The 43,753-nt window shown below is 45.2% G+C and carries 46 protein-coding genes, 1 rRNA gene and 1 pseudogene (1 of these 48 only partly in view); 24 read left to right on the top strand and 24 right to left on the bottom strand.

Annotation, left to right across the window (positions count from 1 at the left end; translation table 11 throughout):
- A 5S ribosomal RNA gene (gene rrf / locus OC23_RS10365) occupies positions 1–103 on the top strand; the annotation flags it as partial.
- A 326-nt stretch (positions 104–429) separates the two neighbouring features.
- Positions 430–2,418, top strand: coding sequence for a hypothetical protein (locus OC23_RS10360; RefSeq protein WP_038344647.1), 1,989 nt, complete (start codon positions 430–432; stop codon positions 2,416–2,418).
- 237 nt (positions 2,419–2,655) lie between these two features.
- Here the strand turns inward: OC23_RS10360 and OC23_RS10355 are convergent, their stop codons facing one another.
- Complete coding sequence (locus OC23_RS10355) at positions 2,656–2,991, bottom strand: TIGR01244 family sulfur transferase (RefSeq protein WP_038344644.1); 336 nt, start codon at positions 2,989–2,991, stop codon at positions 2,656–2,658.
- A gap of 122 nt (positions 2,992–3,113) precedes the next feature.
- Between OC23_RS10355 and OC23_RS10350 the strand changes: the two genes are divergently transcribed.
- Genes OC23_RS10350 through OC23_RS10335 form a run of 4 tightly spaced genes read left to right on the top strand, consistent with a single transcriptional unit; the run spans position 3,114 to position 5,386 of the window.
- Positions 3,114–4,010, top strand: a complete 897-nt coding sequence (locus OC23_RS10350; RefSeq protein ID WP_038344641.1) for an alpha/beta hydrolase — start codon at positions 3,114–3,116, stop codon at positions 4,008–4,010.
- On the top strand, positions 4,011–4,448 hold the full coding sequence (gene trxC / locus OC23_RS10345; RefSeq protein WP_038344640.1) for a thioredoxin TrxC: 438 nt from the start codon (positions 4,011–4,013) through the stop codon (positions 4,446–4,448). It begins immediately after the preceding gene.
- A 1-nt stretch (position 4,449) separates the two neighbouring features.
- Complete coding sequence (locus OC23_RS10340) at positions 4,450–4,872, top strand: acyl-CoA thioesterase (RefSeq protein ID WP_038344639.1); 423 nt, start codon at positions 4,450–4,452, stop codon at positions 4,870–4,872.
- Between the two features lie 34 nt (positions 4,873–4,906).
- Positions 4,907–5,386 carry a GAF domain-containing protein gene (locus OC23_RS10335; protein ID WP_038344638.1) on the top strand — a complete coding sequence of 160 codons (480 nt, stop codon included), beginning with the start codon at positions 4,907–4,909 and terminating at the stop codon, positions 5,384–5,386.
- A gap of 48 nt (positions 5,387–5,434) precedes the next feature.
- Here OC23_RS10335 and OC23_RS10330 read toward each other — a convergent pair whose 3' ends face one another.
- Both OC23_RS10330 and OC23_RS10325 read right to left on the bottom strand, forming a co-directional pair.
- On the bottom strand, positions 5,435–5,929 hold the full coding sequence (locus OC23_RS10330; protein ID WP_038344637.1) for a DUF4442 domain-containing protein: 495 nt from the start codon (positions 5,927–5,929) through the stop codon (positions 5,435–5,437).
- Positions 5,930–5,943: 14 nt separating this feature from the next.
- Positions 5,944–6,432, bottom strand: a complete 489-nt coding sequence (locus tag OC23_RS10325; protein WP_038344636.1) for a YajQ family cyclic di-GMP-binding protein — start codon at positions 6,430–6,432, stop codon at positions 5,944–5,946.
- 90 nt (positions 6,433–6,522) lie between these two features.
- Between OC23_RS10325 and OC23_RS10320 the strand changes: the two genes are divergently transcribed.
- Positions 6,523–6,837 (top strand): rhodanese-like domain-containing protein, encoded by a 315-nt coding sequence (locus OC23_RS10320; RefSeq protein ID WP_038344635.1) that lies wholly within the window; start codon positions 6,523–6,525, stop codon positions 6,835–6,837.
- Positions 6,838–6,913: 76 nt separating this feature from the next.
- Here the strand turns inward: OC23_RS10320 and mnmC are convergent, their stop codons facing one another.
- From mnmC to OC23_RS10300, 4 genes are read right to left on the bottom strand one after another with little or no spacing between them, the layout of a single operon-like run.
- Positions 6,914–8,827, bottom strand: coding sequence for an FAD-dependent 5-carboxymethylaminomethyl-2-thiouridine(34) oxidoreductase MnmC (mnmC, locus tag OC23_RS10315; RefSeq protein ID WP_038344634.1), 1,914 nt, complete (start codon positions 8,825–8,827; stop codon positions 6,914–6,916).
- A 17-nt stretch (positions 8,828–8,844) separates the two neighbouring features.
- A complete protein-coding gene (locus OC23_RS10310) occupies positions 8,845–9,306 on the bottom strand; it encodes a hypothetical protein (protein ID WP_038344633.1) in 462 nt (153 codons plus the stop codon).
- A 3-nt stretch (positions 9,307–9,309) separates the two neighbouring features.
- Positions 9,310–9,612, bottom strand: a complete 303-nt coding sequence (locus tag OC23_RS10305) for a YciI family protein (RefSeq protein ID WP_038344631.1) — start codon at positions 9,610–9,612, stop codon at positions 9,310–9,312.
- A gap of 24 nt (positions 9,613–9,636) precedes the next feature.
- Positions 9,637–10,248: a septation protein IspZ gene (locus tag OC23_RS10300; RefSeq protein WP_038344628.1), complete on the bottom strand. Its 612-nt coding sequence runs from the start codon at positions 10,246–10,248 to the stop codon at positions 9,637–9,639.
- A 45-nt stretch (positions 10,249–10,293) separates the two neighbouring features.
- Here OC23_RS10300 and OC23_RS10295 point away from each other — a divergent pair, with 45 nt between their 5' ends.
- Positions 10,294–11,145 (top strand): PHP domain-containing protein, encoded by an 852-nt coding sequence (locus OC23_RS10295; protein WP_038344626.1) that lies wholly within the window; start codon positions 10,294–10,296, stop codon positions 11,143–11,145.
- Positions 11,146–11,252: 107 nt separating this feature from the next.
- On the opposite strand, the gene OC23_RS10290 is transcribed toward OC23_RS10295, so the two are convergent.
- Positions 11,253–12,164, bottom strand: a complete 912-nt coding sequence (locus OC23_RS10290; protein WP_038344625.1) for a LysR family transcriptional regulator — start codon at positions 12,162–12,164, stop codon at positions 11,253–11,255.
- Positions 12,165–12,267: 103 nt separating this feature from the next.
- Between OC23_RS10290 and OC23_RS10285 the strand changes: the two genes are divergently transcribed.
- Positions 12,268–13,314 (top strand): aldo/keto reductase, encoded by a 1,047-nt coding sequence (locus OC23_RS10285; RefSeq protein ID WP_038344624.1) that lies wholly within the window; start codon positions 12,268–12,270, stop codon positions 13,312–13,314.
- A 51-nt stretch (positions 13,315–13,365) separates the two neighbouring features.
- Here OC23_RS10285 and OC23_RS10280 read toward each other — a convergent pair whose 3' ends face one another.
- Both OC23_RS10280 and radC read right to left on the bottom strand, forming a co-directional pair.
- Positions 13,366–14,277, bottom strand: coding sequence for a bestrophin family protein (locus tag OC23_RS10280; RefSeq protein WP_038344621.1), 912 nt, complete (start codon positions 14,275–14,277; stop codon positions 13,366–13,368).
- Between the two features lie 44 nt (positions 14,278–14,321).
- Complete coding sequence (radC, locus tag OC23_RS10275) at positions 14,322–15,044, bottom strand: RadC family protein (protein WP_038344620.1); 723 nt, start codon at positions 15,042–15,044, stop codon at positions 14,322–14,324.
- Between the two features lie 196 nt (positions 15,045–15,240).
- On the opposite strand from radC, the gene coaBC reads away from it, so the two are divergent.
- The 6 genes from coaBC to OC23_RS10245 all read left to right on the top strand — a co-directional run bounded on the left by coaBC (position 15,241) and on the right by OC23_RS10245 (position 19,609).
- Positions 15,241–16,497, top strand: a complete 1,257-nt coding sequence (gene coaBC / locus OC23_RS10270) for a bifunctional phosphopantothenoylcysteine decarboxylase/phosphopantothenate--cysteine ligase CoaBC (RefSeq protein ID WP_038344619.1) — start codon at positions 15,241–15,243, stop codon at positions 16,495–16,497.
- Positions 16,498–16,654: 157 nt separating this feature from the next.
- Positions 16,655–17,032, top strand: coding sequence for a cytochrome b562 (locus OC23_RS10265; protein WP_038344618.1), 378 nt, complete (start codon positions 16,655–16,657; stop codon positions 17,030–17,032).
- Positions 17,033–17,194: 162 nt separating this feature from the next.
- Positions 17,195–18,040 (top strand): methylated-DNA--[protein]-cysteine S-methyltransferase, encoded by an 846-nt coding sequence (locus OC23_RS10260; protein ID WP_038344617.1) that lies wholly within the window; start codon positions 17,195–17,197, stop codon positions 18,038–18,040.
- On the top strand, positions 18,027–18,764 hold the full coding sequence (locus OC23_RS10255; protein ID WP_038344615.1) for a 2OG-Fe(II) oxygenase: 738 nt from the start codon (positions 18,027–18,029) through the stop codon (positions 18,762–18,764). Before OC23_RS10260 ends, OC23_RS10255 begins: the two co-directional genes overlap by 14 nt.
- A 4-nt stretch (positions 18,765–18,768) precedes the next feature.
- Positions 18,769–19,014 carry an Ada metal-binding domain-containing protein gene (locus tag OC23_RS10250; protein WP_038344614.1) on the top strand — a complete coding sequence of 82 codons (246 nt, stop codon included), beginning with the start codon at positions 18,769–18,771 and terminating at the stop codon, positions 19,012–19,014.
- A complete protein-coding gene (locus tag OC23_RS10245) occupies positions 19,001–19,609 on the top strand; it encodes an alpha-ketoglutarate-dependent dioxygenase AlkB family protein (protein WP_038344613.1) in 609 nt (202 codons plus the stop codon). Before OC23_RS10250 ends, OC23_RS10245 begins: the two co-directional genes overlap by 14 nt.
- A gap of 12 nt (positions 19,610–19,621) precedes the next feature.
- Here OC23_RS10245 and OC23_RS10240 read toward each other — a convergent pair whose 3' ends face one another.
- The 5 genes from OC23_RS10240 to rsgA all read right to left on the bottom strand — a co-directional run bounded on the left by OC23_RS10240 (position 19,622) and on the right by rsgA (position 22,528).
- Complete coding sequence (locus OC23_RS10240) at positions 19,622–20,110, bottom strand: hypothetical protein (protein WP_038344612.1); 489 nt, start codon at positions 20,108–20,110, stop codon at positions 19,622–19,624.
- An 88-nt stretch (positions 20,111–20,198) separates the two neighbouring features.
- Positions 20,199–20,657 carry a protein-export chaperone SecB gene (gene secB / locus OC23_RS10235; RefSeq protein ID WP_038344611.1) on the bottom strand — a complete coding sequence of 153 codons (459 nt, stop codon included), beginning with the start codon at positions 20,655–20,657 and terminating at the stop codon, positions 20,199–20,201.
- 28 nt (positions 20,658–20,685) lie between these two features.
- Positions 20,686–20,946 carry a glutaredoxin 3 gene (grxC, locus tag OC23_RS10230; protein ID WP_038344609.1) on the bottom strand — a complete coding sequence of 87 codons (261 nt, stop codon included), beginning with the start codon at positions 20,944–20,946 and terminating at the stop codon, positions 20,686–20,688.
- Between the two features lie 11 nt (positions 20,947–20,957).
- The gene (locus tag OC23_RS10225) at positions 20,958–21,374 is read right to left on the bottom strand and encodes a rhodanese-like domain-containing protein (protein WP_038344607.1); all 417 of its coding nucleotides are present in this window, start codon (positions 21,372–21,374) and stop codon (positions 20,958–20,960) included.
- A 95-nt stretch (positions 21,375–21,469) separates the two neighbouring features.
- On the bottom strand, positions 21,470–22,528 hold the full coding sequence (rsgA, locus tag OC23_RS10220; protein ID WP_038344605.1) for a ribosome small subunit-dependent GTPase A: 1,059 nt from the start codon (positions 22,526–22,528) through the stop codon (positions 21,470–21,472).
- Between the two features lie 124 nt (positions 22,529–22,652).
- On the opposite strand from rsgA, the gene orn reads away from it, so the two are divergent.
- From orn to OC23_RS10205, 3 genes and pseudogenes are all read left to right on the top strand, one after another.
- Positions 22,653–23,213, top strand: a complete 561-nt coding sequence (gene orn / locus OC23_RS10215) for an oligoribonuclease (RefSeq protein WP_038344604.1) — start codon at positions 22,653–22,655, stop codon at positions 23,211–23,213.
- Positions 23,214–23,337: 124 nt separating this feature from the next.
- Positions 23,338–24,071: pseudogene (locus tag OC23_RS10210) on the top strand (Bax inhibitor-1/YccA family membrane protein).
- 143 nt (positions 24,072–24,214) lie between these two features.
- The gene (locus OC23_RS10205; RefSeq protein WP_038344652.1) at positions 24,215–25,018 is read left to right on the top strand and encodes an enoyl-ACP reductase; all 804 of its coding nucleotides are present in this window, start codon (positions 24,215–24,217) and stop codon (positions 25,016–25,018) included.
- A gap of 256 nt (positions 25,019–25,274) precedes the next feature.
- Here OC23_RS10205 and OC23_RS10200 read toward each other — a convergent pair whose 3' ends face one another.
- Complete coding sequence (locus tag OC23_RS10200) at positions 25,275–26,123, bottom strand: DUF4062 domain-containing protein (protein ID WP_038344602.1); 849 nt, start codon at positions 26,121–26,123, stop codon at positions 25,275–25,277.
- A 298-nt stretch (positions 26,124–26,421) separates the two neighbouring features.
- Between OC23_RS10200 and OC23_RS10195 the strand changes: the two genes are divergently transcribed.
- Positions 26,422–26,838, top strand: a complete 417-nt coding sequence (locus OC23_RS10195) for a hypothetical protein (protein ID WP_038344600.1) — start codon at positions 26,422–26,424, stop codon at positions 26,836–26,838.
- Positions 26,839–26,862: 24 nt separating this feature from the next.
- Here the strand turns inward: OC23_RS10195 and OC23_RS10190 are convergent, their stop codons facing one another.
- The 8 genes from OC23_RS10190 to OC23_RS10155 all read right to left on the bottom strand — a co-directional run bounded on the left by OC23_RS10190 (position 26,863) and on the right by OC23_RS10155 (position 37,582).
- Positions 26,863–28,263, bottom strand: a complete 1,401-nt coding sequence (locus OC23_RS10190) for an efflux transporter outer membrane subunit (RefSeq protein ID WP_038344599.1) — start codon at positions 28,261–28,263, stop codon at positions 26,863–26,865.
- 278 nt (positions 28,264–28,541) lie between these two features.
- On the bottom strand, positions 28,542–30,533 hold the full coding sequence (locus OC23_RS10185; protein ID WP_038344597.1) for a MacB family efflux pump subunit: 1,992 nt from the start codon (positions 30,531–30,533) through the stop codon (positions 28,542–28,544).
- A 1-nt stretch (position 30,534) separates the two neighbouring features.
- A complete protein-coding gene (locus tag OC23_RS10180; protein ID WP_038344596.1) occupies positions 30,535–31,881 on the bottom strand; it encodes an efflux RND transporter periplasmic adaptor subunit in 1,347 nt (448 codons plus the stop codon).
- Positions 31,882–31,989: 108 nt separating this feature from the next.
- A complete protein-coding gene (locus OC23_RS10175) occupies positions 31,990–32,820 on the bottom strand; it encodes an SIR2 family NAD-dependent protein deacylase (protein WP_038344595.1) in 831 nt (276 codons plus the stop codon).
- A gap of 47 nt (positions 32,821–32,867) precedes the next feature.
- Positions 32,868–33,854, bottom strand: coding sequence for a DNA polymerase III subunit delta (holA, locus tag OC23_RS10170; protein ID WP_038344594.1), 987 nt, complete (start codon positions 33,852–33,854; stop codon positions 32,868–32,870).
- 9 nt (positions 33,855–33,863) lie between these two features.
- Complete coding sequence (gene lptE, locus OC23_RS10165) at positions 33,864–34,373, bottom strand: LPS assembly lipoprotein LptE (RefSeq protein WP_038344592.1); 510 nt, start codon at positions 34,371–34,373, stop codon at positions 33,864–33,866.
- Positions 34,374–34,476: 103 nt separating this feature from the next.
- Positions 34,477–37,101: a leucine--tRNA ligase gene (gene leuS, locus OC23_RS10160; RefSeq protein ID WP_038344590.1), complete on the bottom strand. Its 2,625-nt coding sequence runs from the start codon at positions 37,099–37,101 to the stop codon at positions 34,477–34,479.
- Between the two features lie 142 nt (positions 37,102–37,243).
- Positions 37,244–37,582: a DUF4124 domain-containing protein gene (locus OC23_RS10155; RefSeq protein WP_038344588.1), complete on the bottom strand. Its 339-nt coding sequence runs from the start codon at positions 37,580–37,582 to the stop codon at positions 37,244–37,246.
- 508 nt (positions 37,583–38,090) lie between these two features.
- Between OC23_RS10155 and OC23_RS10150 the strand changes: the two genes are divergently transcribed.
- From OC23_RS10150 to OC23_RS10130, 5 genes are all read left to right on the top strand, one after another.
- A complete protein-coding gene (locus OC23_RS10150) occupies positions 38,091–39,815 on the top strand; it encodes an acetolactate synthase 3 large subunit (protein WP_038344587.1) in 1,725 nt (574 codons plus the stop codon).
- Positions 39,815–40,306, top strand: a complete 492-nt coding sequence (gene ilvN, locus OC23_RS10145; protein WP_004655854.1) for an acetolactate synthase small subunit — start codon at positions 39,815–39,817, stop codon at positions 40,304–40,306. Before OC23_RS10150 ends, ilvN begins: the two co-directional genes overlap by 1 nt.
- Positions 40,307–40,432: 126 nt before the next feature.
- Positions 40,433–41,449: a ketol-acid reductoisomerase gene (gene ilvC / locus OC23_RS10140; protein WP_038344585.1), complete on the top strand. Its 1,017-nt coding sequence runs from the start codon at positions 40,433–40,435 to the stop codon at positions 41,447–41,449.
- A gap of 405 nt (positions 41,450–41,854) precedes the next feature.
- Entirely contained in the window at positions 41,855–42,709 is an 855-nt protein-coding gene (locus OC23_RS10135; RefSeq protein WP_038344583.1) for a DUF2971 domain-containing protein, read from the top strand.
- Positions 42,710–43,212: 503 nt separating this feature from the next.
- A protein-coding gene (locus OC23_RS10130; protein ID WP_038344582.1) for a putative bifunctional diguanylate cyclase/phosphodiesterase crosses the window boundary here: on the top strand, positions 43,213–43,753 show its start. The gene runs 1,526 nt beyond the window's last position; 541 of the gene's 2,067 nt are visible here — the first part of the coding sequence; it begins with the start codon at positions 43,213–43,215; the stop codon falls past the right edge of the window.

Below are 43,753 nucleotides of genomic sequence, written 5' to 3'. Positions count from 1 at the left end.
AGCTAGAGTGAACCACCTGATCCCTTCCCGAACTCAGAAGTGAAACCTCTTAGCGCTGATGGTAGTGTGGCACTTGCCATGTGAGAGTAAGTCATCGCCAGCTTTTAAATACGAAACACCCCTGACCTAACGGTTAGGGGTGTTTTTTTATGCTTTGTATTTTATATATCCAGTAATTACTTTAATGAAAATGAATAAATGTTTTACCGATGTGTCATGATTAATTTTTTATTCTTTATATTTATTTGTTAAAAGATCTAACCAAACTCTCGGTTTAATCAAATAATATGATTGGCTTCACTTTAATCTTCTTTACTTGAAGATAAACTATATTTACACAAAATCTATAATATGGTTACATTAGACATATTTTTATAATGAAATGTCTGATTCCTTGTGGAATCGATTGGGGATAAAAAAGGAATGATCATGACTAAAAAACAACTTACATTAAAGTTGTCGGCGATTGCTGTCTCTGTTTTATTAGCAAGTTGTGGTGGAGGTGGGGGCGGCTATTATGGCTCGAATGATAATAATGCCTCAGGTGGAAATGGCCAGACACCTGTGACTGCTGTAAATATTACAGAGATCACTTTATATGATGCCAACAATACTGCGACCAACTCAATTACTGCGGCTGGTGTGACCGCTAAAGTAAAAGTAACGGATTCCTCTGGAAAAGGGATGAGTGGAGCAATTGTGACCTTCAGTGGGGAAGGTGTAAGCTTCGGTACAACAAATGGTGCTGTACTGACCAATGCAGAGGGTGAAGCAACAATTTCTGTTAAACCTCAGGATCTCAATGCCACGGGCGCATATCAGCTTACTGCTACAACCAGTCATAATGGCATCACAGCGACAACCAAACCTTATAATTTCGTACTTCAGGCCGCAAATATTGTTTTAGTTGGTATGACAGCTGCTAGCACGCAACTGGAATCAGGGGCATCAACCAATATTACCCTGAAAACACAAGATTCAAGTACCAAGGTAAATCAGAATAACGTGACGGTCAGCTTTAATGCCACTTGTGGAACGTTTGAGCCGGCAAGTGTTGTGTCTTCAAATCAAGGGGATGTCACAACTTCTTATAAAGCGATTGGGGCTGATGGAAAGTTATGTGAAGGACAACAGACTATCCGGGCGTCGGGTTCAAATATCCCTGAGTCAAAAGTTGATGTCAATATTGCTGCAATTGAGGCTAATTCCTTAAAGTATACAACATCAAGTCCGGTGACTTTGGGTATTAGAAGCAGCGGGACTGCGGCATCTGGCCAGATTGAATTTACTTTGTATGCAAATGGAACGCCTGCTGCAAACAAGGATGTAAATATTGAGCTGGTTCGTGCTCCAGAAGATTTAAGCTTTATTTCTTTGGGTAATCAAAACCTTAAAACTGTAAAAAGTGATCCGAATGGTAAGGTTGTTGTAACATTATATCCGGGAGACAAACCTGGGCCTGTTGAAATAAAGGCGACTTTGGTTTCAAATAATGTTGTTTCGGCTTTATCCAAGAATGTATCTGTATCAACCGGGCGTGCAACTCAAGATGGTTTTAGCTTGTCTGTCAGTAAAAATGCCTTGCAAAACAGGATTGATGGGGATAGTGCAACGATTAATGTCATGTTAAGAGATCGCACAGGTAATCCGGTACCAAATGGAACGGTAGTGAGTTTTATCAGTGAAGGCGGTGTTGTGACGCCAAATTGTTCAACGAATAATGGCCGTTGTGCAGTTACCTTGTCGGTGCAGGATCCACGTCCTTTAGATAACCGCGTTACTGTTCTGGCCTATGTTGAAGGGGATAAGAGCTTTACCGATCTGGATGGTGATAATCTTTATACCAAAGGGGTAGATAAGCTGCTTAGTAATATTGGCAGCTTCTTCCGTGATGATAATGAAAATAACCAATACGATAATAACTATGGTATTGGGGAGTTTCTTTATAATCGGAAAATTGTAGGCAATAAAGCTGCATGCGCAGCCTCAACGATTAATCAGCCGAATATTGCCGATACCTGTGATGATCAGCTCGATGGTATTTTACGTCAGCAGTTGATATTTGCATTTTCAGAAAATACCGCAACATTTACCAATGTTAAAGCGAGTGGCGATTTATTATCTTTCAATTTATATGGAAATAGTATGCAAGGTGTTCCGATGCCGACTGGTTCTACCGTAAGCGTTACAGCTGAAGATAATACCAAAGATAATAATCTGTCATGTACTGCGGAATTTGTACAAGGCAGTTCACCGGTCGCAAATGTATTTAACCTTTTGACTCCAACAACGTTTAAAAATAGTACCCAGGTTTTTTATGGATATCGTTTGAAAGAGTGTGCTAAAGGAGATAGCTTCAAAATCTCGGTAGCGGCTCCTGATGGTAAGGTCTCAACCATTTTTACGGCTTACCAATAAAACAGACTGGTTTTCTGGGTAAAAAAACAGCACTTCGGTGCTGTTTTTTTATAATGCTGTCCCGACACTGACTGAGGCGGTCGGACGAAGCTGCATTGAACTGCAAGCGGAAACAGCGAAAACACATAACAGGATAACAGCAAGTTTTGACATGGTTCTTTATCTCTTGGAAAAGAACCATCTTCTTATAATCGGAAGGAATTCACTATCTTGCTCGGGTAATAAAATGTAATAAGCTTAATCGTCCAGTAAATCCATCTGTTTTGCTAGCTGATACAAGTTATTTGAACGGTTGCCTGTACGGCAGAACATCAAAATAGGCTTTGGCAGTTCGTTATAATGATTGGCAAAAGTACGGACATCCAGCTCGGTAATCTGGCCTGCAACAATAGGTTGATAGACATAATCCAGACCTGCATTGCGGGCAGATTCTTCGATCTGTGCACTGGTCGGTTGATCTGGGCCACCTTCCATATCTGGGCGGTTATTTATAATCGACTTGAAGCCTTTTTCCACGACCTGGCCAACATGCTCTGGACCGATTTGACCTGCAAAACCTATATTATCTGACATCTTGTCACTCCAAAAACAAACAAAACATTTTATGCTCTATCATAGCATTAAGCTCGATCTTGAGTTTAAATGTCTATATTAAATAAACGATGATAACGAATAAGATACGCAATGGAGCGCGCATGCACACTTATACCGTTGAGCCTTTGTATGTTCCTCATGGAGATGAAACGATTGCTGCCGATTTCTATCTTCCCAAAACAACGGTAAAACCTGCGGTGATTGTGATGGCACACGGGTTTGCCGGATTGCGCCAGTTTAAGTTGATCCAGTACGCCCAGCGTTTTGCCCATGCCGGCTATGCCGTAATTTTATTTGATTATCGTTATTGGGGCGGCAGTACCGGTAAACCGCGTGAACTGGTTTCACTGAAGGCTCAACTGGATGACTGGAAAACCATTGTCCAGTATGCTTCAAACTGTAAACTGATTGATAGTCGCAGAATTATTCTATGGGGGACTTCGCTCAGTGGAGGCTATGCGCTCAGTTTGGCTACCGACCTGAAAAATATTCAGGCAGTCATGGTGCAAGTACCTTATGTAGACGGGGCCGAGACCGCCAAACTGTATCCACTGCAACGTTATCCTGAAGCATTAAAGCGTTCCAGCCAAGACTATATGGGCTCCAAGATGGGCCTGACCCCGAAAACCTTACCGGTCGTCGATCAGAACAAACTCTGTTTCTTGCCGACCTCAGACAGTTATTATGGCTACCATTCGATTGTAAATCCTGATTATTACTGGAGTGGTGAAGTCCCAGCCCGGGTGTTTTTTAATCTGATGCGTTACCGGCCCATCCAGTTTGTGCGCAAGATTAATATCCCGGTACTATTTATTGCAGCGAAATATGACAGCCTGATTCCGATTGCCTCCAGTCGTGAAGCGGCTACCAATATTGCGCCATTTGTGAGCTATCATGAGTGGGAAATGAAGCATTTTGATATTTATCATGATTCTTGGTTTGAAAAAGCAGTCACAACCCAATTAGAATTTTTACATCAACATATCGGAGTGATGTAAATGATTCTTGTCTGTGCATCATGTGGTGCAAAAAATCGTGTACCTGAAGAAAAACTGGCAGGCCATCCTAACTGTGGGCAATGCCATAAAGCATTATTGCTTTTAGAACCTGTTGAATTAAATGAGCAAAATTTTAGCAATTTCATTCGCAATAATGATTTGCCTGTACTGATTGATCTATGGGCAGAATGGTGCGGCCCATGTAAAATGATGGCGCCACATTTTGCCCAGGTCGCCAAGCAGAATCCTTATGTGGTGTTTGCAAAAATTGATACGGAAGCAAATCCACGTTTAAGTGCTGCATTTAATGTACGCAGTATCCCGACCCTGGTACTTATGAATAAAACCACAGAAGTGGCAAGGATCAGCGGAGCATTACGTGCACCTGAATTACAGCAATGGCTCGACCAGCAGTTACAGCAACATCAAGGACATTAACATGAGCGAACGCCCAACACATCCAGAAGGCATTCTATCACTACAGAACATTGCCATGCCGGCTGATACCAACTGGAGTGGTGATGTTTTTGGTGGCTGGATTGTGTCCCAGATGGACTTGGCTGGAGCAATCCATGTAGAACGTTTTAGCAAAGGCCGTTGTGCCACGATTGCAATTAACCAGATGAATTTTCTGGTTCCCGTGAAAGTCGGCAATGTGATTAGCTGCTATACCAAAATCCTGAAGGTCGGTAATAGTTCGGTACAGGTTCAAATCGAGGTGTGGAATAGCCATGATGATTCTCGTGAACCTGTCCGTATTACGGAAGGGGTCTTTACCTTTGTGGCTGTGGATGTAAATGGCAAGAAACGTTTAATTGGTGATGAAATTAAACAGACCTTTTTAGCAACACAGTCAGCATAAATTTTTCTGAACACTTTTATCGAGCATCTAGCCCATGGCAGAAGAACTGGTTTTACAACACGGTCATAAAGTTGAGCAATATCAAAGTATCCTTCCACAGATTCAGGCAATTGTGGAAGATGAAACAGATGTGATTGCCAATCTGGCCAATATCTGTGCGGCACTCAAACAGCAATTTGGCTGGTTCTGGATCGGCTTTTATTTGGTAAAGGGCGACGAGCTGGTATTGGGCCCATTTCAGGGGCCAATAGCCTGTACCCGTATTGCTAAAGGTCGCGGTGTGTGCGGTAGTGCATGGCAACAACGGCAAGTGCTGGTTGTGCCTGATGTCGATCAGTTTCCTGGGCACATTGCCTGCAGTTCTGCATCAAAATCGGAGATTGTATTGCCGATCATGAAAAATGCTGAGTGTGTGGGGGTGCTGGATATTGATAGTGATGCACTCGATCAATTTGATGAGGTCGATGCTGAATATCTGGCACAGCTGGTGTCCGTGATCGAAAAATTTATCTAGATCAAAATAAAGCCCAAAATCATTTGGGCTTTATGGTCTGATTCAGGATTATTTTTTGCGTTTTGGCAACCAGGCCCAAAGCATCTGGCACTGGATTGGTTCATTTCCTGAATCATCAATCACGGTTACAGGAATCAATAACTCGCCTTTTTCATTCTCGGCAATCAGTTTTTGCTGATCTGCCGATAAGCTGGCTGTTGCGGTTAACCCCCCTTGTGCGACCTTTAAATAATCGACATGCAGTGATTTGATCAGCAGGATACGGTCGTCTGGCACATGCAGGCCGGTGAGGAAGCCGGTTGCGGTTTCGGCCAGTAACGCCATCGCTGCTGCATGTACCCCTTTGATATGGTTTTGCATGTTGCGCTGGTTTTCAATACGTACCGTTACGTGATCTTTATCTACTTCCAAATAGCGGATATTGGCAGTGCCAACCATTGGAACGACGCGACCAAAGGCTTTGCTCCAGAGCGTGCTACGGATGCCCTTGGGAAATTTAGAGGTGGTTTTAACCAGCTTGTAAAGGCGGTTATCTTTTGCCATGGTGAACCTATTATTTAATCTTTGAAATTATTAAACTGGAGTGGCAGACCAAATTGTTGTTCACGTAAAAAGTTCATGACCTGTTGCAAGGTATCGCGCTTTTTATCCGTGACACGGATTTTGTCTCCCTGAATAGAAGATTGCGCCTTGATGCCACTTTCTTTAATGGCTTTATTAATTTTTTTTGCGGTATCAGAGTCAAGCCCATCTTTAAGTTTGATCACTTGTACGACATGCTTACCAGAAGCGGTTGCTTTTTGCGGGTCGAGTGCCTGTACATCTACCTTACGTTTATAGAAATGGTTTTCCAGCATGCTATAGACCTGTTCACACTGGAAATCACTTTCAGTCGAGATTTTGATTTCCTTGTTTTTTTCGTTTAGCTCAATTGAAACGTCTTGTCCACGAAAGTCAAAACGTGTACCAATCTCTTTTTGCGTGTTTTGCACGGCATGATTGACTTCAAATAACTCTAATTCAGAAACAATATCAAAAGAAGGCATGGTTAGACCTTTACAAAGGGAAAGAATATTTGAGATGCTAAGGGGGTTTTCTTCATTTGCCAAGTGTTGTTTACATCAAAGGAGTGCACAATGATCCGTAAACAAGAAATTACAACATTTGAGTTCCCAGAAGGCGCAGTCATTTGGGATGTCCGAGACGCCAAGGCGTATGCAGAGGCTCATGTCAAAGGGGCGGTAAATCGTCCAATTGCTGAACTGACTGCGGATAGTTTGACTCAGGTTGCAGCGGATCAACCGATTTATATTCTATGTGGTGGCGGTAGTAAAGCACCGCGTGCAGCAGAGCTTCTAGACGGTATTGATAATTCCCGTGAATATGTTGTATTGATGGGTGGCACACGCGCGGCGCGTGATGCAGGATTAGCTTTGGAGCAAGGCGCTTAGACACTCAAAAAATTTGCCAAAATACCCGGGTATTTTGGCAAATTCAACAAGAATAAAATTTCAGATCAAACAATAGCTAACCCGAATAATACGGTTTTTTCACCTTTGCTTTTTTCTGGAAACGTTGCGGATTCAGTTTATCCAGTAACGGCTGTGCAACCGGGCACAGTTCACCCAGTACCAGAGCTGCCAAGACTTCGCTGCACAATGGCGCATACAGGAATCCCTTCGATCCCAAACCGGCAAAGGTATAGCTGTGTTCATGATCCTGGATTTTGCCAAGCAAAGGCAGGTAATCCCGACTTTGTGCACGGATAGAGGCCCGGCCTTGCCAATGCTCTACAGCAGGGAGTTGCTGTGCATAGGCAGGGAACACATTGTGGATAAGTTGCTTGTTATGCACATGGTCTTCCATCAGGACATCTGCATCATCGCGGTCTGGATAGAAGGACGCCCCCAGAATCAATTGTGTAGCATCCAGTTGCATGCAATAGCCACCATAGCTATAGGCCTGATCCCGTGGCAAAGGCTGTTGGCCATTCTCCACCCAGCTGACCTGTCCCCGAATAGGTTTTAAAACCGGATAGTTTTCAAATAGCTCGGCACTTTGTCTGGCACAGCAAACGATGACATGATCAGCTGTAGCTAGCAACTGCTGGTCCTGCCAAAGCTCAATGTGGGCAGGTAGTGGATTTAAGCGGGAAACCCTGGCTTGTGTTATGCCAATCTGGGGATGCCGTAAAATTTCATCACGTAACTGGTGAGGTGAAACCGCGCCTGCATGATGCAGGGTTAAACTCGGAAACTCGGTTTTTGGTTCCTGTTGCGATTTCGATGGAGCAGTCAAGACGCCTTCAGGGTATTGCGCGGCAAAGCCCGGCAAGTCTGTCGCATTTTTCAGGGCCAACTGCTGCACCTGAATTGGCCTAAATGCATTAAAGCGCGCATAAAAGTTTAAGGCATACTGCCAGCTCAAGGTCATCAGGTGTTCGGCGGCCTGTTCAATCGGGCAGAGTTTAGGGTTCAGCAGTGCCAGTGGATTGCCAGATGCGCCTGCAAGCGGCTCATTTTGCTCATAGAGCATGACTTGATGGCCACGTTGGGCAAATGCCCAGGCAGTAATTAAACCTGCGATTCCTGCGCCAATGATCGCGATCTGGCGTTGCCCGGTTTTGACCGGTGATGATTCTGTCTCAGGTTGGGGAATTGCAGGGGGCTGTGCTGAGCCGGTCTGCTCTGTTTCCGGTGTTACCGGCGCTTGCCAGATGGCCTTGAGCATTTCCCGTTTATGCCCGAATCCCCGTGGACGGCTAATCTGGATGCCATGCTGTTTCAGTCCGCGTTTTAGTACGCCTGCAACGCTAAACGACGCGAAAGTGGTTCCCAACTCGGACAAGCGTACAATGTGATTCAGTACATTTTCCTGCCACATATCCGGGTTGCAGGAGGGCGCGAAACCATCCAGAAACCAGGCGTTGACCGCTTGTGTTTTGGGAATGACAGGAAAGATATCCTGTGCATCGCCTAGCCATAAATCAATGCTAAAGCGTTCTTCGGGAAAACTGAGGCGGTGGCAGCCTGCAATCGGCAGGGGATATTGCTGAAGCAGCTGGTCAGCCAGTGGTTTCAGTTCCGGCCAGACATTCAGTGCGCGAATCAGGTCTGTTTTGCTGAGTGGAAACTTTTCGACACTGATGGCATGCAGGTGACTGTGGTTATCTGGACGTACCTGTTGCCAGAGTTGCCACAGGGTCAAGAGGTTCAGTCCGGTGCCAAAACCGGTTTCACCGACACAGAAGTATTGATAATCACCTAGTTGGGAAAGACGTTCGGTTAAGTCATTACCGTTTAAAAACACATGGCGTGTTTCCAGTAAACCATTGGCTTTGGAAAAGTAGACATCGCCAAATTGCCTGGAAATGGGAATCTCGATACCCTCGACCCATTCCCAGTCCAGATCAGCGGTTTGTAGTTTTGATGAGAGAGACATAAATTAAGAGAAGTTTTTTACCATTGACGACGACGTTTGGTGTAAACATAACTGGCAATAAAGAAACCGAGAATGACACCGACTGCAATGGTCATGGCGCCGTATAAAAACATTTGCGCGCTGCGTTCGCTTTGCAACACCTGTACCTGTACGGTTAAATTGTCATTCTTTAACTGCAGTTCCTGGTTTTGTGCCAGTGCTTCAAGGTTGGCATGTTCAAGCTGCTTTAAGCGGCTGGCCTGATCCTGAATCATGGCTTTTATTTTTGCATCTTGCTGCTGTTTGGCTTTAGCAATCTGTTCAGCCGTCAGCGGTTTGGCCGCAGTGGCAGCTGGATTGGTCGGTGTTGTTACCGTGGTTTTCGCTGGTGTGGCTGGAGCAACTGCTGCGGGAGCAGGTGCTGGTGCAGTGGGTTCCACCGCCCACGCGCTAGAACCGAGTAAACTGAAGGCGAACAGGCTTTTGACTGCAATGTGCATGATTTACCCTTTTGGAAAAGCTTTGTTGAACGGTCTGACCTCAATATCTGAGTAGATCCCTTCTTTTAAAAATGGCTCTTCCTGAATCCAGGCATCCAGTGCTTCGCGGCTCTCAAATTCAACAATCATGGTACTGCCCAAAAAGCCTGCCTGTGGATCTTGAGGATCTTTCGGATGTGCGCCAGCAGCAATTAAACGGCCTTCATCATCTAGCTTTTGTAGACGTTCAATATGTTGCGGGCGGGTGGCTAAACGTTTTTCCAGAGTACCTTCGCGATCAGTACAGGTCAGCACAAAATATGGCATGGCAGTAGCTCGATGATTTAAAATCTATTCAGTGGTTTTGAAATGTTTTCGTAAGAAAAATAGTATAGCAGCAAGGTAACTCAGAGAAACGATAATATCGCCAAAAGCCGTGAATTCGCCCCAATATTTTCCTTGCATATAGACAAAACCAAAGAAGAAATGTAAAGCAGCAAGCAAAAAGAATTGACCGCACCAGGCCCAGTTCAACTTGATCCAGCCTCTAGGGCTCAGTTCTAACAGTGAACCTAACAGTTTCTGGATAATCGGCATGCGTTCTTTATTAAATAATGGCGTCACTAAAAAGCCGAGACCAATCCCGATATTGATAATGATGGCTTTCATTTTGATGTAGGTCACATCGCTAAAAATCAGCGTGATGCCCCCAAAGATGACCGACATGAGCACGATAAACCACTGCATTTTTTCCAGCTTGAATTTCTGGAAAAAGAACAGGCAGCCATAAACCACAAGGGTCGAAATCAGCAGGGCACAGGTCGCTACCAGAATATGGTTCTGGTCGGTATTTCCTGCGCTACCCACCAGTTGCAACAGGGGATGATGACTATCTTTAGGATCGGTGGTCTTATAAAAATAAAAGAAGATAATAATCGGAAGATAGTCGAGCAACGCTTTCATGTTACAGTACGATGATGAAATAGGTCAGATAGCATAATACAAACCATGTTCGGTGTCGATTTACATACCCATACGCTCATTTCCGACGGTACCTTCTCTCCCGAGCAACTGGTACAGGCTGCTGTTGAGTTAAAAATACAGACTTTGGCAGTGACCGATCATGACACCATGGATGGGCTGGAGCGGGCGCAAAATTATGCACAAGATCATGATATTCAAATTATTTCTGGTGTAGAAATCTCCAGTCAGTGGTCACGGCCCAATACCAAAAAGAGCTATGGTGTGCATATTGTGGCCTTGAATATGCAAGATGAGGTCCCGATCAGGGCCATGCTGGAACAGCAGAAAAAAGTACGGGCTGAACGGGCCCGGCTGATTTGCCAGTTACTGGAAAAATGTATCGGTTTTGATATTTACCCGGATGTCGTTGCCCAAGTGGACGGGGAAGCAGATCGGGTGACTCGCACCCATATTGCCAAAGCCTTGGTTGAAAAGAATATAGTCAGTCGTCCGCAGCAGGCCTTTGACCGTTTCCTGAAGGAAGGCAAGAAAGCTTTTGTCAAATTCGAAGGGGTGGGGCTGAAACAGACCATTGAGATTATTCATGCCAGTGGCGGTTTGGCGGTGCTGGCTCATCCGACCCGTTATGATTTGTCGGCAACCAATATCCGTTACCTGATTGAACTGTTTGCTGAATCTGGCGGGGATGCTGTCGAGTTACCGCCTGCGATAGAGCCTGCTTCAACCCGACAGATGGTTGACCGGATGATTCAGCAATTTGATCTGGCGGTTTCAATTGGCAGTGATTTTCATGGTGACAATATGCCGTGGATCAAACTGGGGCAAACGCCGCGAGTCAAAGAGGGACAAACAGGGATTTGGGAGCGTTTTCGATAAGTGGAACAATGAAAAAATTACAATGTTGCTTCATCGTTATTTTATTCCTGATTGTTTTATGGAGCATTCAATGGATGTTTCACGGTTTTGCAGGACTTTAAATCCAATTAGATTTTAATTTGCCAATCAGTATGTTGCTGGAAGTAATCGTTTAAATAATCTAAAAAGCTTTGCACCTTTGGTGGTACCAAGTCCCGATGCGGAAATACTGCATAAATTGCTGTGGGTTGTACGGGAAAATCAGGCAGCAGCTGGACCAGTTTGCCTGTGTTTAAATCTTCCGCAACATGCCAGAGTGAATGATTGGAAATACCTACTCCCTGTAAGGCAGCCTGTCGGATGGCTTCTCCCGAATTACTACTAAAATAGCCTGCGACACGGATCTGTTCAGTTTCACCGGTTTTATTCAGAAAATACCACTGGTCGGTTAAGCCATTGGCATGCTGTTGCAAAATACAGCGATGTGATTTGAGCTCCGATAGGCTTTCTGGTCTGCCATAGTGTTGCAGATATTCGGGTGCAGCACACAGTAACCGTGGATTTGGGCTTAATTGTCTGGCAATCAGGCTCGAGCTTTCCAGCCGGCCAATACGAATTGCCAGATCCATGCCGTGCTGAATTAAATCGATATTCTGGTCATTCAGGTCCAGATGAATATGCAGTTCAGGATGTAACAGCGCGAATTTGGCAATCACGGGCATTAAAACCTTGGTTCCAAAGATTGCAGAAGCAGTCAAGCGCAATGTCCCGGAGAGGATATGATCTTTGACTTTTAATGACTCATGTAAATTGACAAAATCAGCCATCCAGCTACGCCCGTGCGTCAGCAAGGTGCGACCTTCTTCGGTCAAGGTGAGTTTGCGGGTGGTACGATGAAATAAACGCAATTGTAGCTGTTGTTCCAGTCGCTGCAATTTCTGGCTGGCGACGGAGACTGAAATATTGACCTCCTGGGCGGCTTTGCTGATCGAGCCCAAGTCTGCAACCCGAATAAAAAACTGGAAATCTTCTGTATTCATTATCCATAAAACCAGAAAAGTATTTCCTGATTATCGTGGTTTTTTTAATAAATCCCTAGCGCTATTTTGAAGCTTAAGCAATTACATGTTTAAGAGATCAATCATGAAATATCATTTTCTGGGTAATTCGGGCTTAAAAGTCTCGGAATTAGGATTTGGCACGGGCACTTTAGGCGGGCAGGGACAAATCTTCTCTGCCTGGGGACAGGCCAGCCAAACCGAGGCCGATCACATGATTCAGACCGCTTTAGAGGGCGGGATCAATTACTTTGATACCGCAGATGTCTATTCGGATGGCGAGTCGGAGCGAATGCTTGGCAGGGCTTTGGCTTCAAAAAGACAGCAGGCAATTCTTTCGACCAAGGTGGGCATTCGTAGCTCGGCGCATCTGAATGCTGCCGGATTCAGCCGGGACTATTTACTTTCCGCCGTGGAGCAATCACTGACCCGACTTGGAACCGATTATATTGATGTATTGCAATTGCACCAGTTTGATAGTTTTACTGCATTAGATCAGTTGATGAAAACGCTGGATGAGCTGGTACGAAGTGGCAAGGTACGTTATATCGGCGTGTCCAATTTTGCTGGCTGGCAACTGATGAAAGCTCAGGCCATTGCTGAACAATATGGTTATGAAAAGTTTGTGGTCAATCAGGTTTATTATTCTTTAATTGGCCGGGATTATGAATGGGAACTGATGCCGTTGAATGACGATCAGCAGATCGGAGCCGTGGTGTGGAGCCCTTTGGGCTGGGGACGCTTAACCGGCAAATTTGACCGGGAAAATCCGGTTCCGGTACAAAGCCGTTTGCATGACACGGTGCAGTTTGCACCCCCGGTCAATGAAACACATCTTTATCAGGTCATTGATGTGCTGAAACAGATCGCCAAGGAAACCGGTTATGCCATTCCCCAAATTGCCTTGAACTGGCTGTTACAGCGACCAACCGTCTCCAGTGTCCTGATTGGCGCCCGTAATCAGGCCCAGTTGCAAGAAAACCTCAAAGCAAAAGAGCTGCAATTATCGGCGGAGCATCTGGTGCAGCTAGATCAGGTCAGTGCGGTTTATCCGCCGTATCCTTATTATCCCTACTGGAATGGACAGTTTACGGAACGTTTCAGGTCTCTGGTGCCCTCACAGTTTGTTTAAGCGATTGATTCATCATCCGGATAAAAATGCCCTCTTCTGAGGGCATCGGAATTAGAGCAGGTTGTGATCTTGGGCCTGAATTGGCGGTGGTGTCGGCCGGCCCAGGGTACCGAGTAATTCGATCTCGATCGAGCGGACCATGGCATCGAGTGGCAAGTCATTGCTTTGGGTACCAAAAGGTTCTTCAATTTCAGTGCTTAGCGCATCCAGGCCTAAAAAAGTATAGGCCAGAATCCCTACCAGTAAGGGGGTAACCAGCCCCAATAAAGAGCCCAGACTGAAAGGTAGCATAAAGCAGAAGAAGTAGACGGTTCGGTTCAGCAACACCGAATAGGCAAACGGAATCGGGGTATTGGCAATACGGTCACAGCCGGTTTGCATTTCACTTAAAGCCGCCACATGACGGTTCATCTGGGTATAAATAATATCCGAGATTTCACCTTCTTTCATGGCCTGTAACAGTTCCCACTGGATCAGGCTCAGCGTGTACTGCGGGGCATTGTGCTGTTGGTAAAGCTGGGTCAGCGCCTGCTGGCTCAAGCCACTGGTTTCTGTGAGTTCGGTCGGATTGGCGGTCTGATGACGTAACCGGTCACGCAAAACATTGGCAAACACAATCACGTTCTGGATGATGCGTTCGCGACGTGCCTGAGTGAGGACACGACAATCACGGTCAAAATGCCGGGCGGTCGCAATCAGAACGCCCCAGAGTTTACGGGCTTCCCACCAGCGATCGTAACAGGCGGTATTTTTAAAACCCAGAAAAATGGACAGAACCACACCGATCAGGGTAAAGCCCACCAGCGGAATTTCAGGGAAACGATAAAGGTCAACGTATTCAACTCCACCAATAATGGCAGAGATCAGCATGACAAAACCGAGAGAAGGCAAAATTTTGGGTAGAATCGTCCCACGCCATGAGAATAAAACTTTAAAAATACTCGGCTGGTCACGGACAATCATGTTATATGAATCATTAATTTTATGTGTTGATGTTCATGCCAGACTTACGCTTTGTCAAGACTAGATTGCCTGTTTACAGCAGGGTTGAGTAGTTGTTGTTCAGAAAATGAAAAATAGCCTTCGGGTGAAATAATGAAGTGGTCGATCAGTCTGATTTCCAGCAGGTTGCAGGCCTGTCTGAGCTGTTGGGTCAGATCAATATCTTCTGCCGATGGCCGGGCAATGCCATAAGGATGGTTATGGGCGACGATAATCTGGCAGGCCTGCTGCTGTAAGGCATAGCGTAAGGTCTGGTTCAGTGAAATGCTGCAGGCATGATGGGAACCGAAAAACAGTTTTTTAAAGTGCAATTTTCTCAGTTCTGCATCCAGACACAGCACCGCAAAGACTTCCTGTTTTTCTCCTGACAGTTCATAACGTAAATAATCCAGTACCAGCGTAGAGCTGTCCAGACAAAGCCGTTGCTGATGAAAATGATTATTGAGATAGCGCCGTCCCAGTTCCTTGACTGCCATGAGCTGGGCATACTTGGTTGCCGCAATGCCGTTAAATTGGGACAAGTCCTCAAGATTGGCATCAAAGATCAAATTAAGCCCACCAAAATGTTGAATCAGTATCCGGGCAAGCTCGACCGCAGAATGCTGTTTGGAGCCGGAACGTAGAAAAATGGCCAGCAGTTCTGCATCGGACAGGCTTTGAGGGCCTTGTGACAATAACCGTTCCCGCGGACGTTCTTGTGCTGGCCATGTTTTGATGGACTGATTCACTTATAAATTCCTCATTGATTTTATTGCATTTATTATTTTTATTAGTAAAAAAAAACGACCATTTTTCTTCCCGTGCCCTGAGCAACTGCCGGATGGATTGGGCGATCTGGGCGCCTGAAATGTTTATCGTCCCACTTGGGTATGAACTTATTTAATGCTATTGTGAGCGCCACTGCAACAGTAAGGTATCCTGTTTGTGAGCTTCGATCTAAGTGTAATTCCACATAAAAACATTATATTAGCGGTTACGGGCGGTATTGCTGCCTACAAGAGCGCCATTCTGGTACGTCGTTTAAAAGATTATGGTTTTGATGTGCGCGTAGTCATGACCCAGGGCGCGCAAGCATTTATTACACCTTTAACTTTTCAGGCACTGTCTGGCAATCCTGTACATACCGAATTGCTTGATCCTGAAGCAGAAGCCGGGATGGGACATATTGAACTGGCACGTTGGGCAGATCTGGTTCTGGTTGCGCCTGCAAGCTGTGACACGATTGCAAAATTTGCCCACGGTCTGGCAGATGACCTGCTCAGTACGCTCTATCTGGCCACCAAGGCACCTGTCTGGGTAGCACCTGCCATGAACCAGCAGATGTGGGCGGCAAAAGCGACACAACGTAACTTGCAGACACTGGTAGAAGATGGTGTGCATGTGATCATGCCGGATGCCGGTGAACAGGCCTGTGGCGATGTCGGTTTAGGGCGTATGCCTGAGCCTGAGGACCTGGCCCGTCAGGTCGCCGCCTATTTCCATAAGGCACAACGTGCACTTGCTGAAAAATTTGGCCTGCTGGCAGGCAAACGCGTCACCATTACCGCAGGCCCGACCCGTGAAGCGATTGATCCGGTGCGTTATATTTCTAATCACAGTACCGGTAAAATGGGCTTTGCACTGGCAGCGGCCTGTTATGCGGCGGGTGCAAAAGTGACACTGATTGCCGGCCCCGTCAGTCTGGATACACCGAATGGCGTGCAACGTATCAATGTCAGTTCAGCGATGCAGATGCTGGATGCCAGTATGAACCAGCTGAAACAAGGTTGTGACATCTTTATTGCAACGGCCGCGGTGGCGGACTATCGGGTCGCACAGGTCGCAGAACATAAGATCAAGAAAGCCGGTGACGAGCTTGCCGTTGCTCTGGTCAAGAACCCGGATATTGTGGCAACCATTGCCCAGCAGCAAGAACGTCCATTTATGGTCGGCTTTGCCGCTGAAACGCAAAATGTTGAAGAATATGCGGCAGGCAAGCTGGTGGCGAAAAAGCTGGATATGATTGCCTGTAATGATGTGTCGCGTCCGGATATCGGGTTTGCGTCAGACCAGAATGCCATGACGGTGTTCTTTGCCCAGTCCTACCATATGCAAAAACGTGAGCTGGAAAAAGCCTCCAAACAGGAGATTTCACAGCAGCTGGTCGAGTCCATTGCCGATGCTCTGCGCCGTCGCCTATAAGGGTTAAAAGCCATCTTTTTTATTAAAATGCAACGATTTCGTTGCATTTTTTATGTATGCTAAATCAGCAATTGCCGTTATACACCGGATCGAAAAGTATAAGGTGGTTGTTTCCGGAAAATAAAAGTATAGCCACAGTTTTTGATAGGATATCCTGATGATTAAAAAAACTTTAGCCACCCTGACCATGTTAACTGCTTTCGCCTTGAGCCATACCGCAATCGCGGGTGGGCTGGAAGATGACATGAAAACGCTGGGCAAGAATTACAAGGCCTTTAATCAGGCTGACAATGCACAGACTGCGACGGCTGCGCTGAATAATATGCGCGCTGCTGCCGAGCATTCCAGACAGTATAAACTGGCGCCAAATACCACTGAAAAGGTTTCGACCTCTACGAGCCTGTTTGACCAGATTATCGGTGAAATTGATAAAACCAAACTGCTGGTTCAAGCTGGTAAGCTGGATGAGGCCAAGAAACAGGGCAAAAAAATTGCTGAATTACGGGATCAGGGACATAAATACTATACGCACTGATCGGGAAACCAGTCTTGGGTGTGAACGGGCTGTACTTTCAGGAGTACAGCTTTTTTATGCGTATGTGAGCTTAAATGGCTTGAATCAGACTGAGCATGATTCGGATTTTCATGAAAATATAAAGTTGCTACAGTGAAATCATGACTGATGAGAGGTGATGATATGTCCTCACAACAACGTAATTATGAACGCATTGCCCAGGCGATTGAGTATATCCAGCAGAATTTCCGGCAACAGCCACAGCTTGATGAGGTGGCGGCATTCATTCATTTAAGCCCTGCCCATTTCCAGCGCCTGTTTACCGAATGGGTCGGCACCAGCCCGAAAAAGTTCTTGCAGTATATAAGCATCGAACATGCCAAGAACATTTTAAAACAGGGACAGGGCAGCATTTTTGATGCCACTTTCGGCACAGGACTGTCCAGTACCAGCCGTCTGCATGATCTGTTTATCCAGATTGAAGGCATGACCCCGGCCGAATATAAACATGGTGGTCAGGATTTGACGATCCATTATCAGTTTGCAGAGACCTTGTTTGGTGAAGTCCTGATTGCATCGACCCATAAGGGCATCTGTGCCTTGTCTTTTGTCGATCATCAGGCTGAGGCTTTGACCCGGTTAAAGGGGCAATTTCCGCAGGCACTCTTTATTGAACAGATTGATGCCTTCCAGCAAAGTGCTTTAGCCCTGTTTCAAAAAGACCAGCAGCAACTGGCTGAGATTAAACTGCACCTGAAAGGTACCGAGTTTCAGTTGAAAGTCTGGCAAAGCCTGCTCAGGATTCCGATGGGACAGCTGTCTACCTATGGTGAGCTGGCAAAAGCCATTCAACATCCCAATGCGGCACGGGCAGTAGGTACTGCGATAGGCTGTAATCCGGTTGCGTTTCTGATTCCCTGTCATCGGGTGATTCAGTCCAGCGGTCTGTTTGGCGGTTATGAATGGGGCAGTGTCCGCAAAACAGCGATCATTGGCTGGGAAGGTGTGCAAAGCCATGCCGCAATCTGAACAAGAGCAGATCCAGACTGTGATCGACAAGATTCAGGCTGCGGATTGGGAGCTGATCACAGAACAAATCCACGATCAGGGATTTGCCTTGATTGAGCAGGTGTTATCTGCCCAGCAGTGTGAGCAACTGAAACTGTTATATCGGCAACCGGAGCTGTATCGTAAAACGGTAGACATGCAGCGTTATCGTTTTGGGCGAGGTGAATATAAATATTTTACTTATCCGTTGCCCAATCTGATTGAACAGCTACGTCATGAGGTCTATCCCCATCTGGTGCCAGTTGCCAATGCATGGTTTCGGGTTCTGAAGATAGCGCAAACATTCCCGGCCTCACATACCGAGTTTTTACAGCAATGCCATCAAAATGGACAAACACTGGCAACGCCACTGATTCTGAAATATGGTCAGGACGGTTTTAATACCTTACATCAGGATATATACGGAGACGTGTATTTCCCGCTGCAACTGGTGATTGTATTGAGTCAGCCGAATGTGGATTTTAGTGGTGGTGAACTGGTCTTTACCCAACAAACACCTAGAGCTCAATCCAAGGCGCTGGTGATGCAGCCACAGCAAGGCGATATTGTAATTTTTACAACCCGGTTTAAGCCGGAAAAGGGTAGTCAGGGCTATTATCGGGTCGAGATCAAGCATGGGGTCAGCCCGGTTCATCAAGGTGAACGTTATAGTCTCGGGATTATTTTCCATGATGCGGTGAGTTAGGCGGATGTGGCGACATGACGAGTTAGACGCGCACGAGTTACGCCAAAAACTGAAGCGGCAGGAAATCCGGTTTGCAGGCAATTTACCGCTTAAGATTTATGGCCGGTTGACCTGTGGCTCGGGGAAGCGCATGCTGAAAAAGAACCGGGTATTTTTCTTGAATGAAGATAAAGCGATAGCTCAAGGCTTTCGTCCCTGTGGCCATTGTATGCAGCAAGCCTATAAGAAGTGGAAAGATGCAACTATTTGATATTGAAGCTGATCCGACTCAGAATCAGTTGCCTTATGACGGCACGGTACAGTATTACGGTAAAGTGCTGCAGACCGCAGTGGCAGACCATTACTTTGAGACGCTGCTGCACAGCATTGCCTGGGAAAATGATCAGGCACTGATCTTTGGAAAATTATTGACGACCAAACGTAAAGTGGCGTGGTATGGAGACCGGCGCTTTGAATATACCTATTCCAACATGAATAAATATGCCTTGCCGTGGACAAAGGAATTGGTTGAATTGAAACAACTGGCTGAGACCCTCACCGGGGAAACCTTTAACTCCTGTCTGCTCAATTTGTATCATTGTGGCGATGAAGGCATGGCCTGGCATAGCGATGCCGAAAGCGATCTGAAAAAGGATGGAGCAATTGCATCACTGAGCTTGGGTGCAGAGCGAAAATTTGCCTTTAAGCATAAACAGAGTAAGGAAAAAGTCGAGCTTTATTTGGAGCATGGCAGTTTACTGGTGATGAAAGATAAGACCCAGACCTATTGGCTGCATCGTTTGCCACCGACCAAAAAGGTCAGTACCGCACGGATTAACCTGACCTTTAGAAGTATTGTGGAATAAGCCGCTTTTATCCTAAACATAGTGATAAAGCTCAAGCCCGGAAAAGGTGTGATTAAAGGCTGCAATCAGCTGTTGAATCTGCTCGGCCTGATCCGGAACCAGCATCCAGTAAGGATTTTCATTGGAAATCAGCAATAGCGCCAAACCATGCTGTTCTGCCACGGCATAGATATGGTCAAATAAAATTGCATAGATATGTTCGGCAAAATCAATTTCATTGTGCTGTTCCGGGGGCAAGTCGGCATATTCGGCAAATAGCTGTTCAACTTCGGCCTCAATCCGGTTGTTCAACTGTTCAATATCGACATGGGCTTGTTGTAGCTGATAGCAGCGGTCGGTGTCATTGTCATAATATTCTTTTAGTTCAACGTACTGGATATTGCAGTGCAGGCTATTGGCCCAGCTGATAAATTGATGAAAATCCTGGGGATGGGCCGGGCAGGGCACCTGTCTAAGCTCGGGAAAAACTTGCTGGCAAAGGCTATAAAGTACAGGGGTCATCTGTTGTTCTCATTTTATTTATCTTCTGATGATTATAAAAAAACCACAGCGGTTGCTGTGGTTTTTTTTAATGGCATTCACAAAAAACTTAGGCTTGGCCTTGCGCATCTGCATCGGCTTGCAAGCGTTGCATGTTTGCTTCAAATTCAGCATCAAAGTTGATTGGGGTAAGGAGCAATTGCGGGAAGCTGCCTTTGGTTACCAGATCATTCACTGCTTCACGCAAGAACGGGAACAGGATATTCGGACAGTACGCACCCAGAATGTACGGCAGGCGATCTTCTTCCACGCCATCAACCAGGAAGATACCTGACTGGGTCACATCCACAATGAACGCAGTTTCATTGTCGTTGTTGGCCTGAACCACAACTTTTAAAGACACTTCGTAATGAGTTGGATCAATTTTTTCTGCAGCAGAAGATAAATTGATATTGAGTTCTGGTTGCCATTGCTTGGTAAATACTTGTGCACCAGGAACTTCAAAAGAAATGTCTTTGGTATAAATACGTTCTAACGCGAGTTGTGGTTGAACTTGTTCTTCGCTCATTGTTTTTCCTTAAATCCGGGATGTGTTGTTAAGCTAATAATTGGTCGAGTTTACCTTCACGCTCTAAAGCATAAAGCTGGTCAAAACCACCGATAAACTGATCTTTGATAAAAATTTGCGGTACGGTACGGTGATTGGTACGTTGCATCAGTTCGATACGAACTTCCGGTGCTTCATTGGAAAGATTAATTTCTTTAAAAGCAACACCTTTGCGCTCAAGCAATTGTTTTGCACGGACACAGTACGGGCAAGAATGGGTTGAATAGATGGTGACGTTTGGCGTTGTCATTGTATCTCTCCTTAAGCTTTGGTTTTGCTTTTCACTAAAGGCAAGCCTTGCGCTTTCCAGTTGCTAATCCCGCCGTCTAGACGGTAGCTGTCAGCATGACCTACTTTTTGCAGTGCTGAGCCGGCAACTTGCCCCAAGTTACAAATGAAGACCAATGGACGATCACTTGCTTTTAATTCATCAACATGACTGGTGATCTGGCTATATGGAATGTTACGGCTACCGCTAATGTGACCATCACGGAAATCTTTACCATCACGTAAATCGATCAGCATGGCATTTTTTGCCTTGACCAAGATACCGAGTGATTGTGGTGAAATTTTACGACCATTGCGTTGTCCTTCCAGAATAAAGAACAACACGATTAACACGCCGAGCGTACCAAACAAGAAGGGGTGATTCCCCATAAACTCTAACCAGCGTTCCACAAGTCACCTAAAATTAAAATACAAAATTGATCCTGAGTATAACTTATCTCTATGGTGATCAAAAATGTTAGTTCAAGGGGAAAAGCCCAACAAAATTAACTTTTTTGCTGCGCTTCCTGAATTTCATCGATTAAGCGCAGGTAACTGTCCAGACGTCTTGGCAAAATTTCACCCGCTTCAACCGCCTGTTTCAGTGCACAATTTTTCTCATGGGTATGGGTGCAATTACGGAACTGGCACAGTCCCAGATGCGTTTCAATTTCAGGAAAACCATTGCATACCTTTTCCAGACTGAGGTGCCATAGCCCAAATTCACGAATTCCGGGAGAATCGATTAATGCGCCGTTTGTTCCAAATTTGATCAAACGGGTCGAAGTAGTGGTGTGCTGACCGAGCGCCGAGTTTTCTGAAATTACATTGGTTTTCTGTGCGGCATCAGGAACGATAGTATTGATCAGTGAGCTTTTACCGACACCCGACTGCCCGACGAAAGCGACGGTTTCATTGTCCAGACGTGCAGATAATGCTGACAGGTCACCCCGTGAATGGCAGATCAGGGTTTCATAGCCCAAGGTCTCGTATTCACTGAGCATGGTGAGAATCGGGTCATTTTCAGTGAGCAAGTCAGATTTGTTCAGTACCAGCAGCGCCGGGATATTGGCATCGGCACAGGCCACCAGATAGCGGTCAATCAAGGTCGGCGCAGGTTCTGGTAAGGGCGCAAAGACAATCACGATCAGGCTGATATTGGCTGCGACCGGTTTGACCTTGTGATAGCGGTCGGGGCGGGTCAGCAGCGATTGTCTTGGATAAATCGCGGTGATAATGCCCAGACCGGTAATCGGATCGGCTTGCCATTTTACCCGGTCACCTGTGACCAGCAATTCCAGATTGGTACGGGTATGGCAACGCCAGATGCTGTCCAGTTCAATCGGTTTCCAGAACGGTTCCGGTTCACCCTCGGCCACTTGCGGTTTTTCAGGATGCTGTTCAGGCACAGACAAGGCTTGTACTTCGAGTTGACGACCATAATGCTGAACAACCAGTCCATCTAAATCTTGCGATGTGTCAATGTCGTCCTGACGCGATTTATGCTGTTTCTCAATACGACGCTGCTGTTGTTCGGTTAAACGACGCTTACGAATTAAAGCCATTCATATCCCAAAAAATCCACACTTTGAAGACAGCAAAAATAGCACGAAGCCGCTATAGAATTACAGCCAAGATGTAATTAATTTGCTACTATTGATGTTTTTAAGCACTTTAGAATCGCCATCCATGAGCAGTACCCCTGATACACGATTAATTTGGATCGATCTGGAAATGACCGGTCTTGATACCGATAATGACAAGATCATTGAAATTGCAACCATTATTACAGATGATCATTTAAATATCCTGGCGGAAGGGCCTGTTTTAGCGGTACATCAATCTGACCTGATTCTAAATGCAATGGATGAGTGGAATACCAAGCAACATGGTCAGTCTGGCCTGATTGAACGTGTGCGCCGTAGTAAACTGACAGCACAGGATGCAGAGCAGCAAACCCTCGAATTTTTGAAAAAATGGGTCAATCCGAAATCTTCACCGATGTGCGGTAACTCGATTTGCCAGGACCGCCGTTTCCTGCATCGTCTGATGCCCGAGCTGGAACAATTTTTCCATTATCGTAATCTGGACGTGTCTTCGGTAAAAGAGCTGGCGAAACGCTGGAGACCCGAAATCATGAATGGTTTAAAGAAAAATGCATCGCATTTGGCGATGGATGATATCCGTGATTCGATTGCAGAACTGAAATACTATCGTGAATACTTTTTTATCATGAATCACGATAAGTAATCGATGATTGAGTGATACATAAAAGGGGCTTAGGCTCCTTTTTTAATGCGCTAAAAATTTGGGCCTGATCAAAAAATCGCTTAAACTCGGGTTTTAATTGCAAACTATAAAAAAGAGAGTGTCCATGCAAAGTACTAACCCCATTTTAACGCGGGTAGAAACCTATCAGGATCTGGCTGCGCCAATGACCATTCAGGGGGCAATTCAAAAATCAGTCCTGCTCACAGTGATTGCTGCCGTTTTAGGAATGGCCCTATTTTTCTACTGTGCGATGACTGCCAACCTGTCGGTTGCCTACGCTGCAACGATTATTGGTGCAATCGGTGGTTTTATCCTAGCACTGGTGACCACATTTAAAAGCAATACCGCGCCGGCTTTAGCGATTCCTTATGCCCTGTTTGAAGGGGCTTTTCTAGGTGGTATCTCGTTTATTTTCCAGTTGAAATATCCCGGTGTTCCGTTACAGGCATTACTGGCCACTTTTGTCACCACTCTGGTGCTGTTTGCGTTATATAAATTTCAGATCATTCGTGCCACTGAAAAGTTTAAGGCGGTTGTGATTTCTGCATCAATCGCCATTGCCTTGGTGTTTGTGGTACAGATCATCTTGCGTTTGGCCTTTGGTTCGAGCATTCCCTATATCTTTGAAAGTAACTGGTTGGGATTGGCTTTGCTGCTTTTGTTGCGGTGATTGCCTCATTAAACCTGATTCTGGACTTTGACCTGATTGAAACGGCGGCGGCACAACGTGCACCCAAAGCATTTGAATGGATCTGTGCCATTGCCTTATTGGCGACACTGGTGTGGATGTATTACTCATTCCTGCGTTTACTCAGTCTGCTGCGCGGTGATGATTAAGCTCTGATTGACGTAGAAAATACAAATCGTCTTCATATGAAGGCGATTTTTTTATGCAAGATTGTAAAAAAGGTGGATTATGCAATTCCGCAAGCGCTGGAATCTTGGCATCATGTGGTGAAAATTTTTCGAGTGAGAATAAGATGTCACAAGGACTTTTAGCTGGTAAACGTTTTTTAATTGCCGGTATTGCAAGTAAATTATCCATTGCTTACGGTATTGCTACTGCCCTGCATCGTGAAGGTGCGGAGCTGGCGTTTACTTATCCAAATGAAAAGCTGAAAAAACGTGTTGATGAGTTTGCTGCACAGTTTGGTTCAACTTTGGTTTTCCCTTGTGATGTTGCTGTTGATGCAGAAATCGACAACACTTTTGTTGAATTGGCAAAACACTGGGATGGCCTGGATGGTGTAGTGCATTCAATTGGTTTTGCACCCGCGCATACGCTTGATGGTGACTTTACTGACGTGACCGATCGTGACGGTTTTAAAATTGCCCATGACATTAGTGCCTATAGCTTTGTTGCGATGGCTCGAGCGGCAAAACCATTATTACAAGCACGCCAAGGTTGTTTATTGACCTTGACTTATCAGGGTTCTGAGCGTGTGATGCCAAACTATAACGTGATGGGTATGGCCAAAGCATCGTTAGAAGCCGGCGTTCGTTATTTGGCATCAAGCCTGGGTGTAGACGGTATTCGTGTGAATGCAATTTCTGCGGGCCCAATCCGTACTTTGGCAGCATCAGGCATCAAGTCTTTCCGTAAAATGTTAGATGCCAATGAAAAGATTGCGCCACTCAAACGTAATGTGACCATTGAAGAAGTGGGCAATGCTGCATTGTTCCTGTGCTCGCCGTGGGCTTCAGGCATTACGGGTGAAATCTTGTATGTTGATGGTGGCTTTAATACGGTGGGTATGAGCCAAAGCATAATGGATGATGAATAATTAGCTTGCTCTAAATTATTAAATAAAGCCGCTTTATAGCGGCTTTGTTTTTATTATCTCCAAATTTCTAAATAGTATTTCTGTTCCGAAAAGAATTTCTACAGTACAAAACAAGTCCAATATCATTTTGGGAATATATTTAGCAATTTTATTCGGATGAAAACATTATTTTAATCAATTTTGAACAATTTCTCCCGACATTTATAGATTGCTTTGATGTTTGAAATTACCACAAGTCAGCTAATACTGATTATATTTACAATTCGATCATATCTGAGATTTGATAACCGAGATTAGTGATTCTAAATATTTCACCTTTGTGGCTGGGGTCTTCAATTAAATTTTCATATTTAAGTTCCTGAATAGCTGATTTCCAACGGGCAACCTCTCTTGGATGTTGTGATGAAATCAAATTTTTACCATTAGTTTGAATGTCCTCACCCCCTATATATCTTAGGGAAATAATAGTACCGTTGCTATCGAGGCTTGCTTCTTTAAGTAATACACGGGCCTCATTTGATAAAGTCGGAAGTGAGGTTTTAGATTTTACCACTTCAATTTGATGTGGTAATGAGCCGCTTACTTCGAATTGAAATAAAGAATGTTCATTAATTTTAAGCTGGAGATGGCGATAAAATTTATCTTTGAAGTCAGACTGGCTATCATAACCTTCATATAATCCACGAGTTTGACAATTTTTTTTAAACTTACTTAATTCAGCATATTGATTTGAATCAACAGTATCCATTACAACAGGCTGACTGGAAAAATAAAGCATAGCTGGTTTACCTGTGGCTATATGTTTTTCGATTTCCTCAACTGTACCGCTAGCATATTCTGTGGTAGGTGTTCCAATGCGAGTCCAAAAAACACCAACAAGAAAGTCACATTTATCTAAAACTTGATTATTTATGATTTCTTGAGGGGATGCACCCATTTCAGGAGATGAGTGAGATTCCCATCCAACAGGCAATAAAACAATATTCCGTGATTTTGAGTGCACAGCATTCCACTCATATATTACGTCACGAATGATTGTCCTTTCAGATGCAACATCTCCAGGAGAGGCTATCATTACATTGAATACTTTAGCTTCGTAACTCATCTTTTGAACTCTATTTTGTAAATATAATTAATCGGATTTTCTATCTTGTTTTGATCAGCATATGCAACAGCAATATTTGCGTCAACACAAAAGCTATGAACAACATCACTTTATAAACTTTGATCGTATATTTAATTTAACAATGGGTGATCTATTGAAAATATATCAACAAGTATAACTAATCATTTGTCATCTCATCCTTTATATGCTAATTAATGCTGGTTTTTTGTTGAATCGAAAATTCTAAAGAGAATGTCGATAAATATATTATTTTTTAGCTTTCGGGGTAGGTTAAAACGTGAAGAAAATAGCAGTTGTTTTAGGATTGGTCACTCTTCTTTCACTTCAAGGTTGTGCCGCAGTGATGGCAAGTAATCAGCCGCATAAAAAGAATATGGCGGTTCTTGAGGTAGGCAAACATCGAAATTATGTGATTTCTGAATTGGGCGCACCCGTCACTTCAGAAACCGTAAATGGCGAACGTAAAGAGATTTATACCTTCCAGCAAGGCTACTCAAAAGTAGCCAGAATCAGCCGTACCCTATGGCACACGACTGCGGATATTGCCACCATTGGTCTATGGGAAGTGATTGGCTCTCCAACCGAGTTGTATTTCAATGGTCAGAAACTTTCGTATGAAGTTGTTTTTGATGATCAGGACAAGATTAAACGGATTCAGCAGATCCAGAATAATCCAGATCTGGTGAAAGAATAATAGCGCGAAACAATAGCACTAAGGCTATTGTTTTGGTAGTTCTTTTACAGGGCTGCCACCCAGTGCCTGCATCAAGGTCACATAGGCATTGTATTGATTCTGCTTGGTTTCAACCAAACTCAGTCGTGCATTACGTGTGGTTTCCTGTGCATCCAGCAAGTTCTTTAAGGCAATTGCACCATTGCGATAACGTACTTCGGTCAAGCGTTCAGTTTTTTCTGCCAGCTCGACATTGCGTTGTTGCAGTTGCACTTGCTGGTTCAGTTGAGTGCGATTTGATAGCGCATTTTCCACATCGGCAAAGGCCTGATACAGCGTTTGACGATATTGAGTGATGGCTTTTTCATACTCAAGATCACTGATGGCAATATCTTTCTTCATATCGTTATATTGCAGGAAAGGCAGGCTTAAGCTGGCTCCCAAGGTTAAAGCAGGGTTCTTTAATAATTGGGTCAATGAAGTACTGGTTGAGCCAAGATTTCCGGTCAGGTTAATTGATGGATAATAGCTGGCTTTAGTCGCATCTTTATTGGCCAGGGTCTTACGCAAGCGTAACTCAGAGGCCTGTAAATCTGGACGGCGCGATAAAATATCGGCAGGTAAGCCGACAGCGATACTTGGCAAAGCATTGCGCGGTAACTGGGCCGGTTCCTGAATATTCAGCTGTTGCACGGGCTCATGCAGTAAAACTGCAAGGGCAGTACGGGTTTCAACACGCTGTTGTTCAATCTGGCTGAGACTGGCTTTCTGGCTTTGTACCGATTGCTCTGCCTGAGTCAGGTCCAGACCAGACACGGCACCTGCCTTGTATTGCGATTGTACCAAGGCATAGGTTTTCTGGGTTGAAGCCAGGTTCTGCTGAACCGTTCGATAGCGTTCATTCAGATACCCCAGTTGCCAATACAGCTTCGCAGTTGTTCCCACCAGACTTTGTGCTGTGGCTTGCAGGTCTTGTTCACTTGCCAAAGCTTCCCAGCGACTGGCTTCAGTCTGGCTGGCCAGCTTGCCAAACAAATCCAGTTCATAACTCACACCAGCGCTGGCGGACAAACCACGATCAGAGCCATCGCCTGAATTTAGGTTATAACTATGACCGGTGGAAACGGTAGAGCTGGTACGAAGGCCTTGTTTATTTGCAGTCAAATCTGCCTGTAAGCGGGCCTGTTTCAAAGTGATGCCTGCCACGCTTAAATCGCTGTTTCTCGCCAGAACCTGATCGACCAGTTGATTTAACTGGGCATCATTAAACAGGGTCCACCATTGGTCGGTCAGATTCACGGTTTTATTTTTTTGTGCATCGTACTGGAACTGTTGTGGTACTTGTACGGCAGGCGCGTTATAGGGGGTTTTTACGACCGCAGAACAGCCCGCCAATGATGTACTGACACAAAGTGCAAGTGCGATTTTATGTTGTTTGAATAACATTGATCGTCATTCCTTTAATAATTTGAAAAAAGCATGATTGTCGAGCTGGTGTCTTATCGAGCTTTCATCCTATTTTAGGGTAGGCCTTTGGCTCGACCTACTTTTTAAGGAAAAGTAGGCAAAACCTGAGTTGCAGTTATAGCAGCGTAAGATCCGCATGCCACATTCACAGCATAGCTGTTCATCTTTCGCTCAGACAAAGCATAGCTTTGTTTATCTTCGCTCAGGTTGCGGATGACATTCCCGAGTATCTTGTTTCTGAGATCAATTTTTGCTGGTTATTCTCTCGCCAAAGCCGCAACAGGGTCGAGCTGTGCTGCATTTCGTGCTGGCAAGAAGCCAAATACAATACCAATCAGACTTGAGCAGACAAACGCTGCCACAATCGAGGTGGTTGAATAACTCATTTCGATTACACCTTTGGCAAAGTGACCAATAATCTGTCCAATCCCTAAAGACAGCAGTACACCCAGCACACCACCCAATAGACAGACCAGAATTGCTTCAATCAGGAACTGTTGCAAAATATCGCTTTGTCGCGCACCAACCGCCATGCGTACCCCGATTTCCTGGGTACGTTCGGTCACAGAGACCAGCATGATATTCATCACACCAATTCCCCCGACCACCAGAGAAATAACGGCGATTGCTGAAATCAGCAAGGTCATGGTGGCTGTGGTTTGCTGGATGGTTTCACGGATACTGTCCGAGTTCTGGGTAAACACATCCTGTGCACCGTGGCGCTGTTCAAGCAAGGTCAGGATTGCATTTTCGGCAGCAGTACTTGGATATTCATCCTTAATGCGCACAATGATGCTACGGACATTGGATTGACCCAGCATCCGGCTCATGACTGTCGAGTAGGGCAGATACACATTCAGGCTGTCAGAATTTCCCATAAAGCCCTGCTGGGCATCAATCACACCAATAATGCGACTCGGTACACTGCCCAATAACAGCACCTGACCGACCGGATTGGTTCCATCGGCAAAGAAGGTCTTTTCCGTGTTGGTATCAATGACCACATCCTGCGCACGTTGGGTCACGCTGCTTTTATCGAAGGGCTGGCCAGATTTGAAGGTCATGCCGCGCACATAGAAAAAGTCCGAACTCACACCATTGACGGTCGCTGACGCCTCTGTATCTTTATAGCGCAAGGTGACACTGGTATTGGCTGAAGGGCTGACCCCATCTACATAGGGTTGCTCTGCCAGTGCATCGGCATCTGCGGGGACAAGGGTTTTTACCTGTGAAGCCCGGGAGTTATCACCAAAACCACGTCCTTGATAGACAGTAATGGTATTGGTGCCGAGACTGCTGATATTTTCCAGAATCTGTTTTTGTGAGCCGTTACCCAGTGCCACGACCGACACCACCGAGGCAATCCCGATAATGATCCCGAGCATGGTCAAAAAGGTCCGCATACGATGGGCATTCATGGCCAGCAAGGCCATACGGAATGCTTCACCCAGCCGGTCAAAGAAAGAGCGCCAGGCTGAGGTTTTTTTCTGCTGGATACGTTGCAGGCTATGCTGTTCTAGATCCTGATCGGCATGTTCAGGCACATTGGCACGGTCTGAAATAATATTGCCGTCACTGATCTCGATAATACGGGTGGCATTCTTGGCAACATTGAGGTCATGGGTAACCAGAATGATGGTATGGCCTTTGGCATTGAGCTCACGCAAGATGCGCATCACTTCAATACCGCTGTTTTTGTCCAGGGCACCTGTTGGTTCATCGGCCAGAATTACATCGCCGCCGTTCATTAAGGCACGGGCAATGGAGACACGTTGTTGCTGGCCGCCTGAAAGCTGGCTTGGGCGATGATGCAAACGTTCGCCCAGCCCCAGTTCTGATAACAGGCTGGCAGAGCGTTCCTGACGGATATGGCTGTCAACACCGGCATAGATGGCTGGTACTTCCACGTTACCAGAGGCACTCAGGTCACCGAGTAAATGATAACGCTGGAAAATAAATCCAAAATATTCACGGCGCAGCTGGGCCAGTTCATCCGGTTCAAGTAGGCGGGTTTCCCGGCCATTGACCTGATAACTGCCCGCAGTGGGTTTGTCCAGACAACCCAGAATATTCATCAGGGTCGATTTCCCCGAACCTGACTGTCCGACAATCGCAACCAGTTCACCGGCATAAATCTTGAGGTCGATTCCTTTTAGAATCTGTACCGTGCCTTCGCCCGCAGGAAATTCCCGGGTAAGCTTGCTGACCTCAAGTAGCGGCTGTGATGAATGTGTTTGATGTTGCGTCATATTACATTCTCATTGCACGTTGGTTGCTACGTTTTGCAGCTTCATTTGAGCTGTCAGAGGTATCGGCAATCACCACCTGATCACCTTCTTTCAGACCTTTCAGCACCTGTGCCGTGACACGGTTATTTAAACCGATCAACACGGGCTGTGGTTGAGCCGTACCGTCAGCCTGCAACACACGCACCATTCCTGTGGTTGCTTTACCTTGGGCAATCAGGGCTTTTTCTTCTTCACTGAGTTCCAGACGTTTTGGACGTTGTGCCTTATCGGTATCCGGTTTTTTCGCCTGTTCTGCTGATCTAGGGCCATGACCTTGGCCCGCTTTGCCACCTCGGTTAGCACGCTGGTTCTGGATTGCTGCCGCCGGGATGGTTAAGGCATTTTTAGCATCAGCCAGCACGATGTAGACCTGTGCCGTCATATCAATACGGAGTTTGCCATCTTCATTCGATACATCAAATAAAGCGTTATAGTACACCGCTGCATTCGAGCTTGAAGAGTTACTGTTACTGCTGGTTTCCGTATTGATTGAGTTTGGTGCCGGCTCGACCTGACGCAATTTGGCATAATGTTTCTTGTCACTGTTGCCCAGTGTGGTGAAATATACGGTTTGGCCTTTCTCCACCTTCATGACATCGGCCTCGGAAATTTGTGCCTTGATGGTCATGGTGTCGAGTTTCGCCAGTTTTACAATGGTTGGCGCGGTCTGGTTTGCGTTTACAGTCTGGCCTTCTTCCGTCACGATCGCCACAATGGTGCCGTCCATCGGTGCAACAATACGGGTATAGCCGAGATCTTCCTTGGTGGTGGCCAAGGTCAGGCGCGACTGCTCGATCTGTGCATTAATCGAGGCAATTTGAGCCTGTGCGGTTTTAAAGTTGGCTAAAGCCGCTTCCAGTTCAGCACGAGAGGTTGCATCTTGACTGTACATGGCCTGTTGACGTTTATATTCAGCTTCTACTTTTGCCAGATTGGCTTGTTGTACAGCCAGTTGGGCCTGTTGATTCTTGATATTGGCTTCGGCTGTCTTGAGTTCGTTCTCTTGCCGGATGGAGTCGATTTGTGCAATCAGTTGACCCTGTTTGACCTGATCGCCCAGTTGCACATACATCTTTTTAACCTGTCCTGACACCTGGGCACCCACGCTCACCATTTTGGTCGCTTCTAGCACACCGGTGGCCAACACCGAATCTTCGATATCGCCGCGGGTGACCTCTGCACTGATATACTGCGGTGCCTGAGCCTTAGGTTTGAAAAGGAACCATCCGAGTACGGCAAGAATCAGTACACCGATAGCGATCATGATGATTTTACGAGGCTGAATTTTTTTAGCGTTTGTATTTGGCATGATGACAGGTCAAAAGTGAGAAACTGGGCTTAGTATAAAAGTGAAATAAGGATAAAGCGTGAATATTTTTAACCTGTAATGAGAATTATTTGCTTTTTTGCCGATAACTTATTCTATAAAAATCTGATAAATACTATGCACACCTGCTTCGGCATTGGCTGCCAGAGCAATTCCACCCCGGACGGGCAGCTGATATTCCCTTGGATTAATCCGGATCAGGCGAGGGGCAAACCGCTCACTAAAATGACGGACGGTCGGAACAGCAGTACCAGCGCCTATCTCGATAACAACAGTTTGATGATGGCTATTTAAAAAATGATTAAGACGTTGCAGTTGCGGTGTCTGGCGCTGGCTAAGCCATGCTATGTCATCAAACATTAAAATATTCGGACGTGCCAGTTTGCCACAAGATGGACATTGCGGCAGTGGCCCTAACCACTGGCAATGCTGATGATCAATGTCCGGGATTAACTCATCTGCCGGCCAGATTATAGGCTGGCAGGCTGCAAGGCATTGCAAATGATGAATCGAACCATGGCATTCATATATAGACAGGCCATCAAAACCAGCTTTCTGGAATTGCCCGTCTACATTTGAGGTAAATACAAAATAGGGCAGTTCCAGCCGTTCGGCAAGTTGTCTGAGCAGATGGAAACCTTGATGAGGGACGGTTTGCCGATACAGTGCCAGGCGATGCCCATAAAACCCCCATGCCAGTCGGGGATGCCGTTTAAACGCTGCTGGGTTGGCAATTTCTGTAAAATCGAGCCGCTGTTTGCCGAGTGCCGGATAGGCCTGCCACATGCCCTGATGACCACGAAAATCGGGCAAACCTGACTCAATCCCCATACCCGCACCGGCACTGATGATCAGACTATCTGCCTGCCGGAACAGCGCTGTTATACGTTTGATGTGTTGCTGATCTAGAGCAAAGGCCATAGTAGCCTCCATTTTTTATCAACAGGAAGATTGCCCTCTCAGGCCGGTTATGCAAATAAGGTCCGGCCACACAGTTCACTCAAGGCTTGCAGCATCAGGTGTTCGGGATTTTCTTCCGACATGCCTTTGATCGAGGCATCAATCCGTAATAATAAATCAGGCCAGTGCAAAAACTGTCTTGGATTGAGACGGCGCAAGGCCTGTTGATACTGTGATACCTTGGTTTTCCAGATACCGAGCTGAAGGGCATTGTGCGGCTGTTCAAATAGTTGCATCAACAAGCGCATTTCTTTGCTCAGCGTCCATAAAATCAGGCTGTCAGGCTCACCCGCAGCAATCAGGTATTGATAAATCTTGACCGATTGCCCCAGATTTCCAGCCAGCAGCGCATCACTCAAATCATAGGTGGTATAGCGCGACTGATCTTGCAAACAGGCATAAAGCTGTTCGATCTGGATCTGTTGAACATCCGGAAAGGTATCTGCCACCCGCATCAGACTGTTTTTTGCTGCCAGCAGGTTGTGTTCATGATGTTGCATCAACCATTGCCAGGCATCATTGTTCAGCTGGATATTTAACTTTTCTGCTTCAAGCGCAAGAATGCGCTGCCGGTCTTGCGGATAGTTCGCTGTCAGCGGCACCACCACACCATTGGCTTCAATGACCTGAAAAAAGGCTGACTTGAGACTGCTACTGTCCTGTTTGGGCAATACAATCAGCAACAGGTTATGTTCATTATGCTGAATATAGCTTTTGAGCTGTTTTAAGCCATTGGCATCGGGTTTGATGTTGCCATGGACTTCAATGGCCAGCTGTTGCGAGAACAGCGACAGGCTATTGAGTGCATTGAAGACATTTTTCCAGTCATTGACACTGCTGATGTCATAACGCTGGCGTTCAACCTCTTGTTGTTGCCAGCTTTTCCGGAATGCATCGAGCAGGTTCTGTTCCAGTAAAGGCTCTTGTCCATGCATGATCCATGCACCACGCGCCTCACTTACCCGTTTTAAGGCCTGAACATAATCCAGTTTCATAAAGGTCGGTTATGGCTGCGCTTTAGGTAAACGGTTGGCAGCAATCTGTCGTGTAATCTGCTGGGCCATATCATCAATCAGGATACGGTTCAGATACGCTTCTTGCTGGTTATCTGTGTTTACTGTTGCCACGTCATACTGATAAGTGCGGGAAGCCGTTAAGGTACGGGGTTCGGTAATTTTCTTGCCTTGACGGTCTTCGATCTGGAAGGTCACGGTCAGCCGAAGCAGGACTTCTGTTAATTTACCATTGAGTAACTGGCGGCGAGGGGTGTAATCCAGAATGCGCAGCATATAGGCATCGTTAGAATTACTGAGCTGTACACCTGTCGCACTGAGATAAATACTGAGCCGGTTTTCAAGTTCATCGGTATTATCTGGCAGTACTAAAGTCAGCTTGTTATAGACCAGCGGTGCTGCTGTTGGATTACTTCCCTTTAAATGGAAGCCACAGCCGACTAAGCCTGCACTTAGGCCTAAAGTGAGAACGATAGCAGCTGCACGTTGCGCTAAGTGCATATTGATTCCTCTATGTATTCATTTTCCTTACCCCTCTTGTTTTACAAGAGAGGCACATCCCTTAACAAATGGATGTGCGGAGCAATGCTCCGCGGGAAGGATTTTAAACCACTAAGTTAACAAGTTTGTTGGGTACCACAATTTCTTTCTTGGTCGGGCCTGTCAGGAACTGCTGTACTTCCGGTAAGGCTTTGGCTAGTGCCAGTAAGTCTTCTTTTGACACATCAACCGCGACCTCTAACTTACCACGAAGTTTACCGTTGACTTGTACAACAATCGTTTGTGTATTACGGGTTAAGGCAGACTCATCCACTTGCGGGAAGGCAACAGTCGTCAAGTCCAGACCAAACTGGGCCAAAAGGGTCTGACTCAAGTGGGGTGCAAAAGGTGCAAGCAAGGTCAGCAGGGTAATGATTGCTTCACGTGCTACCGCAACATCATTATCGTCTTTTGCTTCAAACTTGTTGCTGGCATTGAGTAATTCCATCAATGCTGCAATCGCCGTGTTAAATGCATGACGACGCTCGATGTCATCACCGACCTTCTGGATGGTTTCATGGGTTTTACGGCGTAAATCCTGTGCATCTTTAGAAAGACTGGCTGTATCGATTGCAGCTGCCTGATTGCCTTTTTCAAGGAAGCCGGCCGCTAGACGCCATACCCGTTTCAAGAAACGGTTTGCCCCTTCTACACCCGCATCTGACCATTCCAGTGACTGGTCTGGCGGAGCCGCGAACATCATGAAGACACGTGCAGTATCTGCGCCGTACTGATCAATAATCGCTTGCGGATCAATCCCGTTGTTTTTCGACTTGGACATTTTTTCCTGTCCGCCGATCACAACTTCCTGACCGTCACCTGAATATTTTGCAGACAGGATACGACCTTTCTCATCGCGTTCTAATTCGATATCGGCAGGGTTAAACCAGGTCTTCTTGCCGTTTTCGGCTTCACGATAGAAGGTATCTGCCAGTACCATGCCCTGGGTAAGCAGGTTGGTAAATGGTTCATTACCTTGTACCACACCTTCATCACGCATTAATTTATGGAAGAAACGTGCATACAGTAAGTGCAGAATGGCATGTTCGACACCACCAATGTACTGGTTTACCGGAAGCCAGTTTTGAGCTGCTTCAGGTTTTACCATACCACCGGTAAAGTCTGGCGATGCGTAGCGAGCATAGTACCAAGACGATTCTACGAAAGTATCCAGCGTATCTGTTTCACGACGTGCGTCGCCGCCACAGCTTGGACATTTGGTTTCATAGAATTCAGGCATTTTATTTAATGGATTACCAGAGCCATCCGGCACTACATCAGTCGGTAATACCACAGGCAACTGATCTTCTGGAACAGGAACCTGTCCACAGCTGTTACAGTTGATCATTGGAATAGGGCAACCCCAGTAACGCTGACGGGAGACACCCCAGTCACGTAAACGGAATTGTACTTTGGCGCTGGCTAATCCTTGTGGTTCCAGTTTAGCAAGGAAGGCATCAAATGCTGGCTGGAATTCCAGACCATCAAACTCGCCAGAATTGACCAGCTTGCCTTCTTTAGAACCGTACCATTCCTGCCACTCAGCTGCCGAGTAATCGGCATCATCAGCACCTTTGGCATCAATCACTTGCTTGATTGGCAAGTTGAACTTGTTTGCAAATTCAAAATCACGTTCGTCATGTGCCGGAACCGCCATCACTGCGCCAGAACCGTAAGACATTAACACATAGTTGGCAATCCAGACAGGAAGCTGTTCACCCGTCACAGGATGCTTGACAAATAAACCTGTCGCCATGCCTTTCTTTTCAGCAGTTGCCAAGTCAGCTTCTGCAACTGAACCCATACGGCATTCTTCAATAAATGCAGCCAGCTCAGGATTGTTTTCAGCCGCTTTTAGCGCCATCGGGTGTTCCGCTGCAACTGCAACATAGGTCACCCCCATAAGCGTGTCAGCACGCGTGGTATAAACCGTTAGGCCATCTGCATAGATTTCAGTATTGGCAGACGGGAAGGTGATTTCCATGCCAGTCGAACGGCCGATCCAGTTACGTTGCATGGTCAAGACCTGTTGAGGCCAGCCGTCTTGCAAGGTATCCAGGTCATCTAACAATTCTTGTGCATAGTCGGTAATACGGAAGTAGTACATTGGAATATCGCGTTTTTCTACCAATGCACCTGAACGCCAGCCACGACCATTTTCAACCTGTTCATTTGCAAGTACAGTCTGGTCTACAGGGTCCCAGTTCACGGTTGAAAGCTTACGATAGATCAGGCCTTTTTTATAAAGCTGTACGAATAGCCATTGTTCCCAGTGATAATACTCTGGAGTACAGGTTGCAAATTCGCGATCCCAATCGACAGACAGACCTAATTTTTTTAATTGGTCACGCATATAGGCGATGTTTTCAAAGGTCCATTTTGCGGGTGCAACCTGATGTGCAATCGCTGCATTTTCAGCAGGTAAACCAAACGCATCCCATCCCATCGGTTGTAATACGGTCTCGCCTTTTAAACGGTAGAAACGGCTGATGACGTCACCAATGGTGTAGTTCCGCACATGCCCCATGTGCAGCTTGCCACTCGGGTAAGGGAACATCGACAGGATATAGCGATGCTTGCCTTCTACAGTATCTGCAACTTTAAAAACTTTGCGATTGTCCCAGTCTTGTTGAACTTGAGGCTCAATGGCACTTGCTTGATATTCGGAGTCAATGTGAGATGTCGTCATAGGGATATGCGATACAACAAAAAAGTAAAGTTAAGATTGCTGCACAGCATAGCGCAAAATTATAGGAAATGTCAGTTTTTAGCGCGGGATTTTATCTGCAAGCCTGACAGGGCCCGGTCCTGCTTGCAGATCGGTGCAGCATTTAATGAGCGCTGGATGAGGTGCTCACGGGTGGATTCTGAGGTTTGGCATCCGTTGCCGGTGTTTCGGTTACAACCTGAGGGGCAGGTGACGCAGTATTTGCATTAGCCGCAGGTGTTTCTGGCTGCGATGGATGCTGTTTCACCGAATGACTGCTGCCATAAGTTGAAACTTTATCCAGTCGTTTGGCACCTTTAGGTGGAGGGGTGGTGGTGTAGTGGGTCGAGCCATTGGCATCCATCCATTTATAATATTGCTGTGCCTGATTCTGGCTTGAACATAACAGCATGATTGTGGTTGTAATGGTGTATAGGACTGATTTTAAATAAAAAGATTTCATATTTGATCTCCCCAAGAGAATGTTGTTTATATTCGATCAAACGGTGTAACGAAGATGTTTACAATGCCTAGTTTTGCCTAAAAAGAAAATAGTTTTTTGATAAAAGGCCATTTAAAAAGACCAGATTATTCCGTGAAATGTGTTTAAAAAAACGGCAGCTAAAAAATATTCGTTAAAAACCTTTTTATTGTTCTTGACTTTGCTTATGAAAGAAACAAGAATGCTTTCTTAAGTTTTATATGCGCTTATTTGATCACCCTTCGAATAAATGTCATGGCTTGTAATGGACATTCTTTCTAGCCGAGAGAATGATTTTTTGAAATGTGCTTATCCCAGCATATTTTGATTCGAGATGTCATCAAGTTTATACGGCTGATGAGTCTCAGAAAATTTTTCCTATTACAGCAAAAACGAGTAGAATACGCACACTTATAAGAAGTGCAAAAGTTAATGAATAACACACGATTTATGTCTCCCATAAATTGTGCTAACACTAGGGTGAATCACGTTGGAACTTTTATCTGGTGGTGAAATGCTCGTTCGTGCCCTTGCGGACGAAGGCGTAGAGCATGTTTTTGGGTATCCAGGCGGCGCTGTATTACATATTTACGATGCGCTATTTCAACAAGACAAAATTAACCATTACCTCGTTCGTCATGAGCAAGCTGCCGGTCATATGGCCGATGCATACTCACGCGTCACGGGTAAAACTGGTGTAGTACTGGTCACTTCAGGGCCGGGCGCGACTAATACCGTCACTCCAATTGCCACAGCCTACATGGACTCAATCCCGATGGTGATTCTGTCGGGTCAGGTTGCAAGCCATCTGATTGGAGAAGATGCGTTCCAGGAAACCGATATGGTAGGGATTTCCCGTCCTATCGTAAAACACAGCTTCCAGGTGCGTCACGCTAGCGAAATTCCTGCCATTATCAAGAAAGCATTCTATATTGCTGCCTCTGGCCGTCCGGGTCCGGTTGTGGTTGATATTCCAAAGGATGCCACCAATCCGGCAGAAAAATTTGCCTACGAATATCCTGAAAAAGTGAAGATGCGTTCATACCAGCCGCCTTCACGTGGGCATTCGGGTCAAATCCGTAAAGCGATTGATGAGCTGATTTCTGCAAAACGCCCGATCATTTATACCGGTGGTGGTGTGGTTCAGGGCAATGCTTCCGGTTTATTGACTGAACTGGCACATTTGCTCGGCTATCCGGTGACCAATACCCTGATGGGCCTTGGTGCTTTCCCGGGTAATGATCCACAGTTTGTGGGCATGCTGGGCATGCATGGTACCTATGAAGCCAATATGGCAATGCATCATGCCGATGTGATTCTGGCCATTGGGGCACGCTTTGATGACCGTGTCACCAATAACCCTGCAAAATTCTGTACCAATGCGAAAGTCATTCATATTGATGTCGACCCTGCAACCATTTCCAAGACCATTATGGCGCACATCCCGATTGTGGGTGCTGTAGAGCCGGTGCTTCAGGAAATGCTGGTGCAGCTGAAACAGATGAATGTATCGAAGCCAAATCCTGAAGCCATTGCAGAATGGTGGTCCCAGATTAATGAGTGGCGCAAGGTACATGGCTTACGTTATGAAGCTGGCCAGAACGGTGTCATGAAGCCGCAACAGGTGGTTGAGGCACTGGATCGCGTGACCAATGGTGAGGCAATCATTACCTCTGACGTTGGTCAGCATCAAATGTTCGGTGCTAACTACTACAAATACAAACGTCCACGCCAATGGATCAATTCAGGCGGCTTGGGCACCATGGGTGTTGGTTTGCCATATGCGATGGCTGCAAAGCTTGCATGCCCTGACCAGCAGGTGGTGTGTATTACAGGTGAAGCATCGATCCAGATGTGTATTCAGGAATTATCGACCTGTAAGCAATATGGCCTGAATGTAAAAATCCTGTGCCTGAACAACCAGGCACTGGGCATGGTGAAACAGTGGCAGGACATGAACTATGAAGGTCGTCATTCGAGCTCTTATGTCGATTCATTACCTGACTTTGCCAAGTTAATGGAAGCCTATGGTCACGTTGGCATCCAGATTAACCACGCCGATGAACTTGAATCTAAACTGGCTGAAGCGATGGCAATTAATGATAAATGTGTGTTCATTAATGTCATGGTTGACCGTACTGAACATGTATACCCGATGCTGGTTGCTGGTCAGTCCATGAAGGATATGTGGTTAGCGAAAGGGGAGCGTACCTGATGAGACATATTATTTCTGTACTCGTTGAAAACGAAGCTGGTGCGCTTTCTCGTCTTGTTGGCTTGTTCAGCCAGCGTGGCTATAACATTGAAACACTCAATGTTGCACCGACCGAAGACGAGACCTTATCTCGCCTGACCTTAACCACTTATGGTGATGATCATAAAATCGAGCAAATCACCAAACAGCTCAACAAGCTGGTCGAAGTGGTTAAAGTGGTTGACCTGTCAGAAGGCTCACATATTGAACGTGAACTGATGCTGATCAAGGTCAAGGCATTAGGTGCAGCACGTGCGGAAATCAAACGGACTGCCGACATTTTCCGTGCACAAATCGTGGATGTCACACCGACCACTTATACCATCCAGATTGCCGGTACCACTGAAAAGATTGACGGTTTTATTGATGCACTGGCCGAAAATACTATCCTTGAAGTGGTTCGCTCTGGTGTATCGGGTATCGCGCGCGGCGAAAAAGTTTTAACAATTTAAAAAACCTTTCCCCAGCCCTCTTGATAAAGAGGAAGATCACTGTAAAAGGTCATCCTGGGGGGAGCTTACAAAAGATCTGTCCTTGCAGAACAAGGGAAATGACAACAATTTTAGCGGAGTAAACAGATGCAAATTTTTTACGATAAAGACTGTGACTTATCTATCATCCAAGGCAAGAAAGTTGCAATTATTGGTTATGGCTCGCAAGGTCATGCACACGCACTTAACTTAAAAGACTCTGGCGTCGACGTAACTGTAGGTTTACGTGCTGGTTCAGCATCTTGGAAAAAGGCTGAAAATGCAGGTCTTAAAGTATCTGAAGTGCCAGCTGCTGTAGCGCAAGCTGACTTGGTGATGATCCTGACTCCAGATGAGTTCCAGGCCCAGCTTTATCGTGACGTGATTGAACCGAACATCAAGGAAGGCGCAACTTTAGCATTTGCACATGGCTTCTCTGTTCTTTATAACCAGGTTGTTCCACGTAAAGATCTAGACGTGATCATGGTTGCACCTAAGGCACCGGGTCATACAGTACGTTCAGAATTCCAGCGTGGTTCAGGTGTTCCTGACCTGATCGCAATCCATCAAGATGCTTCTGGTAATGCACGTAACGTTGCACTTTCTTACGCTTCAGGTGTAGGTGGTGGTCGTACCGGTATCATCGAAACCTCTTTCCGTGAAGAAACTGAAACTGACTTGTTCGGTGAGCAAGCGGTGCTTTGTGGTGGTGCAGTTGAACTGGTTAAAATGGGCTACGAAACTCTGGTTGAAGCAGGTTATGCGCCAGAAATGGCTTACTTTGAATGCTTGCACGAACTGAAGTTAATCGTTGACTTGATGTTTGAAGGCGGTATCGCAGACATGAACTATTCAGTATCAAACAATGCTGAATATGGTGAATACGTAACTGGCGTTGAAGTGATCAACGAACAGTCTCGTGAAGCAATGCGTAATGCATTGAAGCGTATCCAGTCTGGTGAATATGCGAAGATGTTCATTCAGGAAGGTGCATTGAACTATCCATCAATGACTGCTCGCCGTCGCCAAAACGCAGCGCATGGCATTGAAGTAACAGGTGCAAAATTGCGTGCAATGATGCCTTGGATTCAAGCAAACAAAATCGTAGACAAAGAAAAGAACTAATTTTTTCTAAGTCAAATAAAGACCCTTGTTTATTCAAGGGTTTTTTTATGGAAAATCCTAGTGTTACGTACGTTAGCGAAGCATAGCTTCTCTCTTGCGTAGGGGAAAAGCGATGCTTTTCTATTTCCCTACTCATACCTTGGATTCAAGCAAACAAGATTGTTGATAAAGAGAAGAACTAATTTCTCGAATCAATTGATTTGAATGCGAAGACTCACTCTATTTGAGTGGGTTTTTTATGTCTATCTTTACGTGCCTCAAAAAGATGAAAGCAGTACTTTCATCTTTTTTCGTACCTTGGATTCAAGCGAACAAGATTGTTGATAAAAAGAAAAACTAGCACTTTATTTAACTGTTTATATGCTATAAAAACTATATAAGTAAGGTTTTTATTGGTCGATAACAGTGATTTTATATAAATATGTACGTTTTGATGATGCAATAAGAATATTAGAAGAACAAACTTTAGCATTTTCTCATCTTGAAGATTTTAATGATCCTTTTGAGTGTACTGGCTTAGGTTTGTATGAGCTAAATGTACCATTAAAGGTTGCTACAAACGCATTTATAAATAGATTTTCAAGAAAATATATTATTTTATGTTTAACAAGAACAGCTGTAAATCCACTAATGTGGTCTCATTATGGGGATAGTCATAAAGGAGTCGTTATTGGAATTGATACTCAAAAAGCAGGCTTTGAAAATATTGAGCAATATATAATTCCAGTACAGAAAGGTGAAATTAGGTATTTACGGACAAATCCTAAAGATATTAATAAAGCTAATATTGATAATTTGGTAGGAGTGGGTGACTCTAAATTACTAAATTGGGAATACAATGAAGAACTATTGAAACATGCTCTACTTTATAAAATGCAAGATTGGGCTTATGAGGAAGAAGTTCGGATTGTAAAAAATATATCCTCTATAGGTGCTGGATATCATTATTCTTCTAAAAAGGAATTTGAGATAGATGGACAAATCTGGAGTCGAATACAACTACCCACTAGGCCAATATACTGTATTAAAATACCTAAGGAAGCATTTGTAGACATCACTATTGGTTTAGCCTCTTACAAAGAGTTAAAACGTTTACAAGAATATGAGACCCAAAGCTCTAATACAAGTAAGATCAAGAAAATTGAGTTTTTATTTGAATTAGCACGATCTATGAAGATGTCGGTCTACAGAACTGAACGAAATGATGATATATGGTCTCTTGAAAGAAAGAATATTAATTCTATATTTTGTGGAGAATAATTTTTTTTAAATTATCTTAAAAAATAGCGGACATTACATATTCAAAAAAGATGTATATAAGCGCTTTTTATGCGACTTGATACATAGTTATAACAATATAGGCCAGAAAACAGACTAGTATTGTTTATGTTTTGATCTTTTTTGCGGAGATAAAAAAGAACAGGGGCAACAAGCCTGTAAGCTGTTTAGCGAGCTGTACGATTCAAGACCCATAAAAATCAGAAAAGATAAAATCAAAAACACCGGGTAAAAATAAATGAAACTTTCGATAAAAAAGTGAAATAAAAAAATTAAGGGTTTTCATCGGCTTGAAAAGTCGATCTGGTTTTATTCTATTGATTTATAAAGTGAAAAGGACTTGACCTTATGCTAGATGATGCTATTGTTAAGGAAAGTTTATGAATATCAAATTCATCGCTTTTTTGAGTGTGGAAGGTCGTTCGGATTTCGAGCATTTTGCTCATCAAATAAAAAAAAGTACTGAATAATCATGGAAGTCCTTTATGGTTCACGTTGATTACGATAGCACATTGGTCATCGTTTCCATTTTGGTTGCTATAGCGACATGCTATGCGGCAGTTTCAATGGAAGAGCTCGTTTTTAAAGTTGCTTATAAAAAATTTGAAAAAAGCATTTTGGTTGCGAGCGGGTTAATCCTTGGATTAGCCATATGGTCAATGCATTTTGTGGGGATGCTGGCTAGCCATTTGCCAGAAGGGTATTATTTTGATGTCAATTTGACGGTGCTTTCTTATCTGGTGGGGGCTGCAGCATCTATCTTTGCTGTATGGCTGACCTCAAGACCGACCTTGCCTTTACCTCGTCTGGTGCTCGGCGCCGTTTTTATGGGCCTCGGGATATCGGGTATGCACTATACCGGGATGCTGGCCTTAACGGTTGAACATCATCGCATGTATTATGACCCGTTGTTGGTCATTTGCTCAGTCCTGATTGCAATTAGTGGTTCGGGTTTAAGTTTCTTCTTTATTTTTAAATATAAAAACGCGACAAAATTCAGAACCTTTCTGAAAACCATTGTCGCTG

The sequence above is a fragment of the Acinetobacter sp. A47 genome, from assembly GCF_000805455.1.
GTDB lineage: Bacteria > Pseudomonadota > Gammaproteobacteria > Pseudomonadales > Moraxellaceae > Acinetobacter.
The sequence above is the reverse complement of the archived record's forward strand: the minus strand, read 5'-3'. Positions and strand labels throughout refer to the sequence as shown.

What these genes read in the sequence shown, in the direction of transcription:
- mnmC (WP_038344634.1), bottom strand. Translation starts at nt 8,827, where the DNA reads ATGTCTCTCTCATCAAAACTACAAACCGCTGATCTGGACTGGGAATGG.
- OC23_RS10185 (WP_038344597.1), bottom strand. Translation starts at nt 30,533, where the DNA reads ATGACGCAACATCAAACACATTCATCACAGCCGCTACTTGAGGTCAGC.
- OC23_RS10190 (WP_038344599.1), bottom strand. Translation starts at nt 28,263, where the DNA reads ATGTTATTCAAACAACATAAAATCGCACTTGCACTTTGTGTCAGTACA.
- OC23_RS10335 (WP_038344638.1), top strand. Translation starts at nt 4,907, where the DNA reads ATGGCAGAAGAACTGGTTTTACAACACGGTCATAAAGTTGAGCAATAT.
- OC23_RS10355 (WP_038344644.1), bottom strand. Translation starts at nt 2,991, where the DNA reads ATGTCAGATAATATAGGTTTTGCAGGTCAAATCGGTCCAGAGCATGTT.
- OC23_RS10265 (WP_038344618.1), top strand. Translation starts at nt 16,655, where the DNA reads ATGATTAAAAAAACTTTAGCCACCCTGACCATGTTAACTGCTTTCGCC.
- OC23_RS10155 (WP_038344588.1), bottom strand. Translation starts at nt 37,582, where the DNA reads ATGAAATCTTTTTATTTAAAATCAGTCCTATACACCATTACAACCACA.
- OC23_RS10260 (WP_038344617.1), top strand. Translation starts at nt 17,195, where the DNA reads ATGTCCTCACAACAACGTAATTATGAACGCATTGCCCAGGCGATTGAG.
- OC23_RS10205 (WP_038344652.1), top strand. Translation starts at nt 24,215, where the DNA reads ATGTCACAAGGACTTTTAGCTGGTAAACGTTTTTTAATTGCCGGTATT.
- OC23_RS10360 (WP_038344647.1), top strand. Translation starts at nt 430, where the DNA reads ATGACTAAAAAACAACTTACATTAAAGTTGTCGGCGATTGCTGTCTCT.
- grxC (WP_038344609.1), bottom strand. Translation starts at nt 20,946, where the DNA reads ATGACAACGCCAAACGTCACCATCTATTCAACCCATTCTTGCCCGTAC.
- OC23_RS10310 (WP_038344633.1), bottom strand. Translation starts at nt 9,306, where the DNA reads ATGCACATTGCAGTCAAAAGCCTGTTCGCCTTCAGTTTACTCGGTTCT.
- leuS (WP_038344590.1), bottom strand. Translation starts at nt 37,101, where the DNA reads ATGACGACATCTCACATTGACTCCGAATATCAAGCAAGTGCCATTGAG.
- ilvN (WP_004655854.1), top strand. Translation starts at nt 39,815, where the DNA reads ATGAGACATATTATTTCTGTACTCGTTGAAAACGAAGCTGGTGCGCTT.
- OC23_RS10305 (WP_038344631.1), bottom strand. Translation starts at nt 9,612, where the DNA reads ATGCCATATTTTGTGCTGACCTGTACTGATCGCGAAGGTACTCTGGAA.
- OC23_RS10340 (WP_038344639.1), top strand. Translation starts at nt 4,450, where the DNA reads ATGAGCGAACGCCCAACACATCCAGAAGGCATTCTATCACTACAGAAC.
- OC23_RS10200 (WP_038344602.1), bottom strand. Translation starts at nt 26,123, where the DNA reads ATGAGTTACGAAGCTAAAGTATTCAATGTAATGATAGCCTCTCCTGGA.
- OC23_RS10285 (WP_038344624.1), top strand. Translation starts at nt 12,268, where the DNA reads ATGAAATATCATTTTCTGGGTAATTCGGGCTTAAAAGTCTCGGAATTA.
- secB (WP_038344611.1), bottom strand. Translation starts at nt 20,657, where the DNA reads ATGAGCGAAGAACAAGTTCAACCACAACTCGCGTTAGAACGTATTTAT.
- OC23_RS10350 (WP_038344641.1), top strand. Translation starts at nt 3,114, where the DNA reads ATGCACACTTATACCGTTGAGCCTTTGTATGTTCCTCATGGAGATGAA.
- OC23_RS10175 (WP_038344595.1), bottom strand. Translation starts at nt 32,820, where the DNA reads ATGGCCTTTGCTCTAGATCAGCAACACATCAAACGTATAACAGCGCTG.
- OC23_RS10240 (WP_038344612.1), bottom strand. Translation starts at nt 20,110, where the DNA reads ATGACCCCTGTACTTTATAGCCTTTGCCAGCAAGTTTTTCCCGAGCTT.
- OC23_RS10250 (WP_038344614.1), top strand. Translation starts at nt 18,769, where the DNA reads ATGTGGCGACATGACGAGTTAGACGCGCACGAGTTACGCCAAAAACTG.
- OC23_RS10325 (WP_038344636.1), bottom strand. Translation starts at nt 6,432, where the DNA reads ATGCCTTCTTTTGATATTGTTTCTGAATTAGAGTTATTTGAAGTCAAT.
- OC23_RS10245 (WP_038344613.1), top strand. Translation starts at nt 19,001, where the DNA reads ATGCAACTATTTGATATTGAAGCTGATCCGACTCAGAATCAGTTGCCT.
- OC23_RS10280 (WP_038344621.1), bottom strand. Translation starts at nt 14,277, where the DNA reads ATGATTGTCCGTGACCAGCCGAGTATTTTTAAAGTTTTATTCTCATGG.
- trxC (WP_038344640.1), top strand. Translation starts at nt 4,011, where the DNA reads ATGATTCTTGTCTGTGCATCATGTGGTGCAAAAAATCGTGTACCTGAA.
- rsgA (WP_038344605.1), bottom strand. Translation starts at nt 22,528, where the DNA reads ATGGCTTTAATTCGTAAGCGTCGTTTAACCGAACAACAGCAGCGTCGT.
- OC23_RS10290 (WP_038344625.1), bottom strand. Translation starts at nt 12,164, where the DNA reads ATGAATACAGAAGATTTCCAGTTTTTTATTCGGGTTGCAGACTTGGGC.
- OC23_RS10255 (WP_038344615.1), top strand. Translation starts at nt 18,027, where the DNA reads ATGCCGCAATCTGAACAAGAGCAGATCCAGACTGTGATCGACAAGATT.
- orn (WP_038344604.1), top strand. Translation starts at nt 22,653, where the DNA reads ATGAGCAGTACCCCTGATACACGATTAATTTGGATCGATCTGGAAATG.
- OC23_RS10320 (WP_038344635.1), top strand. Translation starts at nt 6,523, where the DNA reads ATGATCCGTAAACAAGAAATTACAACATTTGAGTTCCCAGAAGGCGCA.
- OC23_RS10180 (WP_038344596.1), bottom strand. Translation starts at nt 31,881, where the DNA reads ATGCCAAATACAAACGCTAAAAAAATTCAGCCTCGTAAAATCATCATG.
- holA (WP_038344594.1), bottom strand. Translation starts at nt 33,854, where the DNA reads ATGAAACTGGATTATGTTCAGGCCTTAAAACGGGTAAGTGAGGCGCGT.
- OC23_RS10295 (WP_038344626.1), top strand. Translation starts at nt 10,294, where the DNA reads ATGTTCGGTGTCGATTTACATACCCATACGCTCATTTCCGACGGTACC.
- OC23_RS10330 (WP_038344637.1), bottom strand. Translation starts at nt 5,929, where the DNA reads ATGGCAAAAGATAACCGCCTTTACAAGCTGGTTAAAACCACCTCTAAA.
- OC23_RS10300 (WP_038344628.1), bottom strand. Translation starts at nt 10,248, where the DNA reads ATGAAAGCGTTGCTCGACTATCTTCCGATTATTATCTTCTTTTATTTT.
- lptE (WP_038344592.1), bottom strand. Translation starts at nt 34,373, where the DNA reads ATGCACTTAGCGCAACGTGCAGCTGCTATCGTTCTCACTTTAGGCCTA.
- ilvC (WP_038344585.1), top strand. Translation starts at nt 40,433, where the DNA reads ATGCAAATTTTTTACGATAAAGACTGTGACTTATCTATCATCCAAGGC.